General features: G+C 53.1%; 41 protein-coding genes (1 of these 41 only partly in view). 20 read left to right on the plus strand and 21 right to left on the minus strand.

All coding sequences use genetic code 11. The annotated features are described in order from the left end of the window. Positions 1–19: 19 nt before the first annotated feature. From E1J53_RS05280 to E1J53_RS05310, 7 genes are all read left to right on the plus strand, one after another. Positions 20–2,707: a T9SS type A sorting domain-containing protein gene (locus E1J53_RS05280; protein WP_134271904.1), complete on the plus strand. Its 2,688-nt coding sequence runs from the start codon at positions 20–22 to the stop codon at positions 2,705–2,707. A gap of 6 nt (positions 2,708–2,713) precedes the next feature. After that, positions 2,714–4,117: a glucoamylase family protein gene (locus tag E1J53_RS05285; RefSeq protein WP_134271905.1), complete on the plus strand. Its 1,404-nt coding sequence runs from the start codon at positions 2,714–2,716 to the stop codon at positions 4,115–4,117. 219 nt (positions 4,118–4,336) lie between these two features. Continuing rightward, entirely contained in the window at positions 4,337–7,330 is a 2,994-nt protein-coding gene (locus tag E1J53_RS05290) for a TonB-dependent receptor (RefSeq protein WP_134271906.1), read from the plus strand. A 20-nt stretch (positions 7,331–7,350) separates the two neighbouring features. Further along, a complete protein-coding gene (locus E1J53_RS05295; protein ID WP_253930557.1) occupies positions 7,351–8,814 on the plus strand; it encodes a RagB/SusD family nutrient uptake outer membrane protein in 1,464 nt (487 codons plus the stop codon). Positions 8,815–9,436: 622 nt separating this feature from the next. Further along, a complete protein-coding gene (locus tag E1J53_RS05300; RefSeq protein ID WP_134271908.1) occupies positions 9,437–10,486 on the plus strand; it encodes an efflux RND transporter periplasmic adaptor subunit in 1,050 nt (349 codons plus the stop codon). Next, positions 10,486–13,551, plus strand: coding sequence for an efflux RND transporter permease subunit (locus E1J53_RS05305; protein WP_134271909.1), 3,066 nt, complete (start codon positions 10,486–10,488; stop codon positions 13,549–13,551). Before E1J53_RS05300 ends, E1J53_RS05305 begins: the two co-directional genes overlap by 1 nt. Further along, the gene (locus tag E1J53_RS05310) at positions 13,548–14,876 is read left to right on the plus strand and encodes a TolC family protein (RefSeq protein WP_134271910.1); all 1,329 of its coding nucleotides are present in this window, start codon (positions 13,548–13,550) and stop codon (positions 14,874–14,876) included. Before E1J53_RS05305 ends, E1J53_RS05310 begins: the two co-directional genes overlap by 4 nt. Before the next feature lie 77 nt (positions 14,877–14,953). On the opposite strand, the gene E1J53_RS05315 is transcribed toward E1J53_RS05310, so the two are convergent. From E1J53_RS05315 to E1J53_RS05335, 5 genes are all read right to left on the minus strand, one after another. After that, positions 14,954–17,725 carry an endo-1,4-beta-xylanase gene (locus E1J53_RS05315; RefSeq protein WP_134271911.1) on the minus strand — a complete coding sequence of 924 codons (2,772 nt, stop codon included), beginning with the start codon at positions 17,723–17,725 and terminating at the stop codon, positions 14,954–14,956. 136 nt (positions 17,726–17,861) lie between these two features. Further along, the gene (locus E1J53_RS24625; protein WP_154640145.1) at positions 17,862–18,770 is read right to left on the minus strand and encodes an alpha/beta hydrolase; all 909 of its coding nucleotides are present in this window, start codon (positions 18,768–18,770) and stop codon (positions 17,862–17,864) included. Between the two features lie 144 nt (positions 18,771–18,914). Next, positions 18,915–21,377, minus strand: coding sequence for a glycoside hydrolase family 9 protein (locus E1J53_RS05325; RefSeq protein ID WP_216650007.1), 2,463 nt, complete (start codon positions 21,375–21,377; stop codon positions 18,915–18,917). 165 nt (positions 21,378–21,542) lie between these two features. Beyond that, the gene (locus E1J53_RS05330) at positions 21,543–23,273 is read right to left on the minus strand and encodes a glycoside hydrolase family 43 protein (RefSeq protein WP_253930562.1); all 1,731 of its coding nucleotides are present in this window, start codon (positions 23,271–23,273) and stop codon (positions 21,543–21,545) included. 290 nt (positions 23,274–23,563) lie between these two features. Next, on the minus strand, positions 23,564–24,304 hold the full coding sequence (locus E1J53_RS05335) for a DUF1853 family protein (protein WP_253930564.1): 741 nt from the start codon (positions 24,302–24,304) through the stop codon (positions 23,564–23,566). Positions 24,305–24,916: 612 nt separating this feature from the next. Between E1J53_RS05335 and E1J53_RS24435 the strand changes: the two genes are divergently transcribed. The 13 genes from E1J53_RS24435 (at position 24,917) to E1J53_RS24140 (ending at position 42,415) form a co-directional block, all read left to right on the plus strand. Then, positions 24,917–25,294, plus strand: a complete 378-nt coding sequence (locus tag E1J53_RS24435; protein ID WP_154640140.1) for a metalloregulator ArsR/SmtB family transcription factor — start codon at positions 24,917–24,919, stop codon at positions 25,292–25,294. After that, complete coding sequence (gene merTP / locus E1J53_RS05345) at positions 25,291–25,914, plus strand: mercuric transport protein MerTP (RefSeq protein WP_134271916.1); 624 nt, start codon at positions 25,291–25,293, stop codon at positions 25,912–25,914. The genes E1J53_RS24435 and merTP overlap by 4 nt, the downstream gene beginning before the upstream one ends. Next, complete coding sequence (locus tag E1J53_RS24535) at positions 25,911–26,132, plus strand: GDCCVxC domain-containing (seleno)protein (RefSeq protein ID WP_134271917.1); 222 nt, start codon at positions 25,911–25,913, stop codon at positions 26,130–26,132. Before merTP ends, E1J53_RS24535 begins: the two co-directional genes overlap by 4 nt. Before the next feature lie 560 nt (positions 26,133–26,692). After that, complete coding sequence (locus E1J53_RS05355; RefSeq protein WP_134271918.1) at positions 26,693–31,024, plus strand: CusA/CzcA family heavy metal efflux RND transporter; 4,332 nt, start codon at positions 26,693–26,695, stop codon at positions 31,022–31,024. 13 nt (positions 31,025–31,037) lie between these two features. After that, positions 31,038–32,294 carry an efflux RND transporter periplasmic adaptor subunit gene (locus E1J53_RS05360; RefSeq protein ID WP_134271919.1) on the plus strand — a complete coding sequence of 419 codons (1,257 nt, stop codon included), beginning with the start codon at positions 31,038–31,040 and terminating at the stop codon, positions 32,292–32,294. 6 nt (positions 32,295–32,300) lie between these two features. Continuing rightward, on the plus strand, positions 32,301–33,095 hold the full coding sequence (locus E1J53_RS05365; RefSeq protein WP_134271920.1) for a cation diffusion facilitator family transporter: 795 nt from the start codon (positions 32,301–32,303) through the stop codon (positions 33,093–33,095). Between the two features lie 19 nt (positions 33,096–33,114). Continuing rightward, the gene (locus E1J53_RS05370) at positions 33,115–35,631 is read left to right on the plus strand and encodes a heavy metal translocating P-type ATPase (RefSeq protein WP_134271921.1); all 2,517 of its coding nucleotides are present in this window, start codon (positions 33,115–33,117) and stop codon (positions 35,629–35,631) included. 71 nt (positions 35,632–35,702) lie between these two features. Next, a complete protein-coding gene (locus E1J53_RS05375) occupies positions 35,703–36,323 on the plus strand; it encodes a cation transporter (protein WP_134271922.1) in 621 nt (206 codons plus the stop codon). A gap of 85 nt (positions 36,324–36,408) precedes the next feature. Continuing rightward, positions 36,409–36,789 (plus strand): DUF3703 domain-containing protein, encoded by a 381-nt coding sequence (locus tag E1J53_RS05380; protein ID WP_134271923.1) that lies wholly within the window; start codon positions 36,409–36,411, stop codon positions 36,787–36,789. 12 nt (positions 36,790–36,801) lie between these two features. Further along, a complete protein-coding gene (locus E1J53_RS05385; protein WP_253930571.1) occupies positions 36,802–37,431 on the plus strand; it encodes a class I SAM-dependent methyltransferase in 630 nt (209 codons plus the stop codon). A gap of 147 nt (positions 37,432–37,578) precedes the next feature. After that, positions 37,579–38,088, plus strand: a complete 510-nt coding sequence (locus tag E1J53_RS05390) for a restriction endonuclease (protein WP_134271925.1) — start codon at positions 37,579–37,581, stop codon at positions 38,086–38,088. After that, positions 38,085–38,558 (plus strand): TIR domain-containing protein, encoded by a 474-nt coding sequence (locus tag E1J53_RS05395; protein WP_134271926.1) that lies wholly within the window; start codon positions 38,085–38,087, stop codon positions 38,556–38,558. The genes E1J53_RS05390 and E1J53_RS05395 overlap by 4 nt, the downstream gene beginning before the upstream one ends. Positions 38,559–38,599: 41 nt before the next feature. Then, positions 38,600–42,415, plus strand: a complete 3,816-nt coding sequence (locus E1J53_RS24140; protein WP_216650008.1) for a YecA family protein — start codon at positions 38,600–38,602, stop codon at positions 42,413–42,415. An 11-nt stretch (positions 42,416–42,426) separates the two neighbouring features. Here E1J53_RS24140 and E1J53_RS05405 read toward each other — a convergent pair whose 3' ends face one another. From E1J53_RS05405 to E1J53_RS05480, 16 genes are all read right to left on the minus strand, one after another. Continuing rightward, positions 42,427–42,825, minus strand: a complete 399-nt coding sequence (locus tag E1J53_RS05405; RefSeq protein WP_134271927.1) for a DUF6010 family protein — start codon at positions 42,823–42,825, stop codon at positions 42,427–42,429. 32 nt (positions 42,826–42,857) lie between these two features. Continuing rightward, positions 42,858–45,113, minus strand: a complete 2,256-nt coding sequence (locus tag E1J53_RS05410; RefSeq protein WP_134271928.1) for a cation-translocating P-type ATPase — start codon at positions 45,111–45,113, stop codon at positions 42,858–42,860. A 92-nt stretch (positions 45,114–45,205) separates the two neighbouring features. Further along, a complete protein-coding gene (locus tag E1J53_RS05415; protein WP_134271929.1) occupies positions 45,206–47,524 on the minus strand; it encodes a heavy metal translocating P-type ATPase in 2,319 nt (772 codons plus the stop codon). Positions 47,525–47,707: 183 nt separating this feature from the next. Next, positions 47,708–50,152 carry a multicopper oxidase domain-containing protein gene (locus tag E1J53_RS05420; RefSeq protein WP_134271930.1) on the minus strand — a complete coding sequence of 815 codons (2,445 nt, stop codon included), beginning with the start codon at positions 50,150–50,152 and terminating at the stop codon, positions 47,708–47,710. Between the two features lie 46 nt (positions 50,153–50,198). Then, entirely contained in the window at positions 50,199–50,690 is a 492-nt protein-coding gene (locus tag E1J53_RS05425) for a DUF305 domain-containing protein (protein ID WP_253930579.1), read from the minus strand. A 91-nt stretch (positions 50,691–50,781) separates the two neighbouring features. After that, complete coding sequence (locus tag E1J53_RS05430) at positions 50,782–51,345, minus strand: DUF3347 domain-containing protein (protein ID WP_173021374.1); 564 nt, start codon at positions 51,343–51,345, stop codon at positions 50,782–50,784. A gap of 85 nt (positions 51,346–51,430) precedes the next feature. Further along, the gene (locus tag E1J53_RS05435) at positions 51,431–51,997 is read right to left on the minus strand and encodes a helix-turn-helix transcriptional regulator (protein ID WP_134271932.1); all 567 of its coding nucleotides are present in this window, start codon (positions 51,995–51,997) and stop codon (positions 51,431–51,433) included. 89 nt (positions 51,998–52,086) lie between these two features. Continuing rightward, positions 52,087–52,674, minus strand: coding sequence for a DUF3347 domain-containing protein (locus E1J53_RS05440; protein WP_134271933.1), 588 nt, complete (start codon positions 52,672–52,674; stop codon positions 52,087–52,089). A 218-nt stretch (positions 52,675–52,892) separates the two neighbouring features. After that, positions 52,893–53,312: a hypothetical protein gene (locus tag E1J53_RS05445; RefSeq protein WP_134271934.1), complete on the minus strand. Its 420-nt coding sequence runs from the start codon at positions 53,310–53,312 to the stop codon at positions 52,893–52,895. Between the two features lie 15 nt (positions 53,313–53,327). Then, entirely contained in the window at positions 53,328–53,540 is a 213-nt protein-coding gene (locus E1J53_RS05450) for a heavy-metal-associated domain-containing protein (protein ID WP_134271935.1), read from the minus strand. A gap of 81 nt (positions 53,541–53,621) precedes the next feature. Next, positions 53,622–54,200, minus strand: a complete 579-nt coding sequence (locus tag E1J53_RS05455) for an AraC family transcriptional regulator (protein ID WP_134271936.1) — start codon at positions 54,198–54,200, stop codon at positions 53,622–53,624. A gap of 11 nt (positions 54,201–54,211) precedes the next feature. Next, positions 54,212–54,958: a DUF6503 family protein gene (locus E1J53_RS05460; protein WP_134271937.1), complete on the minus strand. Its 747-nt coding sequence runs from the start codon at positions 54,956–54,958 to the stop codon at positions 54,212–54,214. A gap of 217 nt (positions 54,959–55,175) precedes the next feature. Then, positions 55,176–55,562 carry a heavy-metal-associated domain-containing protein gene (locus tag E1J53_RS05465; protein WP_216650009.1) on the minus strand — a complete coding sequence of 129 codons (387 nt, stop codon included), beginning with the start codon at positions 55,560–55,562 and terminating at the stop codon, positions 55,176–55,178. Between the two features lie 128 nt (positions 55,563–55,690). Further along, the gene (locus E1J53_RS05470) at positions 55,691–56,002 is read right to left on the minus strand and encodes a phosphoribosylpyrophosphate synthetase (RefSeq protein WP_134271938.1); all 312 of its coding nucleotides are present in this window, start codon (positions 56,000–56,002) and stop codon (positions 55,691–55,693) included. Between the two features lie 5 nt (positions 56,003–56,007). Beyond that, the gene (locus E1J53_RS05475) at positions 56,008–57,324 is read right to left on the minus strand and encodes an APC family permease (protein WP_134271939.1); all 1,317 of its coding nucleotides are present in this window, start codon (positions 57,322–57,324) and stop codon (positions 56,008–56,010) included. A 125-nt stretch (positions 57,325–57,449) separates the two neighbouring features. Next, positions 57,450–57,671, minus strand: partial view of a heavy metal-binding domain-containing protein gene (locus E1J53_RS05480; RefSeq protein ID WP_134271940.1) — the 3' portion only. 48 nt of this gene lie beyond the right edge of the window; only the last 222 of its 270 coding nucleotides appear in the window; its start codon lies beyond the right edge, outside the window; the stop codon is at positions 57,450–57,452.

A 57,671-nucleotide genomic window follows, 5' to 3' on the forward strand; every position in this document is an offset into this window, starting at 1 on the left:
TCAATTAATCAACCGTATCATGCAAAGAGTTTTACTTCTACTACTGGCCGCCTTTTGCTGCGGCACCCTAACGGCCCAGGTCCTGCTGGAGGACTTTGAGGGAAACATGGCCGATCTGCCGTGGAACGCCATTGAGGGATCTTTTGAGATCGTGGCCAACCCCGACGATACCACCAGCAACCCAAGTGCCTTTGTGGGCTCCTACACCAAGCAGGGCGACCGGGCCTTTAGCCTCTTCCTGGCGGAGGTGGCAACCCCGCTTGACCTGAGCGTCAACAACCAGTTTTCTATCCAAATCAATGCCGGAGCCGCCACCCAGCTGCTGCTGAAACTGGAAGGCACCGGAGAGGCCATTGAGCGGACCGTCAATATCCCCGTGGCGAACCAGTGGCGCACCTACAACTTTGATTTCAGCGCTGCCGCCGGCTTTACGACCATCAATAAAATCATCCTGTTCTTCGACCCCGGAGTGGAGACGAGTACGGATACTTACCTGTTCGATAACCTCATCGCCAGCCCGGCGGGGGTCTGTGCCGGTACCGTTCCCGATCCCACGATTTTGGACGACTTTGAGTGCCAGCGCAATGCTTCCTACAGCGTAGGTTTCTCCGACATTGAGGTGATCGCGAACCCGGACATGGACGGCAACCCCAGCGATTCCGTCGGGCAATACACCGACCGCGACGGAGCTTTCTACCCCCTCATCATCGACTACAACGGTACCGTCGATCTTTCCGTCAATAACCAGCTTTGTCTCAAGGTGTGGACGGAAGTAGCCGGCAACCTACTCATGAAACTGGAAGGTGGTGTATCTGCTCCCTTTGAGGTGCCCGTAGCCCTGGATGGCTCCGGAAGCTGGGTGGAAGTCTGCGCCGATTTCAGCAGCCAGTCGGCCGCCAATCACGGACAAATCGTACTCTTTTTCAATGCCGGGGTAGACGCCGCCGCGGGCGACATCTACTACATCGACGATCTCAGCCTGACGCCCGCACCACCGGCCGAGGCCCTGGAAGACTTTGAAGACGGCGCCAACCTGGCGTGGATGCCTCTGAACGGTGACAACACCCTGCACGGCACCTTTACCGGTCCGATCGCGAACCCCGACATGACGGGTAATGAATCCGACAATATCGGTCAGTACGTTCGGGGTAACTCGAGCTTCTCCACTCTGACGGCCACCCTGCTGGAGGGCATTGACCTGAGCACCAACCCGCAGTTGAACCTCGACGTCTGGGCTCCGGACGGCGCTACGTCGGTAACCATGCAGCTGGTCAGTCCCATCGACGGTGCCCGCAGCGTCGAGGCGGATATTCCGGCCACAATGAGCTGGCAGACCCTGAACTTTAACTTTGAAGAGTTTTCCGGCGTAACCGACTTCGATCAGATCAACCTCCTCTTTGATCCCGAAACCAGCGGTAACGGCACCTACTTCTTCGACAACCTGATTCAGGGAGAAAGTACCGTGGACCCCTGTGCCGACGTGGTCGCCGACCCCGACATCATTGATGACTTTGAGTGCCAGCGGAACGCTAACTACACGATCGGCACCATCACGGCGGTGGATAACCCCGACGTTTCCGCGGGTAACCCCAGTACGCGGGTAGGGGAGTTCGTCGATCCTCCCGGAGCCTTCAACGTGCTGTTGATTTCCTTCGACGAGCCCCTGGACCTGAGCGTAAAGAACCGTCTGCAGGCGAAAATCTGGTCACCCGTCGCCGGGCAGATTTTGTTCAAACTGGAGCAGGGAACCGGTCCGGATACCGAAGTCTTTGTGGACATCCCCGCCACCAACGAGTGGGTGGACTATGAGGTCGACTTCAGCGCGGTGGCCGACGGTGGTTACCAGGCGTTGGGCATTTTCTTCGGCGCGGGAACCGATAACCCCGAAAACAATACCTACTACGTTGACGACCTGCAGTTCGCCCGGGCTCCCTACACCAGCGACTGCGTGGTGACCTTTGAATCCGAAGATCTGACGCTGAGTTCCTGGCGCTACTTTGCCAACGGTGCCTTCGAGGGCAACGAGTTCATCATTTCCGATAACCCGAACGTCAGTGACGGCAACCCCAGTGCCAAGGTGGGTACCTTCGAGGAGGCGTCCGACGGACTGGAATTTGCCGGTATGTTCGCCGATCCCGACGCACCGATCATCCTGCCCGTGGATAACAAGATTGTGACCATGAAGGTCCTCATGGACGTGGCCGGGGAGATCGTCCTGAAGTTGGAGGGTGGCCCCGATGAGGCTCCCCAATCCGGAGACGTTTTTGCCACCTACGACACGCCGGGGGAATGGCAGGAGTTGACCTTTGACATGAGTGTGCTGCCGGATAATGCGGCCTACACCCGCATCACCCTCATCCCGAACTTCGGGGTGATTCCGATGGAGAACCTGACGCATTACTTCGACGACATCGCCGTGGGCGGTGGTAACTGTGCCTCGACGAGCATCTTCAATCCCGTGAGCATCAACTCCCTGCGGGTGTACCCGAACCCCGTGAGTGAGCTGCTGACCATCGAGAATAACGACGGTGCGGTGTTTTTTGAACTGACGAACATGCTGGGCCAGCGCGTCAAGCATTTGAGCGTGAATCGGGCGCAAGCGCAGGTGCAGTGGCCACTCGAAGGCATTGCCCGGGGAACGTACGTGCTGACCGCCCGTGACGCCAACGGTATTCCGGTAGCCCGCACCATGATCATCCGCGAATAGATAAGCGTGAAATACCTGTTTTTACCCCTCCTGCTTTGGGGGGTGATCGCCTGCCAGGGGCCTTCCGCCGGAGTTGCCGAAACTCCGGGGGAGGCCCCCCGGGAGGAGGCCGATCGTGCCTTCTCCGTGGATGAACTGCAGCGTCGGACCTTCAACTACTTCTGGGAAACGGCCCTGCCCGGTAATCATCAGATTCCCGACCGCTGGCCCACCGAGCGTTTCAGTTCCATTGCCGCAACGGGCTTCGGACTTACGGCCTACCTCGTCGGGGTGGAGCGTGGATTCGTCACTCGGGAGGAGGCCGCCGTACGTACCCGACAAACCCTTGAGCAGCTGTGGTCCCTGCCGCAGGGAAAACACGCTGCCGGAGTTGCCGGACACCGAGGGTTCTTCTACCATTTTCTGACCAACGACAATGCCCTTCGTTACCGGCAGGTAGAATTGTCCACCATCGACAGTGGCCTGCTACTGGCCGGGGTGCTTTCCAGTCAGAGTTACTTTGACCGGGACAACGAAGAAGAACGCCGCATCCGGGCCCTGGCCGACAGCCTCTACCTGCGGGTAGAGTGGGACTGGATGCTCAACGAGCAGGGACGCATCAGCATGGGGTGGCACCCCGAGCGGGGCTACATTCCCGCCGACTGGAATGGCTACAACGAAGCCATGATCCTCCTGGTGCTCGCCATGGGCTCGCCGACGCACCCCGTTCCCGATAATGCCTGGGAACGGTGGACGGAAGACTATCAGTGGGCCGAATTTCAGGGAAAAGAACACCTGAATTTTAGTCCGCTGTTTGGCCACCAGTACAGCCACATGTACATCGATTTCCGCGGCATTCAGGACGACTACATGCGCGAAAAGGAGAGTGACTACTTTGAGAACAGCCGGGTGGCGACCCTGACCAACCGGGCCTACTGCATCGAAAATCCCGGTGGGTTCGTCGGGTACGGACCCAATAACTGGGGCCTGACGGCCTGTGACGGGCCGGGTCGACTGGACACGGTCCGCAACGGACGCCCCGTTACCTTCTACGATTACCGTGCACGGGGAGCATCGGCCCGCCACATCATCGATGACGGCACCATTGCGCCCACGGCGGCGGGAGGATCCGTACCCTTCGCTCCCGAAGAATGTCTGGCGGCCCTGGAGTATATGTGGACGACCCACTACGATAGTCTGGTGGGGCCCTACGGCTTCAAAGACGCCTTCAACCTCAGCTATCCCGATCCGGATCGCCCCGGGGGATGGTTTGACGTGGACTACCTGGGGATTGACCAGGGACCCATCCTCATTCAGCTGGAGAATCATCGCAGCGGACTGGTCTGGGAGCTGATGAAGAAGAACCCCTACATCCGTAAAGGCCTACGGCGGGCTGGTTTTGCCGGCGGCTGGCTGAATCGGGAATCCTGACGCAGGCAAACATCCGAATTTCCCGGCCAGGGTAGGGGAGCGGGCTGCTGACCTGGCTGGCCCACCGCTGGTCCTTGGGGGGAATGACCTCCCTCGCTGACCATTACTTTAATTCGTCGCGCTTTTCGTTGCTTTCCGAAGGCCGGCGATCACGAAAACTTATCGGGGTTTTCCGGGCCGAGGAGTCCGTGACCATTACCCCTCAATAAACTCCTGAATATGAGCTTACGAACGCTATTTTTCTTTGCCCTGCTGGGGGGACTTTGCACCTGCGCTCGCGCCCAAACGGTCGTCACCGGAACCGTGACGGGAGACGGAGACCCCCTCATTGGCGTTACCGTGCAGGCCGTGAATTCCACCACCGGAACGGTGACGGACCTGGACGGAAGGTATTCCCTGACCGTTCCCGCGGGCAGTGACAGCATCCGTTTTTCTTATCTCGGATTCTCGCCCCAGACGCTGGCCATTGGCAACCGCAATCGGATTGACGTTGATCTGGCCGAGGCCTCCGCAGTGCTCAGCGAGGTGGTCGTGATTGGTTACGGCGTGCAGCAGAAGGAAGACCTGACCGGCGCCGTGGCGGTAATTTCCAACGAGGACATCGTTGACATTCCCACCCAGTCCCTGGGGCAATCCCTGCAGGGTAAGGTTGCGGGGCTGCAGATTATTCCCGGCTCTGGTGCTCCCGGCGCGGACGCGATCTTCCGTATCCGCGGCGTGGGTACCCTCAACAACGCCGATCCGCTCTTCGTCGTGGACGGGATGATCCTTAACGATATTTCCTTCATCAATCCGCAGGACGTGGAAAGTGTCTCGGTGCTCAAGGATGCCTCGGCGACGGCGATTTACGGCGCGCGGGGAGCCAACGGGGTCATCATTGTGACGACGAAGCAGGGCGCGGACGCAGGTACCGGGCGGGTGACCGTAGGAGCCTACACCGGGGTACAGGAAGTGGTGCGCACCATCAATCTGGCCAACGCCACCCAGTACGCTACCCTCATCAACGAAGCGGACGCCAACGAAGGCCGGACGCCCCGATACGCCAACCCCGAGCAATTCGGTGAAGGAACGGACTGGCAGGACGCGGTCTTCCAGCCCGCTAACATTCAGAACATCCAGGTCGGTTTCGCGGCCGGTAACGACCGATCGTCCATCAACGTGAGCACCAACTTCTTCCGGCAGGAAGGTATCATTCAGGGGTCCGATTTTGAGCGCTTCACCACGCGGGTGAACACTACGCGATCCATCAAGAACTGGCTGAAAATCGGCACCAACCTCAGTTTGATTCTGGGGAGTTTGGATAACGTCAACGCCGGAGGCATTTTGCTGAACGCCTACCGGTCGGATCCCATTACCGAGCCAATCGATAGCCTGGGGAATTTCGGGAATACGGCCATCCGCGGTAACACGGGCAACCCCCTGGCCACCATTGCATTCGCCAATAACCGCAGTCAGGATTACCGTGCGGTCGGCAACGCCTTCCTGCAGGCTACCCTGGCGGAGGGGCTAAGCTTCCGGACGAGCTTCGGGCTGGACTTCAACTACGCCCGAAACCGAAACTTCACGCCGGTATTCTTCGTCTCGGCCAGTCAGCAGAACCAAATCAGCAACATCAGCGTATTCAACGCCTACCGACGGAACTGGCTTTGGGAGAACACCCTGAACTACAACCGCAAGGTCGGGGAACACAATTTTGACGCCCTGGTGGGGATAACCTCCCAGGACAACTTCGGTGAATTTCTTTCCGGGGCCCGTCAGGATCTGATCGGAGAGGACGAAAGCCTGCGGTACCTGAACGCCGGCGATCTGACCACGGCGACGAACAGCAACGGTACCTTCGGCGGTAACTGGGGCCTGGTGTCCTACCTCGGACGCATCAACTACACCTACGGCGGGCGTTACCTGGTGACCTTGTCCGGACGGATTGATGGTTCTTCCCGCTTCGGCGCCAACAATCGCTACGGCTTTTTCCCTTCCGTGGGGCTGGGCTGGAACGTAAGCCAGGAAGATTTCTGGAACGACGGCGGCGTCATCAGCCGCCTGAAGCTTCGGGCCAGCTGGGGGCAGACCGGCAACGACCGGATCGGGGACTTCGGCTTTACGCCACTGGTGAACAGCGGCATCAATGCCGTTTTCGGCGTGGATGAAGTCCTGTTGCCGGGAGCGACCCTGACGACGTTGGCTAACCCTGACCTGCGCTGGGAATCAACTACCCAGACGGACTTTGGCGTCGAAATCGGGCTCTGGGACAACCGGCTGCAGCTGGAGGCGGACGTATACCGCAAGGTGACTAGTGGCGTGCTCTTCAACGCGCCGATTCCCAACTACATTGGTGCCGGTGCCGCGGTGCGCAACATCGCCGAGGTGCTCAACGAAGGGGTTGACCTGCGGATTGAGTGGCGGGAAACCCGGGGCAAACTGAGTTATTCCATCGGGGGTAACCTCAGCCTGGTGCGCAACGAAGTACTGAGACTCGACGGTGAGCAGAGCGACTTCTTTGCCGGAGGCCTTGGGGTCGGCGGACAGCTGGGAACGAACTCCCGGGCCGGCTTTACGGCCGGCTCCTTCTGGGGCTACGAACTGGACGGAGTGTTCCAGAACCAGGAAGAAGTGGATCAGTTTCCCACCCTGGGTACCCAGCGGCCGGGCGATCTCCGCTTCCGCGATCAGAACGGTGACGGGGTCATCACCCCCGACGGAGACCGGGTGGTGCTGGGCAACGCCATCCCGGACGCCATTCTGGGGCTGAACGGTTCGGTTAATTATGCGGGCTTCGACCTCACCTTCGACTTCACGGGGCAGTTTGGCAACCAGATCGTCAACGCCAAGAAGATGTCGCGTTTCGGGGCCTACAATTACGAAACCAGCTTCCTGGACCGCTGGAACGGTGAAGGGACCAGTAATGCCGAACCCCGCGTCACGCTGGCCGGACAAAATATTGAAACCCTGTCCTCTCGCTTCGTGGAGGATGGTTCTTACGTCCGGCTGCGCAACGTTACGCTGGGATACCGTATTCCAGCGCACCTTGTCCGGAAACTGCGCCTGGAATCCTTCCGTTTGTACGTGAGCGGGACGAACTTGTGGACCTCTCAGGAATACTCGGGCTACAATCCCGAAATTTTCAACGGCTCGGTGTTCGACAACGGCATTGATCGCGGAAATATCTACCCGATCTCCAGCATCCTCACCTTTGGTTTAGATCTTCAATTTTAGTGCATAAAAGTATGGTCATCATGAAATCCTTTCATCACCTCCTCCTCGTTGCGTTCTTCCTGACCCTGGTCTCCTGTACGGAGGTACTGGACCGGGTTCCGCAGGGCGAATTCACCCTGGAGAACTACTTCAAAACGGAAGATCATGCGGTGCAATCCGTAAACGCCATTTACAACCAGCTCCGGGAATGGCAGGTCCACGTGTTCAGTTTCATCGGCATGACGGACATCGTCAGTGATGATTCCGAAAAGGGGAGCTTCCCCTCCGATGCCTTCTTCCTGCAGGAAGTCGAAGACTTCGAGTTTACGGCCTCCAACATTGCGCCCGCCTCCGTCTGGGCGGGGTATTACGACGGCGTTTTCCGGGCGAACCTGTCCATTGAGCGTATCCCTCAGGTGCCGGAAATGGACGAGGCGCTGCGGGAAAGATTACTGGCCGAAGCGCGCACGCTGCGGGCCTACTTTTATTTCAACCTCGTGCGCTGGTTCGGCGACGTTCCGCTGATCCTGGAGCCCTTTCCCGCCGATTTCGCGATTCCGCGGAGCGACCAGGAAGAAGTCTACGCCCAGATACTGTCCGACCTGGAGATGGCGGCTACCGTGCTTCCGGAGCGGAGCGAATACGGCAGTGAGGACCTGGGGAGAGTTACCCGCGGCACGGCCATTTCTTTGATGGCGAAAATTCAGCTGACCCGGGGCAACTATACAGAAGCTGCGGATCACGCGCTGGAGGTCATTAACGGTGGGGAATACAGCCTGGCACCGAGTTACACGAGCATCTTTACCCAGGGCGGGGAGAACGGTCCCGGCAGCATCTTCGAGGTGCAGGCCGCCGCGTACGCCACCGGCGGCGGTGGAACGCAGTACAACGAAGTACAGGGCGTTCGGGGAGAGCCTAATCTCGGATGGGGATTCAATCGTCCGAGTGACGACCTCATTCGTGCCTTTGAACCGGGTGATCCGCGCCGCGAAGCTACCATCCTCAACGTGGGGGAGGTCTTGCCAGACGGCTCCGCTTTAGTGGTTGGCGACGACAATATCGTCGGGGAGCGCTTCAACCAGAAGGCTTTCGTGGTGGATCATCCCGGGGGTAACGGAAACGGCCCGGGGAACATCCGGATTTTCCGCTACGCCGACCTGCTCCTGATCGCGGCGGAGGCCCTCAATGAAACCGGAGAACCGGAAGCTGCCCTGACTTACCTCAACCAGGTAAGGGCGCGCGCCCGCGGCTCGAACGCCAACATCCTTCCGGACGTGACGACCACCGATCAGGCAGCACTACGGACGGCAATCTGGCGGGAACGCCGGGTAGAATTGGCGCTGGAACAACACCGTTGGTTCGACCTGGTCCGCACCGGCAGGGCGGCGACTGCCATGCAGGCCCTCGGCAAGGCTTTCGTGGCGGGTAAGCATGAGTTATTCCCCATTCCCCAGGGGGAGGTGGATCTGAGTGAGGGGGCGTTGACGCAGAACCCCGGCTACTAGAATTAGGTAAGGATTGAGGGATTGAATTACGGAATGATTGAATAAGGGGGGAGCAAACACTTTCTTACTTATTCAATCCTTTTGTCCTTCTTTCATTCAATCCTATACCACACTGCACCTGTACCGGCTGAGCCGAGTATTCCGTTGCACTTCACGCTCCGCGCCCCAGGAAGCTTATGCAATCATTTGAGGCTATAGGTCGGGGCTATATTACTCATCCAAAATTTTCTTGTTTTGCTTGCCTTGTATTTTCGACCATACCATTTACGACTAAGTTAATGCTACAACGGTTCCTAACAAGGTGCTAGCGTATCTGGCTGGGAGCCTCATCGCGGGCTGGTGATGCTGTTTATCTTTCCTTTCTGACGACTTACCCATTCAAATGTGCGGTTCCACCCATTATCGCCGGAATGGTCGGAGAAAGCCCCCGATAGGGGGTTAATTTTGAGCGCACTTAACCAGAAAGGGTAGTGGGGTCAATGCGAAATTTTCGGTGATATGGTGGTGATTCACTACATCGAATTTTGGCGAACCGGGTATCTGCTCAACCACATCTTTTTTGCGTAACCTGCGTTTCGAGGGGGCAGGCGATCCGGTGGGTTTGCCGCAATGAAAATCCAGTATGAGAATTACATTCATTTTCCCATTAGTCGTGATGGGGCTTTTTCTGTCGAGTTGCTCCCAAGACCAGGAGCCTGAGCCCGAAGTTGTCCGGGAGGCCCCGAAGGCGCTGGTGGCGGAAGTGGTACTACCCGGAGTATCGGACTATCGCCAGCAATCCACCGCTACCGGCACCTTTATCGCTGAAGATCAGGTCCAGATTTCCTCGGAAACCTCCGGCTACCTTCAGGAAGTGTTCTTTCGGGAAGGGTCGTACAAAAAGAAGGGTGATCTGCTGGCCAAAATCAATGACGTCGAGTTGCAGGCCCGTAAGAAGAGATTGGAAGTCGAACTGGCCTACGCCAAGGTTCAGCTTACGCGGGCCGAGGAACTGGGGGAACTTCAGGCGATTGCCGCCGAAGAAATAGATCGCCTCAAAAATGCGGTGGACGTCATTGAAGCGGACATCGCCATCCTGGATGCCCAGCTGGCCAAAACCAGGGTTTATGCGCCCTTTTCCGGAAGGGTAGGGCTAAAGCTGCTGAGTGAAGGAGCATACGTCTCTCCGGGGATGGGGATGGCGGAACTGCTACGGTTGGATCCCATTAAATTAGAATTTTTCGTGCCGGAAAAACATGCCGGAAGCGTGGCGGCCGGTGATGAAGTATCCTTCACCATCCCGGCAAGTAAGGACACCTTTCGGGCGGAGATCTATCTGGTCTCGCCTACGCTCGACGAAAACAATCGTTCCCTGCGGATGCGCTGCCGATTGAGGAATCCCCGGGCCATATTTTATCCGGGTGGGTACGCCGAAGTACGCTATGATTTGAAGCGGCAGGGAAACGTTTTGCAGGTGCCGGCCGAGGCGATCATCCCCGTCCTTAACGGACAAAAGGTAATGGTCGTAGAAAACGGCAAGGTGGTTTCCCGTCCCGTGGAAGTAGGGATGAGGACACCGAGTTTCGTACAAATACTCAGCGGACTTTCCCCGCAGGATTCCGTCATGGTGACGGGTATTCTGGGGGCAACGGATGGCATGCAGGTTGAGGCCAAATTAAAAGAAGCGCGCTGATGAATCTATCCTCGCTGAATATTGAGCGGCCGGTATTATCGTCGGTCTTTTCCATCGTGATCGTAGTCTTTGGGGTAATTGGTTTCACCTACCTGGGCGTGCGGGAATATCCGTCCGTGGACCCTCCGATCATCTCCGTGGTGGCCAATTATCCCGGGGCGAATGCGGACGTCATGGAATCACAGATTACCGAGCCGCTTGAGGAAAGCATTAACGGTATTTCCGGTATCCGTACCATCTCTTCCGTCAGCTCTGACGGGCGCTCAACCGTCACGGTAGAATTTGAACTGGACGTCGACCTCGAGGCGGCCGCCAACGACGTGCGGGACCGCGTATCCCGCTCCATACGGTCCCTCCCTCCGGACGTTGAACCGCCCATCGTAAACAAGGCAGACGCGGATGCGACCACCATCATGGCCCTGACCATTCAGTCCAACAACCGGTCGTTGCTGGACCTGACGGACATGGCCGATAAGCTCTTTAAGGAACGACTGCAAACGGTGCAGGGCATCGCCAATATTCGGATCTGGGGTTCTAAAGAGTACTCAATGCGGCTCAATCTCGATCCGGGGAAAATGGCCGCCCTGCAGGTAGCGCCCACCGATATTCGCGATGCGCTGAGTCGGGAGAACGTGGAATTACCCACGGGTAAGATTGAGGGCTATCGGCAGGAACTGACCATCCGAACCTTTGGTCGCCTCGAAACCGCAGAGCAGTTCAATGACCTGATCATTACTGAGCGGGAGGGGACGATCATCCGACTCAAGGACGTGGGGGAGGCCCGGATCGAGGCCCTCAACAAACGAACGCTCCTGCGGGGAAAGAACATCATCCCCATGGTCGGGGTAGCCATCACGCCCCAACCGGGGGCTAACTACATTGAGATTGCCGACGCCATCTACGAAAGGGTAGCGCGGATCGAAAAGGAACTCCCGGACGATATCCAGGTGGGATACGCCTTTGACAACACTGAACCCATCCGGGCGGCCATTGATGAGGTACAGAATACCATCTTTATCGCCTTCGGACTGGTGGTGCTCGTGATCTTCCTTTTTCTGCGGGATTGGCGAACCACCATCATTCCGGTGATTGTGATGCCCATCTCGCTGATTGGTGCATTCTTCATTTTGTACCTGATGGATTATTCCATCAATATCCTGACTTTGCTGGGCGTAGTGCTTTCCACCGGTTTGGTGGTGGACGACGCCATCGTGATGCTGGAAAACATCTACCAGAAGATCGAGGAGGGAATGGAGCCCCGGCAGGCGGCGCACGAAGGAGCTAAAGAGATTTTCTTTGCCATCATCGCTACTTCGGTGACCCTGATTGCGGTTTTCATGCCCGTGATTTTTCTCTCCGGACTCACCGGGCGTTTGTTCCGGGAGTTTGGCTTCGTGGTGGGGGGAGCCATCGTGATTTCCACCTTCGTTTCGTTGAGCCTGACCCCCATGCTGTCTTCCCGGATGCTGAAAAAACGGGATAGCCACCACCGCTTCTACGAAGCCACCGAAGGCTTTTTCGTGGGGATGACGAACCTCTACCGGAAAAGCCTGAACCGCTACCTCGGCGTTAAATGGCTATCGCCACTGATCATCATTGCGGCCTTTGCGGGAATTTATTACGTAGGGAAATCAATTCCCTCGGAGCTGGCGCCGATGGAGGATAAAAGTGCTTTTCGGGTCTTTGCGACGGCACCGGAGGGCACCAGCTACGAGCTGATGGACGAGTATATGCTGGACATTCTCGGCGTATTGGATACGCTTCCGGAGCGGGAAGCTTACATCTCGGTCACCTCTCCGGGCTTCGGATCTTCGACTTCGGTGAACTCAGGATTCGTCTTCATGAATCTGTTGAACCCCAAAGACCGGGAGCGCTCACAGCAGGAGATCGTCTCGAGTATTACCCCGTTGCTGCGGGAAAAGAATTTCGCCCGGGCCTTCGCTATCCAACCCCAAACCATCCAGGTGACCCGTTCCCTGGGGGGCCTGCCGGTGCAGTACGTACTTCAGGCGCCAACCCTGGAAAAGCTTAAGGAGGTACTGCCCGATTTTGTGTCCAAAGCCGAAGACAATCCTGCCTTCAACGTCGTGGACGTCAATCTCAAGTTTACCAAGCCTGAATTAACCGTGACCATCGACCGGGAGAAGGCCCGCACGATGGGTGTTTCCGTACGGGACGTGGCCAGTACGCTGCAATTGTTTTTTGCCGGACAGCGCTACGGGTACTTCATCCGGGACGGAAAACAGTATGAGGTTATCGGAGAGGCGTCGCGACTGTTCCGGGATGAGCCCCTGGACCTTACGATGTCTAACGTACGGGCCGATAATGGTCGGCTGGTAAAGCTTTCCGAGGTAGTTACGCTCGAGGAGACTTCCAGTCCTCCGCAGCTATTCCGCTACAATCGTTACGTATCGGCTACGATTAACGCCGGACTGAACGACGGCTACACCATTGGTATGGGCATCGAGGAAATGAATAAGATTGCCGATGAGTTACTGGATGAGACCTTTTCTACTTCCTTGTCCGGTAGTTCCAAGGAACTGGAGGAAAGCTCCAGCGGTCTGTTATTTGCCTTTGGATTGGCGCTCCTCCTGGTCTTCCTGACCCTGGCCGCACAATTTGAATCCTACGTAGACCCGATCATCATCATGGTAACGGTTCCGTTGGCTATTCTGGGGGCGTTGTTATGTCTTTATTTCTACGGACATACCCTGAATATTTTCTCTCAGATTGGCATCATCGTTTTGATCGGTATCGTAACCAAGAACGGCATTCTTATCGTGGAATTTGCGAACCAGAAAATGGCCACGGCGAGTTCCAAACGGGCGGCCATTTTGGAAGCATCCGCTTCCCGTTTACGTCCGATCCTGATGACTTCCCTGGCCACGGTGCTGGGGACCTTACCGATTGCGCTGGCCCTGGGGTCGGCTTCTACGTCGAGAATCCCGATGGGGGTAGCCATCATCGGAGGACTACTCTTTTCCCTACTCCTTACGCTGTACCTGATTCCCTCCATGTACTTACTGATTTCGCGCAAGCGGGTAGCTTCAACCAAAGAGATATGATGATGAATAAGGTAGCTACGGTAAAGGCGATTGGTTTACTTTTCTTCCTTTGGGGAATGGTGTACGCTCCACTGCGGGCGCAGTACCTAAGTCTTGAGGAGGCCGTGGAAATTGGACTGCGGGAAAACCTGAACATGGCCCTCGCAACCTCTCAGATTGCATCCCGGAAGATCAACACGGGGCCGGGGGCGGCCGGGATGCTTCCCTCCGTGACGGCACAGGCCAGCGGGGCCTTTACCCTGGATAATGCTACCCAGACCTTCCTGGACGGGCGGGAGAACTCCATCGTCGGTGGCATCGATTTGCGCTTTAACGGAAGCGTGAGAATGGACTGGACAATCTACGACGGTAAGGCCATGTACCTCCGGCGGGACCAACTGCAGGATAGCTACGAACTGGCGACCCTGGAAAAACAGAGACAGGCCCAGGAGCTCAGTGCCACGATCGTACGGGCTTATCAGGAACTGGTCTTGCAAAACAAATTGCTGGCCATCCTGGAGGATGAAATCGTCTACCTTGAGGACCTGCTTGAACTCACGGAGGCCCGCCTTTCCATTGGCTCGGCTTCCCGACTGGACGTTCTTCAGGCTAAAACCGACCTGAACGAACTGATTAACGCCCGGGAACTGGCGCGGATGCAGTACGACCTGGTCGCCGGCGGGCTCAACCGGGAACTCAACCGGAAGGCGGATACACCCATCATGGTTGATTCCAGCTTTCTGCAATTCTCCGGTCTGATGCCCTATCAACAATGGGCGGAGATGGCCCTGCGTGGTAACCCCGACATCCAGCTGTCGAACAAAGAACTGGTCATGGCCGAGCGGGAAATTGCCCTGGCGGAGACTGAGCGGCAGCCCCGCCTGGACCTAAATACCGGTCTGAGCTTCAGCTACCTCACCTCCAATTCGGGCTTCCTGATCGGAAACCGTGCGTACGGACCCTTCATTGGCCTTACGGCCAGCTACAACATCTTTGATGGGAACCGCGTCAACCGGAACGTCGAGCAGGCCAAGCTCAACGTTTCCATCGCCCGGCTGGGCCTGGACCAGGCTTCCATACTAACGACGAATGCCCTGTACCTGCAGTACCAGCAACACAACTATTTCGTGGCCCAGGCCAGGCTGGAAAGGGAAAACCTCGACCTTTCTGCGGAAAACTTCGCCCTGGCGGACGAGCTCTACCGTAAGGGTCGGCTGAATCAGTTTGAACTCCGGCAAGTCCGGCAACAGCGGCTGGCCATTGATCGCCGCCTTGCCCAGGCGGAATTTCAACAGGTGGTCACCTACGTTGGGTTGCTGGAGTTGAGTGGACAGCCATTCCTGTAAAAGAATCAACCTCTTCCGGAATCCAGCCTGACCCCTCTGCGTTGGGGGTAAGGCTGGATTCCGGAAGAGGTCCACCCTTACTGCTTGATAAATTTCCGGGCAACATTACCACTCTGGATGATGTACAGACCGGCGGGGAGATCATTAAGATGAATCGTTATCAGGTCGCCCCGGACTAGGGAACGATCGACTGATTTCATAAGTTGACCGTTTAGAGTGAAGATACGGATCGGTCCGCTGCCAGCGGGCAAACCTTCCAGCGTCAGATCACCCGTTGTTGGGGTAGGGTAGATGCGGAAGGTGGACAAGTTGTTGTCTGGGGCCAGAACATTGGTAGGGATATCCACCATAGGATCAGAATCTCGAATCACGGAGTTCAGGTAGTCCAAAGCGGGACGAGGCTGACCAGTACAGGGGTCGATCAGGTATGCTTCGGCATCGTTCTGCCATAAGCCGGGGCGCCATCCCCAAAGGGTAATGCCGATGACGGAGGGATGGTACCAGTAAAGGTCAAAGATTCGCTGAAATTCGGCTAGTTGGAAGCTGTCCTTTTGCTCCTGAGTTCCTCCATCTTGCGGGAGTCCTTCGCTATCAAAGAACATATTTCCCTCAATGTCCATTTCCGTTACCATAACGGGGAGGCCGGTACCTGCTAGGGCTTCGAGGTTACGACTAAGCAGGTTATTCAGGTCTTCGTAAGTACCACCGTACAACTTGGTGCTAAAGGTGTGCCCCTGCATCCCTACCACATCGATGAGATTATCCTCCTGTAGGCGCTCTACGATAGAAACGTAGTTGTCGGTCAGGGAGGAAGTGTTTGCTAGACCGTACTCGTTAATCATCAGCTGTGACTCGGCGGGAAAATACTGACGAGCTAGTTTAAAAGCATTCGTGATCCAGTCGTATTCCCAGGGTTCCGTATCGAGTTCCTCGTTCAAAGAAGTCAGTGCTTCACGGTAGATCGGAGGTGCGTTGAGTGGCTCGTTGACGACTTCCACGTATTCCGGAGCATTTTCTCCACTGTAGCGGGTCGAGACTGCTTCAAACCATTCCCGGATTTCCTCTAACTGTTCCGCTGGGGTAAGACTCTCCAGCCAGGCTGGCTGCTGTGACCCCCAGAGCATTACGTGGAAGCGGAAGGGGAAATTGTTGTCACGGGCGAACTGCCGGGCCTCGTCAAGTTGCGTCCAGTTGAATACGTCGCGCTCACCTTCCACTGATCCCCACTTACCGGAGTTTTCGGGGGTTACCTGATTGAAGTATTTTTCAAAGTCGGGTAGGGCGTGACCAGCATAAATATTACCCAGGAACTTTTCCTTTCCCGTGGCGATGGGCTCCTGATCTTCGGGGGCCGTAAAGTCGGTTCCACAGACGGTTTCCACGCAAACCTCGTCGAGGTAAAAAGTATTGGCCGTTTCACCGCCTAGGTTGAACGTTACGAGCGTACGGGCGCTGGAAGCGGTAAACTCGTAGGTAACCTGCATCCATTCTACCCCAATGGTGGTGGCGGAAGTGGTATACTGACTTTCGGTATTAAAGGGGTCAGCAGCTTCGCGGACCGAAAACTGGATGGTGTTAAGATCAGCCTGTGCAGCCTTTACCCATACGTTGAGCCGGTAAGTTCCACCGGCAAGGGTATAGAAGGAGGGGCTGGCGATTTGAAGATCAAAGGTCTGGCTCCCGGCGGCGTTGTTGGCAACCAGAGCGTTTGCGCCGGCGTACACGTTGCCTACTTCCATTGTCACGTCGAAAGAACTACCGTTGTTCTGATTATAATACGTCCAGCCGATAAAGGTTCCGCTGCCCGCGTCGTAGGCTTCGAAGCCACTGTTGTCAACGGCTGCACAGTCGTCAAGGGTTTCGGGAGCAATGACGCATACTTCGTCAATATAGTAGGTGTTTGCCGTAGCATCTCCTAAATTAAAGGTGATGACTGTACTGTCGTCGATGGCCGTGAAGCTGTATTCCACGAGCACCCATTCGCCACTGATGGTGGTGGCAGAGTTGGTGTACTGCCCCTCGTTTTCCGCGTTGCGGTCGCGGACAGAAAATTGAATGGAATTAGCGTCGGGTGTCTCGGCTTTGATCCAGAGGTTGAGGGTGTAGGTTTGCGAGGTAACGGTGGGGAAAGCGGGCGTTGCCAACTGTAGCCCCCAGCGCTCGATACCGCCCAGGTTATTGGCCTGGATGGCATTATCACCGGCATAAGCGTTGTCTGCGGTCGCCAGTGCGAAGCTGCTACCTCCCAACTCGTTAATGAAGGTCCAGCCAGCGAAGCTATCCACGGATTCGATGTAGGTTTCAAAACCACCGTTCTCGAGGGGCTGGCAGCTACCAGTGCCGCCGGGAAGGCCATCGAGCGTCATGTCGTCGAGGTAATAAGTGTTTACTTGTGCTCCGAGGTCCAGGACAACGCGGGTCATTTGTTCGTTGGCAGTAAAGGTCCATTCGAGTTTCGTCCATTCCGTACTAACCGTATAGTTCGTAGAATAGAGCGCGCTCGGTTGGGTGGAAAAGCGAATCTCCGTACCGGCCGTTGCGGCCTTTACCCAGACGGAATAAGTGTATTCTTCTCCAATTTGAGTAGGGATGAGGTCGCTGGCTAACTGTAGATGCCACGGCTCACCGACCATGGTAACTGTACCAACGAGCCCTCTTGCATCACTGCGGAAGTCACCCTCAGCAGTCCCTTCGGAGAAGGTTCCACTGATTTCATTGAAGATATTCCAACCCGTAAAAGTATTGCCTGTGCCTTCTTCAAAGCCAGGATTCGGGATAAGATTTTGTGCCTGACTGGTCGTGCCCGAAAATAGAATAAGGACCAGTAGAAAGAAGTAATTTCTTTGCATGTGATTTAATTTTTAATGGGAAATTGTAACAGTCAATGGGTCGTTGAAAAGCTTTATCTATAAGTTTAGATTTTAAAGCCAGGGGCAAAAGAGCCAAACAATCGATTTTGCACCGCTAGTCAAAGACAGAAGTAACTTATTTTCTGGAGTTAGGATCCAAAAAGCCGTTAACTTCCAACCAGTACGTGAAAGCATCAAACCAGCGATTACTGGTGCGGTCGGGGTTGCCCAACCCGAACCCATGACCGCCGTTTTGGTAAAGGTGGAATTCGACGGGAATACCAGCTTTATACCAGGATTCTATTACACCAAACTGACCCCGGAACAGAAAATCATCGGTAGCAATCACGCTGAACATCGGCGGTGCATTTTCGGGAACCTCTACTGGGCCCATGCCTCCATAAACTGGTCCAATGAAAGCCAAATCCATAGTTTTGGAATGCAGGGTGGAATGCATCGTGAGACCGGCACCGGCGGAGAAACCAATCATTCCGATCCGGTCAGTATCCACGCCCCACTCGTCGGCCCGATCTACGATCATCTTGTAGGCCGCCTCAGCGTCGGCCAACTGATTGGATAAATCCCACCGTGGGCGGGGATCCGGAGTTTCCTCTTTATTTGTGTCAGGTTGAGGTACTCCCCGAGGTCGGTTCATCCAGGCAGTGAAATCTTCTAATTTTTCAGCGGTGGGGTGCAGCCGGTACTTCAGTACAAAGGCGGCGATACCCTGCTCGGCAAGTGCTTCGGCTACTTCCCAACCCTCGTTGCCCAGGGAGAGCCAGTGGAAACCGCCCCCCGGAGCGACGATTACTGCCGCACCGTTAGCTTTACCCGGTTTTGGCAGGAAAGGGGTAAGCGTAGCAGTTGTAATGTTACGGGCCATTGGGTCCCCCCATTGCCTAAACCACGACTCTGAGGCTGGTTGATCTTTAACACCACCGGTGCCAAGGAGAATGGCGTTGGGTTCTTCGGGTGCTTCAAGAGGGTAGATAGTCCCGTCCTGCGCCGGCAGAATTAGCGCACAAAACAGCAAACATCCCAGCAGGACGGTTTTAAGTTGAAATGAATTTGGATGAATCACAATATAATGATTTTAATAAATATTTAATTTGTTTATGTTAAAGCCAAAAGCCAAAGGGGAGTGCTCGGGTTCATGCTTTGCTACCCAGGGGATCGATGAGGAACCCAACTACTTAACGATCGATTTAAATACCGATCCAAAGATCAGATAGCTGGTGTTACCGCCGATGGTTCCCTCGTTCTGGCCCCAGAGGAAAGGCCAGTCGTCGTAGTTCTCGAAGTGGTCTGGCTGGCGGAAGAGAAGTCCCGGCGCTACGTTACCCGGGATGAAAGAAAAGTCGGCACGATTATTCCCGTAGAATACTTCCTTGGGCCGGGTAGCCCCCAGGGTAGATACCAGTGAATAATTGTGGTAGGGGTGGCAACCGAAGAGCCAGTTGGTAACCCTGAAGGCGGCTGCTTTGTCGACGATGTCGGGGAAGTACTTGTTGGCAAAGCTTACCGTAGTACCAAAGCTGACGATCTGGCCGCTCCCCGCCCAGTTCCTCCGGCTGATCGGTACCCCGTATGGATTGTCTTCCTCGAGCCCGTCAATGTACTCCTTGTACTTCATGACGTAGGGCCGCAACTTTTTCTTGTAAGCTTCGTCCATTTCCGGAATAGCATCCATCGCCGTCAAAAGCAACCAGTTGACGTTCTGATCCAGCGCCGGCCATAGTAACTCCTGAAACTTATCGGCATATTTTTGCTCGCCGGTAGCAATGTACAACTGTAGATTGGAGCCAATGTCCGCGCCCGCTCCCCAGCGTCGTTCCCGACTGTCAGCCGATTCTTTGGCGAGCAGTTCCGTTCCTTCTTGGAGCAGACGTTTCGATTGAGTTAGCGCCCGCGCTGCAAGCTCATCGTTGTACCCCCTCAGCGAACGGCTGGCTGCTGCCAGGGTGGTGGCCGCACGGAGATCACGCCGGGCGCTCCGACTGGTAAACGCCCACATATCGTCTTTAACCCCGCTCGATCGGCCATCTGTGGCAACCTCATAAGGGCCCAGCTCAGGGTTGTAGGGAAGTCCGTCGGTGATGGAAGCGGCATCGCCGAGGTGATGGTAATTATCAAGCACAGAGTTCGAAAGGGTTTGTGCCATATGTCCCAGAATCTCCGCCTGGGCAACCAGGTTCAGCGTACCGTGCTCCAGGTATTGGAGGATGTCAGGGACGCCATCCGGACGGTGAAGGTCAACGTAGCGCTGGTCCTCATCAACAAAGGTCTGGTCACGGGTAGGCTGGAAGTACTCCCAGGTCCGGGCAAAGTTTTGGACAACGCCGAGGTTTGACCCGGTTTCGATATCAAAATCACCAGCATCAAAGAAGCCGCCTACATTGAGGCCGGGGATGTGTTCTAGGGCCTTGTACTTTGTGTCGGTAGTAGGCCCCTGGGCGTGCAGGTCAAAGTGATCGGTATTTGGCGGAGCCTGGAGGTACCCCTCCTTGAACGGTTCCCCGTGCCACATCCGGTAGCCTTCGTTCACGGCCATGTGGTTCATGTGGATGGGAATCCAGACATCGCTGGTCGCATCGGTGATCTCATCGTAGACGTTTTCGCCGATGATGAAATTATTTGTTTTCACGTCGCCATACTGAATGAAGTACACGCCGGGATCCGTCACCTTAGTGAAATCAAACTTGACGTAATGGTACTTGAAGTAGTCACCCCACGACTTGACGGGGCCGATGAAGGCCTCGGTTACGGTACCGTCGATTCCAATTTTATGAAGGGAAGCGGTGGCCAGCGGCTCACTGTTTTTATCCAGTTCAATGACGGAGATTTTCGGCTGCACGGGAAGGTAACCAACCTGCGAAAGGCCGACGTTGGGTTCTCTAACCCAGTCTTCAATGGTGTTAGGTGTTACGACCCAGCTCAGCACTTTGCCGGTTTTCCCTGCGGGAAGAAGGCTACGCACAACGTACCAACCGTTCTGGGCCAGGATACGACCATCAAAAAGCATTAGGTCAGTATCTTCCGAGGTGATCCTGACCAGTCGTTCGGGATCATCGGGAGCCAAGAGTAAATCCCGTCCGGTTTCTAGGGGGAGTGGTTCGATGAACGAGCCGGTGCCCCGGTCATCGGCGGTAACGTAGCCCAAGAACTGCTTAAGCTTTTCTGAATTCGGTCGGGTTATTGTGTTGCCAACGACGTAGCGGGGAAGCCGGTTAAGGCGCCCGTCCATGAGGTATACTTTATTCCAGTATTGGGATGGTAAGAACTCCAGGTTGAAGCCGGCGTTTCCTTCCAGTTCGGCGGGAATGGCTTTGTCCAGGTAAACCGAAATCTCCACTCCTTTACCTTTTGGCATAACCACCACCCGGGATTCAAAGTCATAATCGTCGTACCGAAGAGTAGCCCCGATGGATTGGTTTACGGAGTCGACGGTTCGCTCCGGAATATCCGGCACCAAGTCCCATTGTTCTGGAGTACTGGATAGCCGGATAGCTCCGCCCTGGGCCGTACGAACGCCGTGGTGAATCAGTTCAATACCAGCGTTCTTTTCGTCGTTAAATCCACCCGTAAAGAGGTTGTTGTAGACAAGTATATTGGTGCCCCTAGTTTCAAAATACTCAAGGCTATTTAGGGTCATTTCCTGTGCGTAAGCGTCAATTAACGGCATCAGTGATAATGCAGCAAATGAAAAAAAAGCAAGTTTTCTCATGCGAATGAGTTGATAGTAAATTAAAGACTAAATGACCAGGGAAGGGGCGCAGCATTTGAACCCTGGCTGAGCCGAAGAAGTGCTCGGCATCAATTACTTACGGAAAATAGCGTCATCTCCCGAGTAGCGGAACCAATCGAAGGAGGCTGTGTTCTTGGACTTCGCTCCCGAAGAAGTCGCATACATCCCGATGGTAACCCCAACAAAGCCACCAGCTTCCTGTGTGCTTAGGTACTTGCCGGGCACCCCTTCGACAAGCGCGGTAAAGGCACCATCCTCACCAGCATAACTGAAGTTGTAAGCGTCGTTGACGAAGGAAACCTTTAGACGCAAAGCGCCATCAGGGGCGTTTGCGCTGGCCAAATCCTCGTTCCCGTCTTCGGTAGCCTTGAACAGCTTAACCACTTCTTTACCGTCGGCCATTGTCTTGACAAAAGTGTAATTGTGGCGTGAATTTTGGAAGACTACCAGCCCAGCTTGCTCTCCCGAGTTCGCTGGGTCGAACGTTACCATGGTAGAAGCCTCACCCACTAGGTGGTGCTGGCGGAAACCTACGTAGCTGGGGTTCGATAGTTCGTTGACCGTAGTTGGGCGCAATTGAAGGTTAAGCGAACCGTTTTCTATGGCGTACCATTTTTCGGTGGGGGTTCTCATCATAAGGTAGCGAAGGTCGAGTTCACTGTTTGTGAACTCATCCTTAAAATCGAAGTTGCCGGCAAAAGGCGGTAGCGTCCCGTCGGCCGCTACACCGGAAGGCATCGGGTAGGCGTACTGTACTTCCTCGAAATCGGGATTAATGACCGGCCAGCCATCTTCCGTCCAGGTAACGGGTGCCAGAAAGGTTTCTCGACCCGTGTTGAAGAAGTTGCCTTCGTAAGGGCGGACGGCCAGGAAGACGGCCCACCAGTCACCGTTATCCATTTGCACCATGTCGGCATGGCCGGCGGTAGTGACGGGGTTAGCCCGGGAAGGATCGAGGTCACGCTGGGTCAAAATCGGGTTTTGGTCCCAGGGTTCGTACGGTCCCCAAAGGTCTTTACTGCGGAAGATTACCTCGGAATGCTGGGGGCCGGTACCGCCTTCGGCACACATTAGGTAATAGTAATCGTTGATGTCGTAAATGTGTGGTGCTTCGATCCAGACCGGCTCTTTACTTAGATCGGTGCCGCCATTGATCAGAATCTTATTCTCGCTTACCACTTTCATCTCCTCCCGGTCGAACTCGACCATCCGGATCGTGCGGTGACCATTGTAGAGCGATTTGTTTTCGGGAGGAATACTGTTGTAAACGATGTAGGTTTTATCCCCATCGAATACAATCGAGGGATCGATACCATCTACCTCCGGCAAAAAGTACGGGTCCGACCACGGGCCGGCGGGATCGCTGGCCGTTACGATGTAATTCCCGCCAGCATCCGCCAAAGTACAGATCACGTAAAAGGTACCATCGTGGAAACTGATGCCCGGGGCGAAATTTCCCCTGGAAATCCCTAAGCCTTCTAATTTCATCTGGCTCGGCCGGTTCATGGCGTTGCCAATCTGCTTCCAACTAACCAGGTCGTTACTGGTAAAGATCGGAAGCCCAGGAAAGTAGGCAAACGTGGAGGTGGTAAGATAATACTGGCCGTTTGCTTTACATAGTGCCGGGTCGGGGTAAAACCCGGTTAGTACCGGGTTTTGAAAGGTTGGTATCTCCTGAACTGGATCGTTGTTTTGAGAGGGCATTTCCCCGCCTCCGCAGGAGGCAAACAATATTGTTAAAAAAAGTAAAAGTAGATGGCGCATTGTAATCTTTGAATAAGGCTTACTAGTATTGCTTACCATACAATATTATGCATTTTTCAGTCTTACTTGTATTAAACTCTCCAATTGCAATCCATTGCTTATTGATTATTTTTTTTGCAATGAATGAAGCAATCGATTGTATGACAATGAAAACCCTTTGGCTGAGGTTTAATCTATGGAGATCGCAGAAGTACTAACGTCTGGTAGTATTACTGGGATTGGTAGTATGATTGATCGCCGCCTTGCCCAGGCGGAATTTCAACAGGTGGTCACCTACGTTGGGTTGCTGGAGTTGAGTGGACAGCCTTTGTTGTAGCCCTAGAGGTGCATCACCAAAACGTCACGAAGCACTTCCCCAAACTTCCGTCAGCGGATTTCACCCAGGCCATGGGCGATCGTTCTTCCTCAATCTCTAGCCTAATCAGCGCGGCGGCTCTCCGATAGCTGATCCATTCCACCCGGGGATGCGGGGTAATGAGCCAGTCAAGTTTCTCGGGGAGGTAGAATTCCAGCGCTTCCAGTTCAGCAAACTCCCGGAAGGGTAGGTGAAAGCCAAAAACGCAATCGGGATTCAGGGGGCTGACGTCCAGGTTTTGGTTACGATAGGGGAGGAACAGCTGTCCGCGGAAACATAGCTTCTGCACGATGTCGCCGGCGGCAAGTCCGTACGGCTTCAGGAAGTGCCGGGTATTGGGATGATGAAGGAGGGGCAATTGCCGCTGCCGAATCTTGTCCAGTTTCAGCAACAAGGTATCCTTGCGGTTGGGACCGATCCAGTAGGCGAGGGGATCCGCAGGTATATTCAGCGTATCGTAGAGGTAAAACTTATAAGCGATCTCGAGATGAATCGGCACGCCGTGGTCGTAGTACAGTGCATCGAGTTCGCCGAGGGTGCGTTTCTTGGCCTGGATTTGCAGACTTTCGGTTACCCACGAAATGCCATCGGCTTGTTGAAGATCATGGATGATAAATTCTTCGACGAGCTTACCGAGGCGCTGGTTTTTCCAATGATGATCCCTAACCAAATCGGGTGAGACTTCGAGAAGCTTAATCTGTTGGAATGAGGGCATCAAGGCACTTTCCCAAAGTGCGGGCGTTTGCCGGTAGCCTTGATAGCGTAAGTAAGCGCGTTGATTGCTTTCCATGGCTTCCAAAAGTAGAACATTGCGCCGGTACCGGCTGAGTGGCTAAAGGGGAGTAAAAAAAATCGGCATTATTATGTTAAGTAGAGTTTTGTGGAAATTTTCCTCTGGATAGTGGTGAGGGGAGCGCCGCAGATTTCGGGTAAGCATTCGGTACCGAAATCGCGAAGGGGGAATCATTGCTGATTCGGTAGCCGCCTTTTGAAATACTTGCAATAATTATGTTAAGTAGAACTTCCCAGAAATATTTTCCCACCCAGCAGTGGGGGAGGCGGAGCGTATGACGAGGAGGGAGAATGCAAGGTGCGGAAGTACATCGAGACTAAAGGGTGAGTAGGGTCGGCCGTCGCACGGTAGGCAATCAACGCAGTTGTCGTGCAGTTCAAGAAAACCTTCAGGCGGCTAGATTTCCGATTGTTTTAGCCTATAATTTATATTATGTTAAGTAGAGTATTGCCCCCACTCGAAGGACTTTTCTATTGTCAAGGAGACGATAGCAAACTATTTAAGAAAATACTTAAATAGTCTTACCTTTACATCGTGAAATCACCAACCAATTCAAAAGCCTGCATACGCGCCCTGCGCGATGCAGAGCAAATTCGCCGCTGCAAAGACCTCATTCTCCAGCAGAACGAGGCAATCACTAATTCCGCCGCTACTTTCAACCTCTGCGCCAGTCCGGTACGCTTATCTATTCTAAGATTGTTGGAGGAAGAACAAGAACTATGTGTTTGCGACCTGGCGGAAATACTGGACCTAAGCGTTCCTGCCGTGTCTCAGCACTTGCGTAAACTAAAGCAGGCCGAAGCAGTAACCTCCCGCAGATCGGGTAACACGATCTATCACACTGTAAAACCTGAGTTTAGCCTGCAACTTAGCCAAGCAACCTCGCTGCTCAGTACAACCGTAACAGCATGAAAAAGTCAGCCTTAGCATCCTCCACCGGACTCCTCGCCGCGGTAGCCGCATCCCTCTGCTGCATAGCCCCTCTTCTAGCCCTCTTGTCTGGTGGTACGGGCCTCATCTCCGGCCTCTCCTGGGTTGCTCCCCTCCGGCCTTACCTCATAGGATTGTCCGCCCTGGCGCTTAGTGCGGCTTGGTACTTCCACTTGCGTCCCGCCCCGGTGGAAGCTTGCGACTGCCCACCGGAAAAGCAATCTCTCCTCCAGTCCCGTGGTTTTCTGACGGTTGTTTCCGTGCTCGCAATCGTCTTTTTGGCAATTCCTTCCTTTACTGGTGGCAATACGCCAACCACCGTCGAAACCATCGAATCACTAACCGGAGCAGAAAAACTGATGACCGCCACCTTTGCGATAGAAGGCATGACCTGCGGCGGCTGCGAAAAGCATGTCTACAATGCGGTTCACAACGTTGAGGGCGTCTATGAAATCGCCGCCTCCTACGCTGATAAAAATACCGTGGTCATCTTCAACGCTGACCAAACAAGCCCCGAAGACATCGCCGCAGCTATCGGAACAACCGGCTACGTCGTTAGCGACTTTACCACCTCCCCTACCCCAAACAACGAAGCATTATGACCCCTACCACCGTCAAACTCCAATCCACGATTACTTGCCCGGAGTGTAATCATCAAGCGACCGAAACAATGCCTACCAGCGCCTGCCAGTTCTTTTACGAATGTAAAGGTTGTGGAACCGTATTACGCCCTCACAAAGGCGATTGCTGCGTCTATTGCTCTTACGGAACCGAGGTCTGTCCACCCATGCAAGATGATGGAGGATCTTGTTGTAAGTAGATTCAACATCTCTTTCCCAACAACCTCTCTTCCTAAAGCGTTAACAGTCTAGTGCGACTCCTGACTCAAACACTCTCGCTATACATCTTCCTCCTGGCCTTCCTCCCCTGCCAAGACAATTTCTCGTTAATCCCCAACGAGGCCCCCACCTCCGTGCACGTCAATAACCCGGAGCACGACCACCCCGATTCTGAGCACGAAGACCACTGCACCCCCTTCTGTATCTGCGCTTGCTGCGGAGCCGTTCTCGACGCCCCTCCAACACTTCTCACGTTAGAAAAAGCTCAACCGCTCCCGCCCAAAGGCAACACTCAGCCCCAGGCTATCAAACACTGGAACCCCGGCATTTTTGCCGATAGCAGTTGGCACCCCCCCAGATTCGCTTAAACCAATTCAAGGGATAACTCTGTCCCTACTCCACCCATTGGTTTAATCAATGGGCTGAACCCGCGCGCTTTACAGCCAAACTTTGTGAGATCTGCCACGTCTCCCCTCTCCCGAGGAGAGGGGCCGGGAGAGAGGGCACAAGCGTACTTCAGCCCATACCCCAACAAGTTTTAATGTTCGACAACATCATTGCCTATTCCGTCCGGAATAAGCTGGTGGTCGGTTTATTCGTCCTGGCGCTCATCGCCTGGGGCGTTTACTCCCTCCGCCAAATCCCCATTGATGCCGTACCCGACATCACCAACAATCAGGTACAGGTCATCACCTCTTCTCCCACCCTGGCTACTCAGGAAGTGGAACAATTCATCACCACCCCGGTCGAGCTCGCCCTGCAGAACCTGCAGGACCTCGTCGAAATACGCTCCATCTCTCGCTTCGGGCTCTCCGTCGTGACGGTCGTCTTCGAGGAAAGCACCGACATCTACCTCGCCCGCCAGCTCGTCAGCGAGCATTTAGGGGAGGCGGAAGAAAATATTCCTGAAGGCCTCGGTACCCCCGAAATGTCCCCAATCTCTACCGGTCTGGGCGAAATCTACCAGTACGTCGTCCGCCCTGAACCGGGCTACGAGGATCAGTATTCGCCTACGGAACTTCGGTCTGTCCAGGATTGGATCGTCAGCCGCCAGCTCTCCGGCATCGAAGGCGTCGTGGAAGTCAACACCATGGGCGGTTTCCTCAAACAGTACGAGGTAGCCGTCGATCCCAAATTACTCAAATCCGTCGGCGTCACCATCAACGAGGTATTCACCGCGCTCGAGAACAGCAACGAAAACACCGGCGGCGCCTACATCGAAAAGAACCCCCGCACCTACTACATCCGTACCAACGGCATCGTCACCGACCTGGCCGACATCCGCAAGATCGTTGTCGACGTCCGCGCCGGTCGGCCCATCCTGATCGAGGACGTGGCCACCGTCCAGTTCGGTAAAGCACCCCGCTACGGTGCCCTGGTCCGTAACGGCGAGGAAGCCGTCGGCGGTCGCGTCATGATGCTCAAGGGGGCCAACTCCGCCGCCGTGACCGAACGGGTCAAGGAGCGGGTCGTCCAGATTCAAAAGTCGCTCCCCGAAGGGGTTGTTATCGAGCCCTACCTCGTCCGTGACAAACTCGTCTCCACCGCCATCGGCACCGTCCAGACCAACCTGATTGAGGGCGGTCTGATCGTCGTCTTCATCCTCATCCTGCTGCTCGGCAACTGGCGCGCCGGACTCATTGTCGCCTCCGTCATCCCCCTGGCCATGCTCTTTGCCATCAGCATGATGAACGTGCTCGGCATCTCCGCCAATCTCATGAGCCTCGGGGCCATCGACTTCGGCCTCATCGTCGACGGCGCGGTGATCATCGTTGAATCCATCGTCCACCGGCTCCAGGTCGGTTTTGCCGGCAAGCAACTTTCCCAAAGCCAAATGGACAAGGAGGTAACTGGCAGTTCCATCAAAATCCGCAGCTCGGCCGCTTTCGGTGAAATCATCATCCTGATGGTCTACATCCCCATTCTTGCCCTGGTCGGCATCGAAGGGAAAATGTTCCGCCCCATGGCCCAGACCGTCATGCTAGCCATTGCCGGGGCACTGATTCTATCGCTCACTTACGTCCCCGCCATGTCGGCCCTCTTCCTCAACAAAAAGATCACAGACAAGCGGACCATCGCCGATCGCATCATCGGCTTTTTACAGCGACTTTATACCCCCGTTCTCCGCGCCGCCCTTCGCTTCAAAACGGCTTTCGTACTGGCTACCATCGCCCTCTTTGCCATGAGTATCTTCGTCTTCTCCCGTATGGGCGGCGAATTCATCCCCACCCTGGAAGAAGGCGACCTGGCCATGCAACAGATCATGCCGCCGGGCACCTCCCTCAGTCAGAGTATCGAAATGACCAAAAAGGTGCAGGACAAGCTACTCGCCGACTTCCCCGAAATGCTGGAAATCGTCACCAACATCGGTGCCGCCGAAATCCCCACCGACCCCATGCCCGTTGAGATCGGTGACTACACCATCGTCATGAAGCCAAAGGATGAGTGGACCACCGCAGGTAACCGTCAAGACATGTTTGAAGCGATCGAGGAATCCATGGAAGTATTCCCGGGCATCGGTCTCGAATTTTCTCAGCCCATCCAGCTTCGGTTTAACGAACTCATGACCGGAGCTAAGGCCGACATCGCCATCAAACTCTATGGTGCGGATTTAGATGTGGCCTTCCAAAAGGCCAAGGAAGCCGAACGCATCATCTCCGGTATCCCCGGGGCCGGAACGGTAACGGTAGAGCAAACCATCGGTATGCCGCAGATCCTCGTTGATTTTAACTACCCCAAAATGGCGCAGTACGGCTTGCAAACGCGCGACATTAACCGTGTCATCGAAACCGCCTTTGCCGGAGCCACCGCTGGCACCGTTTATGAGGGGGAGCGCCGCTTCGACTTGACCGTACGACTCCAAGAAGGCAATCGCGCTGGCATCTCCGACGTTCGCAACCTCTTCATCCCACTCGAAAACGGTAGTCAGGTACCGCTCCGCGAGGTAGCCTCCGTTGAGCTCGTCGACGCGCCCATGCAAATCAGCCGCGAAAACACCAACCGACGCATCGTCATAGGTGTCAACGTAGGCGATTCTGACGTGGAAACACTCGTCCGAAACATCCAGTCCGCCCTAGACGAAAACATCGACCTCCCCGCCGGTTATTATTTCACCTACGGCGGCCAGTTCGAGAACCTCCAGGCAGCAAGCGCCCGCTTGTCCATCGCCGTACCGGTAGCCCTGGCGCTCATCTTCATCCTGCTGTTTTTCACCTTCGGCAGCTTCTCCCAGGCCGCGCTCATCTTTGTCGCCATCCCGCTTTCCGCCATCGGCGGCATCCTCGCCCTGGAGCTGCGTGGTATGCCCTTCAGCATCTCCGCCGGCATCGGCTTCATCGCCCTCTTCGGCGTCGCGGTGCTCAACGGCATCGTCCTGATCGGCTATTTCAACCAGCTCAAAACGGAGGGCTGGGACGACGTCCGCGCCCGCATCATTGAAGGCACCACGGTCCGCCTGCGCCCCGTCATCATGACCGCTGCGGTAGCCTCCCTTGGTTTCCTGCCCATGGCCCTGTCCAACTCGGGCGGCGCGGAGGTACAACGGCCCTTAGCCACCGTCGTCATCGGTGGGCTGATCACCGCAACCTTTCTCACCCTCATCGTGCTGCCCATCCTTTACAGTTGGCTCGAAAACTGGAAGAAACGGCCGGGAAGCGTAGCTAAAGTAGCCGTCCTCCTACCGCTGCTGCTATGTTCTTTTGGGGCGCGGTCGCAGGTGCAAGGTGAGTTAGAGGAGCAAGGGAACCCCACCCCCATCACCCTGGACGAAGCAGTTAACCTAGCCATCACCAGTAACCCGAACGTAGCCGCCGCCAACCGCCGGACCGAGCAAAGCCGGAGCCTCCAAAACCTCCCTTACTCCCCCGGCAACACCGACATCAGTTACCAGGGCGACGGACTGTTCCGCGAAAACGGCCAGCGCGTCAACCAACTCGCGATCGTGCAGCAGTTCGCCCATCCCGCTGGCATCCGGGCCACCAACGCAGTACAGGACGCCATCGTCCGCGCCAATGAACTCCGTGGTCAGCTCACGGCGGCAGAGCTGACCCTGGAAGTCCGCAACCGCTATTACGAGCTCCAGCAACGCGAAGCACTCTACCGTCTCTACCAGCGGTTGACGGCCACCTACGCGGAGTACTCCCGCATCGCCCTCGTCCGCGCTGAAGCCGGTGAGGCTAACCGACTCGAAGCGCTCCAGCTAAACGCCCGCCTCCGGGAACAACAGCTAATGGCCGAGCGGACTGAAATAGCCATCGCTTCCCTTCGCCAACAACTCGGCGTACTCATCGGTGCCGACGGAGAGGTGACCGCTTCCGACACCCTGACGTTGACCTCGCTACCGCCCGAACTGGACACTTCTGTCACAACCTTGGTTGTCCAACTCGCCGAGCAGGACATCTCCGTCGCACGCACCGGCATCGAACGGACCCGCGCCGAACTCAAACCCGGCTTCCGCCTCGGTTACTCCTTCCAACGCTACTTCGAGGGTGGCAACCTGAACGGCCTGGAAGCTGGCGTCAGTCTTCCACTATTCAACAAGGCTACCAAACGCCGTATCGAATCCCAGCAACTCGGCATAGCCGTAGCAGAATCCCAGCTGGAAGCCGCACGCTTGCGCCGTCGCGGTCAGCAACTCGCCGCCCGCGCCCAGTTACGCCAGTCCGAAGCAAGTCTGACCTACTACCGCGACCAGTTGTCCGCCGTCAACCCCGAGATCGTGCGCATTTCCCGCCTCAACTACCGGGCCGGCGAGGTCTCCTACCTCGAACTCCTTGGCGCACTTGACCTGCTGGCCGACAACCAGCTCGGCTACCTCAACGCCCTGCTGGACCACAACCAATCCGTAGCCCGGCTACAATTCCTCCACCAATAATTCCATCGCCCCGATGACAACCATAAAGCAACTAAGCACTGCCCTTCCCGCACTGCTCCTTATCCTCCTTCTTTGCACCTGCGACCGCGCCCAACCCCACGAAGAAGGGGACGGACACGACCACGACGCTCCCACCGAGAAAATGGCTTCCGATGATCACGACGGTCATGACCATGATGACGAACATGGCGATCATGAGGAAGAAGAAGGCATTCACCTCACCACCGCCCAGATCGAAACGATGGACATCGGCTTCGGCGATTTTACCGACATCAAAATCAACGATTACGTAACTGCGACCGGGACGATGGACCTTCCACCCAACGGCTACGCGGACGTGAGCGCCCGCGCCACTGGCTTCGTCCGCAACTCCCGAAACTACGTCGAGGGCGACTACATCAAGCGCGGCGCCACTCTCGGCTACCTCGAAAACCCCGACTTCATCAACCACCAGCAACGCTACCTCGAACTCACGGCCGAGCTGGTTTTCCTGCGCGAGGAACTCGACCGCCAGGAAACCCTACTTGCTGCCGATGCCGGCATCCTGAAGAACGTCCAACGCCTCCGCTCCGACGTAGCTTCCAAAACAGCCCAATTGGCAGGTACCCGCCAACAACTGGAATACCTCGGCATAAGCACCGCCGACCTGACGACCGACAACATCACCAACCGCATCACCCTCTTCGCCCCCCGCTCTGGCTACATCACCACCATCGCGATGCACGACGGGATGTATGTGGAACCCGCCACCAAACTGATGGAGCTCATCGACCAGGATCACTTCCACCTCGAACTCGACGTCTTCGAGCGCGACGTCGCCAAAATCAGCAAAGGGCAGCAACTCACCTATACCGTTCCCTCCCTCGGCCCGGGCCGCTACACGGCCGAGGTCCACGTAATCGGTAAGGAGTTCAATGAGGAAAACAAGACTGTGCGCGTCCATGCCCACCCGACCGGCGAACAACCGCCCTTCGTGCGGGGGCGCTTCGTGGAAGCTCGCATCTTCCTTACCGACCAAACCGTCCAGGCGCTCCCGGAAGAAGCCGTTTTGCGCGACGGAGAAATGGCCTATATTTTCATCGCCTCCACCGAAAGCACCGGCGACGAGGTAGAATTTGAACGTCTACCGGTCCGGGCGGGTATTACCGACAACGGATATACAGCCGTAACGCTCATCGAACCTCTACCTACAGGAATGCGCGTGGTTACGGAAGGTGCCTATTTCGTCTACGCGCAGAGCCAAGCCGGAGAATTGGAACACGAACACTAAATCGTCATGAACAAAAGTACCTATAAAGTTACCTCCATGGACTGCTCCGCCGAGGAGCAAATGGTCCGTATGCAATTAGAGCCGCTCCCCCAGGTGGAGCGGCTCGATTTCGACTTGCCCGCCCGATTACTAACGGTCTATCACCACGACGCCGACACCCCCGTCACCCAGGCCCTCCACCAACTGGGGCTGGGCGATCAGCTCCTCAATACCGAAACTGCCGAACTTCCCCTGGCAGACGGTGATAGCGCTCAGCAGCGAAAGATTCTGTGGTGGGTGCTGGGTATCAACGCCGGCTTCTTCCTGGTCGAAATGACGTTCGGCCTGATCTCCGGTTCCATGGGCCTGGTCGCCGACTCGCTCGATATGCTGGCTGATGCTTTCGTCTACGCCCTCAGCCTGCTGGCCGTCGGTGCCGTGGCCACCCGCAAAAAACAGATCGCGGGCTACAGCGGCTATATCCAGATTGGTCTGGCCGTCTTCGGTTTCGTGGAAGTTATCCGCCGCTTCGCTGGCTATGGAGAAATCCCCAATTTTAAAACCATGATCGTCGTTGCCTCGCTGGCCCTGGTCGGTAACGCCGTCTGTCTGTGGCTGATTCAGAAAACCAAGCGCGGCGAGGCGCATATGGAAGCCAGTTACATCTTCACGTCCAATGATATCATCATCAACTTCGGCGTGATCCTGTCCGGCGTTCTCGTGTACCTCACCGCTACGCGCTGGCCGGACCTTATCGTCGGCAGTATAGTCTTTGCTGTCGTGCTGCGGGGAGCTTTTCGTATCCTGAAATTGTCCAAGTAATTTTTCTAATTCTACCACCATGAGTAAGCTACAACTGGACCTCCCCGTCCTCCTACCCCAAATCCTCGATGAGCGCGACCAGTGCGTTACCCGCCTGTTATCCGCCCTTAACGCCGAAAGCGGTATTGAGAAAGCTCACCTGAAAGAAGGTTCGCCGCCGGAAATTTGCATTCATTACGACCCCGATCAACTTGCCCTGGCGAAGGTCAATGCGATCGCCAAGCGGGCCGGCGCAGAAATAACTGAACGGTACCATCATCTACTGCTCGACGTAACGGGGATTCGCCACCAGCGCCACGCCCGGCAGCTAGGAAGCCGCATAGGAAAGGCAACCGGAATACTGGAAGCCGTTGTTTCCGGGGCCGGCGTCGCCCGCATCGAGTACGATTCAACGCTGACTAACGAGCAGACTGTTCGCGCCGCCGTGGCGGAAACCGACCTAATTGTCATCGGAACCGCGCAAGCGAGCCCCGACCATGATGATCACGCGGGGCACGATCACGGACCGGGGGAACACGGAAATAATAAGAAGGACGATCATGCGGGGCATGACCACGCCCCCGGAGCGCATGGCCATAACCACGATCACGGCGGCATCTTTGGCGAGAATACAGAATTGTACTTCGCGATCGGCAGCGGGGTCTTCTGGCTCGTCGGACTTATCCTAAGTTTCCTGGGGAATATCCCTGAAGTAGTTTCAACGGTGCTGTTCGTCATCGCCATCCTGCTGGGAGGTTACTTCATTCTTATCGAGGCTATTCAGACCATCCGTCAGGGTAAGTTCGAGATCGACTTCCTGATGCTCGTCGCCGCCGCCGGTGCCTGCGCGCTGGGCGAGTTCCAGGAAGCCGCCCTCCTGCTGTTCCTCTTCAGCATCGGCCACGCGCTGGAAAACTACGCGATGGGCCGGGCGCGCAAATCAATCGCCGCCCTCTCCGACCTGGCCCCGCCAACCGCGCTGGTCAAACGTGGCGGCACCACTACCGAAGTCGGGGTCGAGGAACTCGCGGTCGGCGACGTCATCGTCGTCCGCCCCAACTCCAAAATCGCGGCCGACGGCGTGATCGTTAGCGGCACCTCCGCCGTCGACCAGGCCCCCATCACCGGAGAAAGCGTCCCCGTAGATAAGGCACCCCTCGCCAACCCTAACGCGGACGTAGACCTAGATACGCTCCCCGCCGAACACCGCGCCTTCGCTGGCACCATCAACGGTAGTTCCCCGCTGGAAATCCGGGTACTCAAACTGGCGGGTGACAGTACGCTGTCCCGCCTCGTCACCCTGGTCAAAGAAGCCGAAACCCAGCAGTCCCCCACCCAGCAACTTACCGATAAGTTCGAGCGGTATTTTGTCCCTGCCGTCATCGGTCTGGTCTTCCTCCTGCTCTTCGCTTTCCTCGTAATCGACGAGCCGTTCTCCAAAAGCTTCTACCGCGCCATGGCTGTTCTCGTAGCCGCATCCCCCTGCGCCCTGGCCATCTCCACCCCCTCCGCCGTTCTGGCCGGAGTCGCCCGCGCCGCCCGCCAGGGCGTCCTTATCAAAGGTGGTCGCCCCCTCGAAGACCTGGGTGGTATCACCGCCCTGGCCTTCGATAAAACCGGCACCCTCACCGAAGGCAAACCCCGCCTGACCAAAGTGATCCCCGCCGATGGCCTCACCGAAAACGACCTCCTCACCGTAGCCGTTGCCGTCGAGGAACTGAGCGACCACCCCCTCGCCGCCGCCATCGTCGAAGGCGGTAAGGAACGCCTAAGCACTACGACTACCGTCCCTACCGCCAAGAAGCTCGAAGCCCTCACCGCCCGCGGCGTAAAGGCTACCGTCAACGGCCAAGCAGTTCACATCGGTAACCGCCGCCTGTTCCGGGAGCTCACCGGGACCGAGATACCCGCCACCATCGACCAGCAAATGGGCGAGCTCGAAGCCACCGGTAATACCGCCATGATCGTCCACCGGGGAGATACCTACCTCGGCGTCATCGCCGTCATGGACGTCGCCCGCCCCGAAGCCAAAGCCACCCTCGCCGCCCTCAAAGAAGTCGGCATCCAGAAAATGGTCATGCTCACCGGCGACCACCAAAAGGTAGCCGACGCCGTCGCCGCCGACATCGGCATCACCGACCCCCTCGGGGGCCTACTCCCCGAAGACAAGGTCGCCGCCATCGAACGCCTACGCGCCGAAGAAGGTATGGTCGCCATGATCGGCGACGGCGTCAACGACGCTCCTGCCATGGCCAAGTCAAACGTCGGCATCGCCATGGGCGCCGCCGGCTCCGACGTAGCCCTCGAAACCGCCGACGTAGCCCTCATGGCCGACCGGCTCGATAACCTTCCCTTCGCCATCGGCCTGAGCCGTAAAGCCAAAGCCATTATCCGGCAAAACCTCGTCATGAGCCTCGGTATGGTCGTTATTCTCATCCCGCTCACACTGCTCGGTATTGCGGAGATCGGGCCGGCGGTGATTGCGCACGAGGGGTCTACTTTGGTAGTTGTGGGGAATGCGCTGCGGCTACTTGGGTACAAAGGACCAGGTAAGTAATCGAAGCGTGTGTAATGGGTGGCCGTGTTGGGAGCGGTCACCCGCATTAATAATAGACTTAATAACTAACCTTGAAACAAGAGAGAGAAGCGAATTTAAAGGGAGCCAGAACCCTCCAAATTTGGAACGTTCTCTACGACATCGTCGAAGTGATTGTCGCACTGATCGCTGGCATCACCGCCAATAGCTCCGCCCTCATCGGCTGGGCGCTGGACAGCACGATTGAAGTGATCAGCGCGGCCACTTTGGGTTGGCGACTACACGGTGAATTACAGGGAATCAGTGACGAGAAGGTTGAGCGCCGCAAAAAGATTACCCTCTATGTAATCGCCGCTTCCTTCACCCTGGTCTGTATCTTCATTTCCTACGATTCCATCACAAAAATGATTAACCGGGAAACCGCTGAATGGAGCACGCTTGGATTGGTTATTTTGGGCGTTTCGCTGGTCGTTAATCCGATCCTTATCCACTACAAAAGGAAATACGGCCATCAACTCGACAGCTCCGAATTGCTTGCCGACGCAAAGGATACCTTTATTTGCTTGTACCAAACGGTGGTGGTTCTTGCCGGCCTGCTCCTGGTCAACTGGCTCGGTTGGTGGTGGGCCGATCCAGTTGCAGCCCTGCTCATCGTTCCGTATGCGGCAAAGGAGGGCTGGGAAGCTTATCAAAAGGGAAGGGAAATAAGCTAGGATGGGGCTATTGATGATAGTAGCTTATCTCAAAAATGTAGATTCGTTAACTCCACCGTAAATTCAACTTGCAAAAACCATTGACATGAAATTTTTCTGGAAAATGCCCCAAGGTTTGACACCTCATTACCGTTCCGAAATCGAAAAACATCGAAAGGCTCTCTCCGCAGGAAATCTCCCACGCGCCTGGCAACACCTGGAACGGGCTCATATACTGGGCCAACCCTGGGCCGTAGAACACTCCGAAGTCCACTGGTTGATGCTTCGTTTCGGCTTTACCATCAAAAGCTGGAAAGAAATCCGCGGGCAGATACTGCGCCTGGTATTTGGCGGAGTAAAATCCTTTGTCGGTAAAGTTCCCACGGGTAATACCGGAGGAGCCGACGTTCCACCGCTGCAATCCATGGAGATTCCAGAGGATTTGCAGGAGATGTTGAACCCCTTCTCGCCATCCGTGAAAAGTTAAAACCAGTTAAGTATGAACATGGCCGAATCTTACTACGATAAGTTCTCCCGCGTCTACGACCTCCTCTCCCCAGATTGGTACTACCGCAAACCGCGCAAATTTGCCATTCAGGCATTGGCGCTGGGGGAAGGGCAAACCGTTCTTAACCTCCCCTGCGGTACCGGCCAAAACTTCCGCTACTTTCAGCAATACCTGAACGGCTCTGGGAAAATAGTCGGCGTCGACCTCTCTTCCGGGATGCTCCAAAAAGCCCGTGGGAAAATTGCGTCCAATGGTTGGGATAACATCAGCCTTTTCAAAGACGATGCCACCAAGGTCGACGAAAGTTGGGTCCAGCACCATCTTGGCGAAGGAGTCAAGTTTGACGCTATCCTCTGTGACCTCGGGCTATCCGGATTCCCCGAATGGCGGAATGTCATCGATAACCTTCTTCCCCTCTTACGGCCAGGCGGAAGGTTTGTCATCATGGACTGGTATATCGAGCAGCCTGGTCTGCGCGCGGAATTCATCAAATGGATCGGGGGTGGTGAGGTGGACCGGCAGCTTTATCAGTATTTGGCGGAACGGGTAGACAGTTTTCAGTTGGAGGACTCATTTAAAGGGGGGGATGTATTTGTGGCTTTTGGGAAAAAGCCAAAATAGTTTTCTGTATTTTATTCTACATACCGTCGTAGCATTTTGTCGACAACACTCATGTTGGGTTTATGGATCTAATCGTCTCACTTATAGTCAAGGTCTCAACTCCTAAGCTCTCTCCCCGTTCAATCTCATACCGATTAACACCCCGGCATGAAACTAGACTTAAGCGAAATATCAAATTGGGCCGAATTTGAAGATTTGTCAGCGGCTTACTTTCGTGAAGTAAGCCAGCGGAACGACAATCAGCTCTCTGAAGTAATTGTAGAACCATCTGGACTAGGTCCGGATGGAGGACGAGATATCCTTTTAAAGTTCCGTCTTCACGACTCTATCTATTCTTTTGAACGTAAGTGGGTCGTACAGTGTAAATTTTACAACAAGCCCGTGACTAAATCGGTGTTATCCACAGTCAATATTCCAACGTTGATCCACGAATATGGTGCTGATGGTTACTTGCTTATCACCAATATTACTCCTACTTCAGGGGTAACCAATATGTTTGAGAATTTAGGGCAAAGGTGCAAATTTCGTTATTCGTACATGATTTGGGACAGCTCAGTCTTTGTGCAAAATTTACGCATGATGCCAAATCTGATCGAGCAGTATTTCCCAAGCTACCAGTTGTTTTTAGACCAGAAAAAACGGAAGTATAACATATGAAAGTCTTCCTATCATACTCACTCAATGATGCCAAGGAATTTGTAGTTCCGCTAATCACGAGTGTGCTACAGCAAAAAGGTTTTACCGTCGTCGGCAGCTACTACTTGGCAACTGGGGTATATGACAAATACACCTCTGAACAAATACGTACCTCTAACTTATTTATCGGGATACTAACCCTGCATGGTACCCAAAATGGTGAGGTCTACCAAGAGTGGGGCGTTGCTCTGAAAGCCAGAATTCCCGCAGTACTACTCATTGATGACCGACTGCCAGCGTACGACCCTAAGTTAGAGAGTCACCCCAACGTCCTCCGTTATAATTCGGCCAACCCCCACCCTGCTATTAGTCGTGTTCGACTTAATATGGAACCTGCAAAAAAAGATAAAACAGCAGTTGAAGAAGCTGCTCCTTGGGTTCTGGGTGGAATCGCCCTCATCACATTACTTAAGCTACTAGGAGATGAATAAATCTTAGGCGCCCTTGAATCTCCTTCCTGATACATATATTCATGTCAAACAAACTAGGTAGAAACTCAAAATGCCCTTGTGGCAGTGGACAAAAATATAAACATTGCTGCTTAAAAAAAGGCATTAAGTTTGAGCGGAGTGAAGAAGCTCACGAGGACAACAAAGAAGAAGACATACTATCATCTTTCTTTAGGAATTATTCTAGTATCGATACCGCTCTTACCATCTCAGCAGCAGCGCTTGCCCCAGCTAATCATGGTAAAGAAGTAAGACTTGATTATTTAGTATACCAAGCATTGAAACATGGAAGTGCTGAACATTCAAAAGGCGATGTTACACTGCTACGCGAGTTTACCGCAAAGCATTACCCATCATGCAGTTTAGAAGATCCTCCCGACTCCCTATTTACAGAAAATATCGTTTCAAGCCTTGGAAATACCACAGTCTATAACGGAAATTTCATTAACGGAGGGTTCGTAGTGTCCCATCTGGTAAGGGCCGTTGATTACTTGGGTGGTGGCCTTCCTGTAAAGTTTGTCGAAATAGCAAGTGCTTCTTACCGCCTGATGCTCGCGCTATCTAACATTGTAGCTAGTAAAGCTAACCAAGAGGCAAACCATTTTGGAGGCTACTATGAAAGTGATACTCCGATATTTTTTCCGGAAAACATAGATGAGCTCAAAGAGAGCTTGTTTTTTAGTAGAGAAAGAATTGAAAGTTTGATGGAGGAATTGAGTGTACCTTCCGAAGTCCTTAATGTTTTTTTGACTCGGTCAGAAGACTTAGAGAAAAGTATAACTCTAGGAGATCAAAAAAATCCTTTATACTTAAGGCCTTTGGTTGTTGTGAACAGATGGATTTTTTTAGCGCCACCAGGATCTATTCTATCAGCCTTAACCCATTTTATTTGGTCTAAAGCTAAACGTGCTGGGTGCCTCACGGCACTTGTACAACTGTATCATATTGAAGTCTGGAAAACCGTAAATGTTTCACTGTTCAAAATGGGCCTTCTACCAGAGCCAATACCGGAAGAATGGAACTGTCCGGACTTCACATCGCCTACCGGATTGTTTAGAGCAGATGTTGATAAAATAGTGATTGCTGTACTTCTACCAGACATTGGTACTTCGTATGACGAAACACATATGGGGCATTTTGCTCCAGAAGGCATGATGAAGGAAGCTGCCTCTGGAGCTCTTAAATTGTTAAAAATTGCTAGTGAGAAACTCCCCTCTAATGATGTTGCAGTCATATATATACCCTCTGGTATTGGCCGTATGCTTAGCGTTAGTTACGAAAAAACAGCTGGAATAGAAGCGATGATCTCTCCTCGGGACTTGTTTGCCATCTCAAATAGTGAAGATCACGAGCAGCTATCATTTTGGTATTTTTTAGAGGCATGGAATCTTCTACAGTCTACAACTCAATTACAACCACTTGCTAATGTAACAGATTTTTATGATCAATACAGAGACTTAAAATCGTTCTATTTTGGCGATGGGGCAAGGCCTGAATCAATCTTTCTAATAACAGGCACACTTGAAGTGGTTAGAGACGCAATTCTAAACACGGACGAACGAGCGGCACACAAGTTGATTCCAGAACACCCTGATCCTGTCATCCTCACGGTCAAGAAAGATGGAAATATAATTCCACGATATTTTTCGATGGACCTTTTGAAGAGAGGCTTGTACTTTTTTCTGGCAGACTATCCAGTTGACCTGTGGATTTGCTGCAACAGGCTATCAGAAGACATGGGGTCAGCCAAACAAACATTCTGGCAGTTTTCGGAGGCAATCTGCTACTGGATGTGGGTGGTCCAAAGCGAATTGAAAAAAGACCTAAGCGTAATCACCAAGCCCACAATTTCAATCGATTTCGATTTGGAAGATATCCCATTATTTATGGATGAGGATACAAGGCTATCGCCTTCTCCTGAAATTTCGGACATAGTAAAGTTTCAGGTTACTCCGGAAAGTGTACTAATGGTCATCTCGGGGAAGGTTTCCGGCGCTCTAACTTCAGCGGATAACTCGGCAGAAAGAGAAATTCTTCGGTTACTATTAATGGCCATTGGACAATTGATCACTGAGAATGGTAGTATAAATACCCTTTCTTCTGAAAGAGTAGCAACCATTGTTGATCGGTCATTACCACTGGGTAAAAAGAAAATGATTATCGCTAGTTACACTTTTGACAACTATGCATTAAACCCGATAGGCGTAAAGTCAAAAGTTAGGTATCTGCAAGAAAGTAGAGAACAAATTCAGCTAGACAAACAACTAAGTTATCTTAACGATAGCACCCGACCGCCAATCGGTCCGGTAAAGGAAAAGAGAGAGCTAGCCGCAAATTTAAGCAGGGCATTCGTCAGTCCTCTTAAAGAATTAATAAGTCCATATGATACTAAGGCACTTTTGTCATATCTAATGGAAAACTACGATTCATTACTACATAAGGCCGCAGTTATACAGTTACAACTCCCCTCCCGGTTAGCTTGCTTTGAAGGGATAGAGGATACCGTATCGTCCCTGCTCAAAGAAGTCAATCGGTCCGATAGTACGAGCTTGGCAACAAGGTGTTTGATAGAATTCATAGCTGCGGAACAGAAAAAAGGAGGGAAGAGAGAAGTTAGCATCCAAGTAGTCGATGATGCATTAGCAATGATGTCACTCATCATTCTATGGGGGTCTACTGGAGACCAGGTCTTCCATAAATTATTCGATGTAGAGCTTTCGATCCTTGAATCTGGAAGAATTGGAACAAATACGGAGCAAATAGCGGAGAGTTTTTTTAGACTCTATAAAGGAGCAAAAATCACTGGCTTCATGGAGCAAACGGATGAAGACTATCCAAACTATTTTGGAGAGATAGAACCTGCAAGCGCAAAGCCGGTCCCTGCTAATCTAAATAAGGCTTTTGCTGAAGAGGCAGGAATACCTCTTGATAAATTAGGCGGGTTAATGCTTTCTTTAGCTGAGTATTCCCTCTCTAAAAACGAGTTGCTCACTGAGATGAAAAAGGAAGATATCCTACAACTCTTTTTGACAAATCCTGAGTCGTCAATAACCAAAGAAGAAATTTTATCTGGCTTGGATTTTTTAACGCTTACGTGTAGAGGAGAAGCAATGTCGAAACCTCCAGGTTTTGAGTACGCCGATATTCTTCCCTGGGGCTTCAACCGTAGGCTTAGCTACTTACAGCGTCCTATCATAGCATGGGAGACTGATAATGATCCGCTCTTGATGTGGACACCTCGTCATCTTGCTAGAGCATGGGAGTTCTTGAATTCCCTACTCTTATCAGACCGCTATAAAAGTACCGAAGGAGGCCCACTGCACAGTATTTTATCGAAAAGGGCAAAATCACGTGCTGCCACTGTAATATTAGGCGTTAAAGAATGGATAAAGACTGAGGATAATATCATAGTCGATACTGATGTATGGATTAAGCCAAAAGGTAAATTGAAACACACTGAAGATATCGGAGACTGCGATGTTCTGCTCATTGATCAAACCCGTCAGGTTATTTTCTCCATCGAATGTAAGAGAACCCATCCTGCTGGCAATACTCAGGAAATGGTAAATGAAGTGAAGACTTACTTTGGTGGAAAATCAGAGAACGGATACTTTAGCAAGCATATACGTCGAGATAAATGGTTGAAAAACAACTTAGAAAAAGTAGGGAAGGTTTACCAGGTCAATACTACTGGCTACATGGTAATCTCTCTTTTTCTTACGTATGAACCTCTCTCAATTCAGTTTATGACAATGCGAAAAACGCCGCTCCCTTTATTATCTCTTCCTGAACTGAGAAGGAAAACATATCAGGAGTTTTACGAAGGGTTAATAGAATGAAGATGCCTTGGTCAAGACCTATGTGGATTCATACTCCTCATACTCCAGTACAACCACCCCGCCAATCCCAAATCCACCACCACGCAGTACAACTCATACCCATCCGGAATAACCGGTCCAGCAACCATGTAGAGGTATCCCAAATCCCAAGCAGCATGTAGCACAAGGCCCAGTGGAATCAATAGCGGATTCTTCCGCAACCCACCGTAAGCTAGCAACCAAATAACCAAAGCCTGAACACTATTGACAATAAGTAAAGCGGTGTCACTCTCAGAAAAACCTACGTAAATGAACCCAATCGCCGTGAGCATCAAGCTACCGGCAGTCACTGTGTCGAGACGCAGCAATTCTATTGCACCAGCGATTACGCCAACGGTGATTAGACCAAGAAGAAGAATTGAAATTGTCATGCGAGAAGTAACTTTTGTACCATGATGAGCACCTACAACGAGGCAGACTTCAACCGTAAACTGTTAGCCACCACAGAAACGGAGCTCAACGCCATCGCTCCGCCTGCAATCATGGGATCGAGTAAAAAGCCATTGATTGGGTAGAGCAGTCCGGCGGCAATTGGAATGCCGATCAGATTATAAATGAAAGCCCAGAACAGGTTCTGACGGATGCCACGAACGGTTAATTTAGAAAGTCGGAGTGCTTTCGGAATTGCCGACAAGTCAGAAGTGATCAGCGTCATCTTGGCAACGTCCATCGCAATGTCCGAGCCTTTCCCCATAGCTATACTTACGTCCGCCTGCGCCAGTGCGTGAGAATCATTGATGCCGTCGCCGACCATGGCCACTACCCTACCATCGGCTTGCAGTCGCTCCACGAAGGCGGCTTTATCGGCCGGTAACACCTCGGCGCGGAAGTCCTTTAGCCCCACCTCTTTTGCGACGGCGGCGGCGGTCTGCTCGTTGTCTCCGGTCAGCATGTATACATCGATCCCCCGCTCCTGAAGCGTTGCAATTGCGCTACGGGAACTATCCTTGATCCGGTCGGCGATAGCTATAATACCTAGCACGTTTCGTTCATTGGCTACATATATTACAGTATTCGCGGCCTCGCGTAATTTTTGGGCGCGGTCGCGGGTGCCGGGGGAGGTTGTAAGGCCGTGTTCGTTCATCAGCCGTTCATTGCCGACGTAGTAGGTTGTCCCTTCGTAACTGGCGCTGATCCCTCGGCCTGTAATACTGGTGAAATCATCAAGGGCTACCGGTTTTGTCCCGGCTTCTTTTAACCAGGCAGTCACGGCTTCAGCAAGGGGGTGCTCGGACTTAGCTTCCGCCGCCAGCACCACGCTCTTCCAACCTTCCACTGCACCTGCGTCCGCGCCCGCTTCCCAATATTCTTTCGTCACGTTGGGTCTCCCCTCCGTAATCGTCCCGGTTTTGTCCAGTACGATCGCGTCTACTTTATGACCTAGTTCCAGGCTCTCCGCGTCCTTGATCAGGATGTTATTTTCAGCCCCCTTGCCTATGCCGACCATGATCGCCGTCGGAGTCGCCAAACCCAGCGCGCATGGGCAGGCAATGATCAAAACCGCTACGCTGGTCAGTAAAGCGTGAGTGAAAGCATCCTCGCCACCCAGCACCATCCAGCTGATGAAAGTGACCACCGCAATAACCATCACAATCGGAACGAATATGCCCGCAATCTTATCCACCAATTTCTGCACTGGTGCCTTGCTCCCCTGCGCCTGCTGCACCATCTTGATAATCTGCGCCAGTAAGGTCGCTCCCCCTACTTTCTCAGCAACGAACCGGAAACTACCCTTCTGATTAACCGTCCCCGCGAACACCGCTTCACCCTTGGCTTTGCGCACCGGCACCGGCTCCCCGGTAATCATACTTTCGTCAACAAAGCTATTTCCGTCCAGCACCTGACCGTCAACGGGTATTTTCTCTCCAGGTCGTAACAGTAACAACTGCCCCGTAGTGACGTCCGCAATCGCCATCTCTACCTCTTCTCCATCGACGATCGCTTTGACCGTCTGTGGTTGCAATCCAATCAGTTTCTTGATTGCCGAAGACGTATTTGACTTTGCCCGCTCTTCGAGCAATTTACCGAGGGATATGAACGTGATGATCACCGTCGCCGCTTCGTAATAAACGTGGGGTTCCAGTCCCTGCCGCAGCCAGAACGCCGGATTCAGGGTGTTGAAAAGGCTGAACAGAAAAGCAATCCCCGTACTCAGCGCTACCAAGGTGTCCATGTTAGCCTGACCGTGACGAGCCTGTTTCCAGGCGTTAACGTAGAAGTGGCGACCAAACCAAAATAGAACCACCGAGGCGAGCCCCAGGCTTATCCACCGCCCCGCAGGCCAATCCATATAGAACATCCCGATAATGAAAACGGGAAGCGTGAGGATGGCTGACCATATCGTACGCTGCCTGATTTCCGCGTACTCCCGCTGTTTTATTTCTTCCTGAACCGCCGAAGGATCTTCTACATCTACAATCAGGTCATAACCGACCGCCTGAAGAGCGTTCCTCAATTCATTTGTTGTTATTTTACCATGGTCGAAATCTACCAGCGCGGTCGTATTGGCAAAATTGACGCTTACGTCGTTTACACCCGGTAATTTCTTGAGGATACTCTCAACGCTGGAAGCGCAGCCGGCGCAACTCATTCCCGTGACCGGAAAGGATGCTTTTTCTGTAGATATTATACTTTTATCGTGATCGGTAACTACACTCATTTTACTTTCCTTTAGACTACAAAATTCGGTCGATGGAGTGCTGAATACGTTACAATATCATGGCTAATGATTACATCATTGTGTAAGCGCGTTTAGTTTAACTCCCGCTTCAACAACTGCGCGTTCACCGCACAAATCACCGTACTGATACTCATCAGCGCAGCTCCGAATGCCGGACTGATCACCAAACCAGGAACAAAGCCCGTGGCCAGGGGCAATGCTACCGCGTTGTATCCCGTAGCCCACCAGAGGTTTTGAATCATCTTTCGGTACGTAGCCTTGCCGAATAAGATCAGGTTGGCGATGTCCTTCGGATCACTATCCACCAAAACGATATCGGCGGTCTCGGCCGCCACGTCGGTCCCGGAACCGATGGCGATACCGACGTCGGCGCGCGCCAGGGCCGGGGCATCGTTCACGCCATCACCCGTCATGGCCACAAACTCACCCGCTGCCTGCAGTTCCTTAATCTTGTCCTGCTTCTGATCCGGAAGGACCTCCGCCAAGTAGTCGTCCATACCTAACTCCTTAGCTACGGAGGCGGCGACCCGCTCATTGTCTCCCGTCAGCAGCAAGCATTTAATGCCGTTCTTTTGAAGCGTATCAATCGCTCCCGCGGAAGATTCCCGAATTTGGTCGGCAAAGGTGACAAAGCCGACAAGTCGGTCGTCAACAACCAGGAAGATTTTTGTTTCTACCCCGTCATCACTGTCGTCCGGGGCCGTGATGCCAGCGGCTTCCAGCATCAGGTAGCCGCCGGCGCGGACCGCTTTGCTTTCCACCTTTCCGCTCACGCCTACTCCGGCTTCATATTTGAAGTCTTTACTCGTGGGTATTTCCAATCCGTCAGCTTTAGCCCGCCGTTGCAATCCCTTCGAAATGTGGTGCTCCGAACTGCTTTCCACCGCCGTAGCGTAGCGTAATATCTTTGCCTCGTCCCAACCTTCAGCCAGCGGTACCACCCGGGTAACTTCGTGCGAGCCCTTAGTGAGCGTCCCCGTCTTATCAAAGACAATGGTGGTGATCTTGCGCGAGTTCTCGAAGGCCGTCCGGTTGCGGATTAGCAGACCGTGTTTAGCGGAAACGCTCGTGGAGATTGCCGCGACCAACGGAATGGCCAGCCCCAGCGCGTGCGGACAGCAGATGACCATCACAGTCACCATCCGCTCCAACGCAAAGGCCAACTCCTTGCCCATAAACATCCACACGGCAAAGGTGCCGAAGCCCGCCACCAGGGCAATGACGGTAAGCCACTTAGCTGCCCGATCGGCCAGGTGCTGGGTCTTTGACTTTTGCCCCTGAGCATCCTGGACCAGCTTAACAACTTTAGCTAAATAGCTGTCCTCCCCTACTCCTTTCACCTGGACCTTAATAGCGCCGCTGCCGTTGATGGAGCCTCCAATAACCTCCGCCCCTTCAGACTTACTCACGGGTACACTCTCACCCGTCAGCATACTTTCGTTCAAGGAACTACTCCCCTCTTTGATCACTCCGTCAGCTGGAACTTTCTCCCCTGGCTTAATCAGGATCAGGTCCCCGGTTTTTAATTCGCTGATCGAGACTATATTTGCTTGTCCGTTTTCATCAATCCGCGTTGCATCGTTAGGCATCAGTGCCGCCAACGCCTCCAGCGCTTTACTGGCCCCGAGTACCGAGCGCATCTCGATCCAGTGCCCAAGCAGCATCACCACGATGAGGGAAGCCAGTTCCCAAAAAAAGGTCTTTCCCTCCAGGCCAAATACCACGGCGGAACTGTAGATATATGCCGCTGAGATCGCAATCGCGATCAGCGTCATCATTCCTGGAGCCCGTTTACCCAACTCTTCCTTCAGGCCCTTTAGAAATGGCCACCCCCCGTAAAAGTAAATGATGGACGACAGCACGAACTGAAGGTACCGGTCCCCCGTAAACGTCCAGCTTACCCCCAGGAAGTTTTGGATCATCGGCGCTAGTAAAAGCACCGGCAGCATCAGTATCAGCGATACCCAAAACCGGCGTTTGAAATCTTCGATCATCATCCGGTGGTGGTCACCGTGATTACCGTGTCCGGAATGGTCCATTTTTGAATGGTCCATGGTAGCGTGATCCATTTTACCATGGTCCATCTGGCTGTGGTCCATCCCTTGGTGGTTCGCGTCGCTGATCGCCGCCTCATGTCCGTGCTCAGTAAGTTCCGCCAGATGATCTTTAGTCGCACTTGCCACTTCCGCTGCCAGCGTGTAGTCACCGACTGCCGCAACCACTGCGTTGAGCTTTTCTACGGTAACGTGATGGTGCATAGTAATTACGGCCTGCGGTGGATCCAAACTGACCTGCACAGACTGAATACCAGATACAGCTTCCAGGGCCTTTTGGACCTTGGCGACGCAGTCGTCGCAAGTCATGCCGGAAATAGAATAAGTGTGAGTCATAGTGCAAGTGGTTAGATTAGTTACCGGTAATTATTTCAGGAACAGCATAGCAATTCCAAACAGTGCAAGGGCGATCAAGACTACCGTAGTGATTCCATTAAGCAAGCGCTTTATGATGCCCGGGTTTTCGTCCGGCTTACAACAGTCTTTCATGTCAGTTAGTGTTCAAACTTAATTTACGCTTTAAAACCTGATGCTCAGCCCACCACCGTATCCAAAGCGGTTATCGTAGCTCCCCATCAGCGAGAAGTTCCGGCCCAGCATGTATTCCATACCGGCACTCCAAACCGTTTCCCCCCGGTAATCATTGTTGCCACCTTCACGACCTACTATCCCAAAGTCAGCCTGATACTCGTAGTAGCCAAAGGCCGATAAGCGCGGAAACAGCATGAGGCTACGCCCAATACCAATGCGCGGTCGCAGCTTATTATCTACCCGCATATCGATGTTGAACAAGTAAGGGCTCAGCCACCGAACACCAGCTACCGCTGTGATCGATGGATCGTCGAAGCTCTCCTCTACGCTATTCTCTACGTTGACACCACCAAATACCCGAACCCAGTCATAGACGTAACGCTCATAGGATATTTCGGCCTCGAAGTTCTTATTATAACCATATTCTACATTCAAATTGAACTGGTTACGAATATTGGACGATGTGAGGCTAAGACCACTCATGTGGGAAGCAACATCCGCCATTCCCCAGGTGTAAAACTGATCGGTTTCCGCGATAAGGTGGCTCAGGGGCGCGTCTGCTAAACGCTCGTCGCGCGGCGTATCGTAACTGAAAATGCGCGCCATACCTCCCATCATGTGGTAAAGGATATGGCAGTGAAAAAACCAGTCGCCGTACTCGTCGCCGTAGAACTCAATGGTAACTTCTTGCATCGGCGGAACATTAACGGTGTGCTTCAGCGGGGAGTGCTCACCGTTTTCGTTGATCACCCGGAAGAAGTGGCCGTGGAGGTGCATCGGGTGGTGCATCATCGTCAGGTTATTGAAAGTAAAGCGGGTCACTTCATCCGACTTAATCTTAATCTTATCGGTTTCAGCCAATCCAACTCCGTTCATACTCCAGATGTAACGATTCATGTTTCCCGTCAGGTTTAGCAGAATCTCCGTAACCGGCGCATCTGCTGCGTAAGTCGTTTTCTCTAACGACCGTAGGTAGCTGTAGTCAAATGCACGACCCATCATCTCGGCCGGAGGCATCATACCATCTTTCCCTTTATTCATGCCGGACATTTTGCCGTGATCCATGCCCGCCATTCCGGGGTGTTCCTTTTCATCCATCTTCATCTCGCCCATCATTTTTGCGTGTTCTGAAGGACTCATGTTGCTGTGGTCCATGTCTTCCATTTCCGGCATTTTCTGCTGGTCCATCTTCATGTCATCCATCTTGCCCTCTTCCATCTTCATACCGTCCATTTTACCACCCGACATATCCATGCCGCCCATGTCCATCTGCATCCCGTATTTCTTCTTGATTTCGTAGCGTTCGTCCTTTTTAGGATTGGCTTTCAATGCCGGAGCACCCATCCGCATATCCATCTTCGCCATCATCTTCATCATCCCGATTTTATCGGGGCGGGGAATTTCCATGGCGGGGTATAGTTGGCCCGTTCCCAGGGTAGTTGCCGCCATGCCGGAGCCATCGAAGGAGGAGGCTCTAACTTCGAGTTTTCCATCATCGGGAATAGTGACGATGAAGTCGTAGGTCTCTGCGGTGGCAATCAGGGTTTTATTCTTTTCAACCGGTACTACATCCAATCCGTCGGCGGAAACCAGTAACGGTATAGATCCACCAAATGTAAGCCAGAAATAGGAGGAGGCTGAACCGTTAATGATGCGTAGACGTACCCGCTCTCCAGGCTTAAAGTCCGGATTATCCGAACTGGTTACTCCGTTGATAAGAAAGGCCGGGTAGTAAATATCGGCAATGTCCGCACCTTCCATCCGTTGCCGCCAAAAGTCTATTTGAGCCCCGAGCCCTCCGCGGGTAATCACCCGGTTAAGCGGGGTGGCGGTACCTTTTTTGATGCCGTACCATTCATTACCACGTTTCAAGTTTTTAAGTACGCTGTGGGGCTTTTCGTTCGTCCAGTCAGACAGCATCAGCACCAGGTCATTATCGTATTCCAGGGTCGGCACTTTCGGCTCAATAACGATGGAACCGTACACCCCGCTTTGTTCCTGTAGCATGGTGTGTGAGTGGTACCAGTAAGTACCGGATTGCTTCAGTTCAAATTCGTAGACGAAGCTTTCTCCAGGTTCAATCGGTGGAGTAGTCAAATAAGGCACCCCATCGTAGAAGTTGGGCAGCAGGATGCCGTGCCAGTGTACGGAGGTCTCCACGTCCATCTTATTTATCACCGTAATACGAGCGAATTCCCCTTCCCTAAAGCGTAGTACCGGACCGGGAATACCACCGTTGACTGTCATACCCATCACGGACTTTCCGGCTTTATTGACCATCTGCTGGTCTATGATCAGTTGATACTCATGAACGGGAAGATTTTTGGGATTACCTTCCAGGGAACCTTTTGGTTGCACGCTTATTTGCTGAGCGGTACCCAGTAACGGGAATAAAAGAATTACCAACATGAAGGGTAAGTTGGAATATTTCATGCTTTTTGTTTTAAGTTCTAAGGCTTAACCTCTGAAAGAGAATATCTTATTTCGATTGCTCCAACCGATAGATAATTTTCTTCATTTGTGCAATCTCCCGCTCCTGCGCTTCAATAATTTCCTCCGCCAGTTTGATTGCTTCGGGGTCTTTCAAGTGAGCTTTCTGACTCACCATAATGGCCGAACTGTGGTGTGGAATCATCGCCTTCATCCATTGCACGTCGCTCACAAAAGTCTGTTGACGGAGACCAGCGTAGCAGAGTACGAACGTAAGAACTGCTGCACCCAGAATAGCGTAGTTCCACCCCTTCTTCTTGTACATTCCCCACATAAATAAAAGCATTGTAAACGCCATCGGGGCGATCATCAGGAAGGTCATATACGTTCGCGTTGGGGCCAGGTATATGTGGTCAAATACGTCTACATTTAGATACATAATGGCGTACATGAGGACGAACGAAGTCCCCATCATGATGCCAAACTTGAGGTAAGGGTTCATCCCTTTTTCATCATTCATTTCCTTGGCGTGATTCATCATTGCTAGGTGGGTTAATATGTAAAGTTGAAGTTATTAGAGGCGCGGCCGCAGGTGTGGAGCTAAGTTGAAAAAGCAGTTTGGAAGGGCCGGGCTATTTTATTTCGGCCACTACCTTCCCACACTTCAGCATTTTATCGCCATAGTAAGGGTTACGAATGTCAGACACATCAGAGAACCAGTCTCCTCCCGCACCGTCGAAGGCCATCGGACAGTGCTGTTTGTAAATAACACCATCCGTAATGCCATTGGTAAAAAGTGGCTCCAGGCCGGTTGTCAGCGCTGCAAAAGTGGATCGAACACCTGTGAGATCTTCTGCGGCTGCCACTTCCTGAGCAAGATCATGCAGTTCCGGCTTGTCGTTGCCTAAAGCTTCCGCCAGATTGCTCGCTGCTGATTTAGCGTCGTCAGTATCACTGTTCACCAGAGCCATTTGTAGTTTCAAATAGTATTGATAAACGGTTTCCGTCATCCCGTCCGTAAAAGTGGCGTCAAAGGCATCAGGAGTAGCGGCCTTTTCCGCTTTCACCTCTTCAGGGGTATTGAGTTCAACATCTGTATGATTCGCCATTTCAGTAGCATGATCCGTATTGGTTCCGCTATTGCAAGCCTGTAAAATGGCTAAAGCAAGGAGTAGTACAATGGTTTGTAGTTTCATCTTTCTTCTGTTTTTTATATAAAAGGCAATCGTCAGCAACCGTGTTCTTATCACATTTTGCATAGACTGTTCTAATTATGACCTTTTAGAGTTTATCAATAGGTCGAGGCTTATAATCATCCTTGGCTCGAAATTCGCTGGGCGTCTCTCCCGTCAGTTTCCGGAAGGAGACCGAAAAATGACCTGGTGATTTATACTTAAGTCGCTTCGCTACTGCTTTAATCTTGATGTTCGTTTGAAACAGCAATCGCTTCGCCCGCTCTATCCGGTGAAGCTGGTAGAATTCTTCAATGGTTCGGTTTTCCGAACAGGAAAAATGACGACTTAGGTAGCTGTAACTCAACTCCACCTGGCGAACGATGAGCTCGGAAAGGGGGACATCCGTAGTCGCCAGATCGTCATACACATAGTCAATTACTGTACCCTTTACCTGAGCGATAAGGTTATATTCGTCTTGTCGCAAACGGAGCCCAACGCTACTTAGATGTTCGGATATATAGTCCAAAGAAGCATCAGCCGCTGGAGGTATTACCCGGACGTGTCCTAGTTCAATCTCACGTACGGTCCAACCAGCATCCTTTAGTATCTGCTCGACCGCCAGAATACAGCGGTGGCAAACCATATTGTCGATGTACAATATTCGTTCTTGCATTTCCGCAATGATTTATCGATTAATAAAAGCGTGTGAAAGCCCCAACGACACGACAGATTCCTGCCGAAGGGGCTATTATCACACTCACTTTATTTAATCGTTTCCATCACCCGGCCACACTTCAGCATCCGGTCGCCGAAGTAGGGGTTACGAACCGCCTCGACGTCGCTCAACCAGTCTCCTCCGGCATTATTGAAAGCCATCGGGCAGTGCTGTAAATAGAGTTCCATATCGTTTCCACCAAAGCGCTTTATAGCGCCAGCCAGTGGTGCTGACATAGCGGAGAAGGCCTGCCGTACGTCTTCCAGGCTTTTAGCTGCAACAGCCGTTTCGGTTACAGATTTCAACTGTTTTAAATACCCCATCCACTCCATATGGGCATCGCCCGTAACCAACTTCATGTCTACAGAAGAGAGCGCAAGCTGCATCGACGCGGCTGCGGTTTTGGCGGCACCCGCATCTGACTTAACCAACGCGTCTTTCATGCGGAGGTACTCCCGCGTAACGTTGCTCAACTGTGCCTGAAAGACACTATTGGTTGCTGCATCAGCGGCTTCGCCATGATGGTGCGCCGACTCAGCTTCGTGGCCAGCTTTAGAATGAGCGGATTGACTATTGCAAGCTGTTGCAAAAAAGCCCAGGAAAGCAAGGAGGAAAAATGATTTGAAGATATTCATGCTTCGATGAATTGAGAGAAGGCTACCATATTTAGGTACTTCTCGGATTTGATAAGATGTATTAATAGGAACCAAAAGACTCGGCTGTGCGAGGCGGTTCTGTGTTCGCAAGACGAACGGGAAAGTTTAAGATCAAGCCAGTAAGTGCGTCCCTTTCGGTCGCCCATTTGGCCTTTTCCAGATGCAATCCGCCTCGTGAATTGCACCATACATCAATATCAAATCAAATACACCTGCCACTCGCTCTTCACGTCAACTACGAGCGGAGGCGGTCGGTAATTTTCAAGTTTATCCAATTTACGCGGACGCGTAGCGGTCGCTATCTCCGGAAATAGACGAAGTGGTAGATATGGAGAAGTAACCGGCGACAGTGGTAAATCACCGGAGGTTTCTATCTCCCTATCTTCATCCAAGTGGACATAATCAAACTCATCGCCACAACAATTTTTTCGCTCCATCTCACACCCCTCTTTCGGGTGAGACGGGCACAATTCCTCCTTTTCAGCGTGGCAACTTTTAGCCGTGCCAAAAATGGCAAACGACTTCAATTCTCCCTCACAAAAATGCCGACTCACCGGCACACCGACGGAGCCGCCGAGCACGTTGAAAGCCAACAAAAGGGAGAGTATTTTATTCACTTAAAAGCTTGTTTATTAATGAACTGGTTCTGCCTCGTAGCCAGCACCTGCAACAACCGCCTTGACCTCATCCGCCGTTAGTACTTCTGTCTCTACGGTCAATGTACGGTCGGGGCTTTGCAAATCAACATGCCAATTTTTGATGGCTTCATTTCCATCAAGTGCAGGAGTAACACCACGCAAACAACCGCCGCAGTTGATGTTGGTCTTAAATTTCATCGTAGTCATAATGCACACTTTTTATTTTGTGTCGCAAAGTACGGGGCAAAGTCTCCTAACTCCGTTATAGCATTCTGGTCTATGTTTACATCATTCCGCTTCTCCAAGCGCATCCAATGAGCGTCGATTTGGGTCTTTCAACTTTCGAAACTGTGTCGGCGTCATCCCCGTCTCCCGCTTAAACTGACCGGATAGATGAGCAGTACTACTGTAGTCTAAGTCAAAAGCAATCTCACTTAGGTTTTCATCTCCGTAAGACAGTAGTTCCTTTACCCGCTCAATCTTCTGCCGAATAAGAAATCGCTCGATGGTTTGCCCTTCATGGCTGGAGAAGAGTTTTGACAGCGCTGCGTAGTTCTGTCGTAGTTCCCGGGATAGGTAATCAGACAAATTCTCCTGTGATGGTTTGGTATTCCGGTTGCGGACCTGATCGATGATCAACGTCTTGATTTGCTCTACCCGTTGATCGTCAGCGTCCAGTAGCAACTCAAACCCGTTCTCTTTCAGCACTTCAGCAATGCGTCGGATGCCCCCCTCATCCGGATGAGTAGCATAAGTCACCGTCCCCATTCCCACCGCTTCCGGCGGGTAGCCAGCAGCAGTCAGCTCTTCCCGAACAACACGGATGCACCGCGGACAAACAATGTTCTTGATCTTCAGTGTTGGCATGGTTTCTTCGTTTATTGGTTAATAGCCGCACCACCACGTTGCCGGTCCTCGCGAACCTCCAACCTCCGCACCTCCTCCAGGTTAATCTCTGAAAGCAGATTCAATTCCCCGGCGTCAAAGCCAGCGGGCAGCTCTTTGATGGAGCGAGCCTTATTTCCCGGCGTATTCCAGTTGTGGTAATCGCGGACGATAATGCCATCCACTTCGCGTTCGTTATTAGCTTCGCGTAAGCGAGGTGCTTTGCCACCAGGATGAGAATAAGCCAGGTACTTCAGCTGCCGGGTATCGGGTGTGAACCAGTACATATACTCGTCGTCGGCATCCTCTCCACCGTTGTCGGTAGTAAAGGCAATCTCGATCTGATCCAGCACCTCACCTTTAATCGTATCACGGCCCAGGTAGGTCGGGATCACGGCGGGGTCGTTCAGTACCCATGGCATGAATGCGAAATAAATGACCGAGTTGACGGAGTTGCTGTACGCTTTGCGTTTCTTCTCTGTAATGACCGCGATCTTACCGTCGATATACCGCACCAGGCCGTTGTTGTCCAACACGTCGCGGGTCACTTCGGTAGTCGTAGAATCCGTCCACCAGCGTTCGTACGTAAAGGTTCCGTTCGTTTGCTGGTAGCGGTATTCTTTATCCCGGAAGCGAAAGGCAAAGGCCGCTTCGTTCATCCCTTCCAGACCGGCGGCGGCAGTAGCCGCTTCGATGATGGCACGAGCTTGACGGTTGGCTTCCGTTTCGGGCGCACGCACCACCGCCTCGGTGGCTATTACCTCCGCCTCTTCAATCTCTGTAACAGAAGCTGGTTCCGCACAAGCGACGGTAAAACCCAACAATAAAACCAGAGCTAGATAGCAGCAAAGTGCCAAATTTGAGTTCATCATCATCTTTTCAATTAATTATTATAATCTACCGCTAACCAGCCGTTGTTGGCAGCCGGTTAGCGGTAGACGAACAAGATTGGAAGGGCTACTTTGTGCCTTCCTTTTTAGTACAGCTGGCACCTGCCTTCGGCGCGCAGCAGCCACCAGCCTTAGCCTCTTTAGGCTGGCAACAGGCCATCAGTTTAGCCTGAGCATCGGGATTCGGTGCTACATCGTCGGCCTGGTAGCCAGCGGCGGAGATGGCCTGACGCAGCTTGGCTTCATCTATTTTCTTGCCTTTGTAGGTGACGGTGACTTGCTTGGTCTCCAGGTCGAGTACGGCCTCTTTAACCCCGTCCAGGGCATTCAGTTGTTTCTCAATGGAGGCCTTACACATCCCACACTGGGCGTTGGTTTGGATGACGAGTGTTTTCGGCGGCGCAGCCATGGCCACGAAGGCAAACACGAGGAGAAGGATAGGAAGAATACGCATGGTTAAAATGGTTTATAAAAAGTGAAAGAAGGTCCGGCCAATAACTTTGAATGGCATTTGGGCGCGGACGCAGGTGAAAAGTGAAGACCAACAGCAGGCTGGTCCGTAATCTTTGGGTGATTTATGTTTTACGTAGTATTCAGTTTCGCAATCATTTCTTCGCTGAGGCTTTCAGAGTAAGGGCCATAGGCATCGATCAGAATGCCCTTTACGCCGCTTACACCGCAGATGGCGTAAATAATACTGTTGTCATCAGGCGAACTCATTCCCTCAAGTCGATAGAATCCGTCGATTTGAAAATCCGCAGGATGCAGCTCCAGTTGTAGTGACGGACACTCCAGGCACTTGGGCTTAAGGTTGAAGTCCTCTTTATACCCTTGAGTTCTCAGGTCCGCAATTGCATCTACTAGTGATTCATAGTCATTTTTTTCTAAATGCATGGTTGTTATTTTTTAGCGTTGTTATCCGTACGTGTACGGAGGAAGAACCTTTCTCCCAGAAAGACAGCAGCGATCAGCCCTAGGGCCACATAGAGCACCAGGGGATCTCTCGATGCTTTCACCCAGATGAATGCGGTCAAAACAATGCAATTCAGCACGATGGCAATAGTGACAATAATTGCGTTTGCGTCGATTTTATCGCGCAGATTTTTGAGCACACCCCACTGTACTATTGTATCCATCACGAGGTATAAAATAGCCCCCAGCGATGCGATCCTGGAAAGGTCGAAAAACACGGTTAGCACGATTGCGACAACGACGGTATAGACCAACATATGCCGTTGGATATTTCCGCTCATACCAAAATGACGGTGGGGAATAAGATTCATTTTCGTTAGCATCGTCGTCATTCGGGAAACTGCGAACAAACTGGCAATCACCCCCGATATCGTTGCCACGATCGCCAGCGCCACGGTAAAAGTCAACCCCCACTTCCCAAACGCGGGCTTAGCAGCTTCAGCTAACGCAAAGTCTTTAGCAGCGATAATCTCCGGAACTGTCAAATTTACGGATACTGCCCAAGCGACCAGGGTATAAATCACCGCGCAGATGAGTAAAGAGAAAATGATGGCCCGGCCAACGTTCTTCTTAGGCTCTTCCACCTCCTCACCACTGTTGGTGATGGTAGTAAAGCCCTTGTAGGCGAGAATTGACAAGGCAAGAGCGCCAAGATTATCAACAAGGGAGCTCTCGCCACCCTGAGCAGAAGGAAGTAAATCTGAAAATGAAAAATCCGCCAGCCATAACCCGCCAATCGCAAAGAGGCTTATACCGCCAACTTTGATGATGGCCATCACAAATGAAGACTTTCCAAGTGTCTTGTTTCCAGAGAGGTTGATTCCGAAGGCTACTAGGATGAGGAGCACTCCCAGAACTGGCACCCAGAATTCACTCACCGGGCCAGAAAACAGCTGTAGGGTGTAAGTACCGAACGTTCGTGCTACCAGGCTCTCACTGATCATCATAGAGAGCACCATCAATAGGGACGCTGCGGCCGTAATGGTTCCTTTACCGTAGGCCTCCGTGAGGTACATCGCTATTCCTCCTGCTGAAGGGTAGTTGTTTGACAACTTAACGTAAGCATAGGAACTAAATCCAGTGACGATCGCTCCGAATATGAAAGCAAAAGGAAGTAAACTCCCCGACAACTCAGCAACCTGGCCAAGAATAGCAAAAATACCGGCTCCAATCATTACCCCTGTTCCCAGAGATATTGCTCCGACCAAGCTAATACTGTCTTTCTTGTAGTTCTCTGATTGCATAATTAATTGACTTGCCGAAGCGCTCGGCATGGAGTGTTTGATAGCCCTTTTAATGTGTCATAAAGAAGCCCCCCAGGTAGGTTTTGCAACCTGAGAGTCAGCCTGGGAGGCCCTCTTAGATGATTTTAGTGCTTGTGGCCGTTTTCGGTATGTTCTTCCTGTTTAGCATAGGTCATCCCGCAAACCGGGCACTCCCCGGGCTTATCGCTGCCGCTACCGTCACAGTGCATCGGGCAGACGTACGCAGAGGTATGTTCTTTGCCCTCGCCGTGCGGAGCAACGGTGGTGGTTTCGGTAGCAGTGTCGGTGGTCGCAGCGGAATCACCACAAGCTGTGAAGGCGAAGGT

Source organism: Lewinella sp. W8 (assembly GCF_004375085.3).
In the GTDB taxonomy this organism is placed as follows: Bacteria; Bacteroidota; Bacteroidia; order Chitinophagales; family Saprospiraceae; genus Neolewinella.

Excerpts from the sequence above, each read along its gene's own strand:
- E1J53_RS05280 (WP_134271904.1), top strand. The coding sequence starts at position 20 with ATGCAAAGAGTTTTACTTCTACTACTGGCCGCCTTTTGCTGCGGCACC.
- E1J53_RS05290 (WP_134271906.1), top strand. The coding sequence starts at position 4,337 with ATGAGCTTACGAACGCTATTTTTCTTTGCCCTGCTGGGGGGACTTTGC.
- E1J53_RS05295 (WP_253930557.1), top strand. The coding sequence starts at position 7,351 with ATGAAATCCTTTCATCACCTCCTCCTCGTTGCGTTCTTCCTGACCCTG.
- E1J53_RS05300 (WP_134271908.1), top strand. The coding sequence starts at position 9,437 with ATGAGAATTACATTCATTTTCCCATTAGTCGTGATGGGGCTTTTTCTG.
- E1J53_RS05305 (WP_134271909.1), top strand. The coding sequence starts at position 10,486 with ATGAATCTATCCTCGCTGAATATTGAGCGGCCGGTATTATCGTCGGTC.
- E1J53_RS05310 (WP_134271910.1), top strand. The coding sequence starts at position 13,548 with ATGATGATGAATAAGGTAGCTACGGTAAAGGCGATTGGTTTACTTTTC.
- E1J53_RS05315 (WP_134271911.1), bottom strand. The coding sequence starts at position 17,725 with ATGCAAAGAAATTACTTCTTTCTACTGGTCCTTATTCTATTTTCGGGC.
- E1J53_RS05325 (WP_216650007.1), bottom strand. The coding sequence starts at position 21,377 with ATGACCCTAAATAGCCTTGAGTATTTTGAAACTAGGGGCACCAATATA.
- E1J53_RS05330 (WP_253930562.1), bottom strand. The coding sequence starts at position 23,273 with ATGGTAAGCAATACTAGTAAGCCTTATTCAAAGATTACAATGCGCCAT.
- E1J53_RS05335 (WP_253930564.1), bottom strand. The coding sequence starts at position 24,304 with ATGCCCTCATTCCAACAGATTAAGCTTCTCGAAGTCTCACCCGATTTG.
- merTP (WP_134271916.1), top strand. The coding sequence starts at position 25,291 with ATGAAAAAGTCAGCCTTAGCATCCTCCACCGGACTCCTCGCCGCGGTA.
- E1J53_RS24535 (WP_134271917.1), top strand. The coding sequence starts at position 25,911 with ATGACCCCTACCACCGTCAAACTCCAATCCACGATTACTTGCCCGGAG.
- E1J53_RS05355 (WP_134271918.1), top strand. The coding sequence starts at position 26,693 with ATGTTCGACAACATCATTGCCTATTCCGTCCGGAATAAGCTGGTGGTC.
- E1J53_RS05360 (WP_134271919.1), top strand. The coding sequence starts at position 31,038 with ATGACAACCATAAAGCAACTAAGCACTGCCCTTCCCGCACTGCTCCTT.
- E1J53_RS05365 (WP_134271920.1), top strand. The coding sequence starts at position 32,301 with ATGAACAAAAGTACCTATAAAGTTACCTCCATGGACTGCTCCGCCGAG.
- E1J53_RS05370 (WP_134271921.1), top strand. The coding sequence starts at position 33,115 with ATGAGTAAGCTACAACTGGACCTCCCCGTCCTCCTACCCCAAATCCTC.
- E1J53_RS05380 (WP_134271923.1), top strand. The coding sequence starts at position 36,409 with ATGAAATTTTTCTGGAAAATGCCCCAAGGTTTGACACCTCATTACCGT.
- E1J53_RS05385 (WP_253930571.1), top strand. The coding sequence starts at position 36,802 with ATGAACATGGCCGAATCTTACTACGATAAGTTCTCCCGCGTCTACGAC.
- E1J53_RS05390 (WP_134271925.1), top strand. The coding sequence starts at position 37,579 with ATGAAACTAGACTTAAGCGAAATATCAAATTGGGCCGAATTTGAAGAT.
- E1J53_RS05395 (WP_134271926.1), top strand. The coding sequence starts at position 38,085 with ATGAAAGTCTTCCTATCATACTCACTCAATGATGCCAAGGAATTTGTA.
- E1J53_RS24140 (WP_216650008.1), top strand. The coding sequence starts at position 38,600 with ATGTCAAACAAACTAGGTAGAAACTCAAAATGCCCTTGTGGCAGTGGA.
- E1J53_RS05405 (WP_134271927.1), bottom strand. The coding sequence starts at position 42,825 with ATGACAATTTCAATTCTTCTTCTTGGTCTAATCACCGTTGGCGTAATC.
- E1J53_RS05410 (WP_134271928.1), bottom strand. The coding sequence starts at position 45,113 with ATGAGTGTAGTTACCGATCACGATAAAAGTATAATATCTACAGAAAAA.
- E1J53_RS05415 (WP_134271929.1), bottom strand. The coding sequence starts at position 47,524 with ATGACTCACACTTATTCTATTTCCGGCATGACTTGCGACGACTGCGTC.
- E1J53_RS05420 (WP_134271930.1), bottom strand. The coding sequence starts at position 50,152 with ATGAAATATTCCAACTTACCCTTCATGTTGGTAATTCTTTTATTCCCG.
- E1J53_RS05425 (WP_253930579.1), bottom strand. The coding sequence starts at position 50,690 with ATGATGAATCACGCCAAGGAAATGAATGATGAAAAAGGGATGAACCCT.
- E1J53_RS05430 (WP_173021374.1), bottom strand. The coding sequence starts at position 51,345 with ATGAAACTACAAACCATTGTACTACTCCTTGCTTTAGCCATTTTACAG.
- E1J53_RS05435 (WP_134271932.1), bottom strand. The coding sequence starts at position 51,997 with ATGCAAGAACGAATATTGTACATCGACAATATGGTTTGCCACCGCTGT.
- E1J53_RS05440 (WP_134271933.1), bottom strand. The coding sequence starts at position 52,674 with ATGAATATCTTCAAATCATTTTTCCTCCTTGCTTTCCTGGGCTTTTTT.
- E1J53_RS05450 (WP_134271935.1), bottom strand. The coding sequence starts at position 53,540 with ATGACTACGATGAAATTTAAGACCAACATCAACTGCGGCGGTTGTTTG.
- E1J53_RS05455 (WP_134271936.1), bottom strand. The coding sequence starts at position 54,200 with ATGCCAACACTGAAGATCAAGAACATTGTTTGTCCGCGGTGCATCCGT.
- E1J53_RS05465 (WP_216650009.1), bottom strand. The coding sequence starts at position 55,562 with ATGCGTATTCTTCCTATCCTTCTCCTCGTGTTTGCCTTCGTGGCCATG.
- E1J53_RS05470 (WP_134271938.1), bottom strand. The coding sequence starts at position 56,002 with ATGCATTTAGAAAAAAATGACTATGAATCACTAGTAGATGCAATTGCG.
- E1J53_RS05475 (WP_134271939.1), bottom strand. The coding sequence starts at position 57,324 with ATGCAATCAGAGAACTACAAGAAAGACAGTATTAGCTTGGTCGGAGCA.